General features: G+C 63.5%; 54 protein-coding genes and 1 pseudogene (1 of these 55 cut by a window edge). 38 read left to right on the top strand and 17 right to left on the bottom strand.

The features are described from left to right. The 4 genes in view from FJ414_RS07030 to FJ414_RS07015 are tightly spaced (at most 46 nt apart) and all read left to right on the top strand, a layout consistent with a single transcriptional unit that may run on beyond the window. On the top strand, positions 1 to 184 hold the 3' portion of the coding sequence (locus FJ414_RS07030; RefSeq protein ID WP_140642763.1) for a GNAT family N-acetyltransferase. 275 nt of this gene lie to the left of the window's left edge; 184 of the gene's 459 nt are visible here — the last part of the coding sequence; its start codon lies beyond the left edge, outside the window; the stop codon is at positions 182 to 184. Further along, positions 184 to 1,749 carry an amidase family protein gene (locus FJ414_RS07025; protein WP_140642761.1) on the top strand — a complete coding sequence of 522 codons (1,566 nt, stop codon included), beginning with the start codon at positions 184 to 186 and terminating at the stop codon, positions 1,747 to 1,749. The genes FJ414_RS07030 and FJ414_RS07025 overlap by 1 nt, the downstream gene beginning before the upstream one ends. A 46-nt stretch (positions 1,750 to 1,795) precedes the next feature. Then, positions 1,796 to 2,284, top strand: coding sequence for a hypothetical protein (locus FJ414_RS07020; RefSeq protein ID WP_246672316.1), 489 nt, complete (start codon positions 1,796 to 1,798; stop codon positions 2,282 to 2,284). 9 nt (positions 2,285 to 2,293) lie between these two features. After that, the gene (locus tag FJ414_RS07015) at positions 2,294 to 3,091 is read left to right on the top strand and encodes a YdcF family protein (protein ID WP_140642754.1); all 798 of its coding nucleotides are present in this window, start codon (positions 2,294 to 2,296) and stop codon (positions 3,089 to 3,091) included. Here FJ414_RS07015 and FJ414_RS07010 read toward each other — a convergent pair. After that, a pseudogene (locus FJ414_RS07010) lies at positions 3,040 to 3,243 on the bottom strand (DUF599 family protein); the annotation flags it as partial. The gene FJ414_RS07015 and the pseudogene FJ414_RS07010 overlap by 52 nt on opposite strands. A 119-nt stretch (positions 3,244 to 3,362) precedes the next feature. On the opposite strand from FJ414_RS07010, the gene FJ414_RS07005 reads away from it, so the two are divergent. From FJ414_RS07005 to FJ414_RS06995, 3 genes are all read left to right on the top strand, one after another. Further along, positions 3,363 to 4,766 (top strand): L-serine ammonia-lyase, encoded by a 1,404-nt coding sequence (locus FJ414_RS07005; RefSeq protein ID WP_140642752.1) that lies wholly within the window; start codon positions 3,363 to 3,365, stop codon positions 4,764 to 4,766. 84 nt (positions 4,767 to 4,850) lie between these two features. Then, complete coding sequence (locus FJ414_RS07000) at positions 4,851 to 5,288, top strand: DUF1489 family protein (RefSeq protein WP_140642750.1); 438 nt, start codon at positions 4,851 to 4,853, stop codon at positions 5,286 to 5,288. 122 nt (positions 5,289 to 5,410) lie between these two features. Then, complete coding sequence (locus FJ414_RS06995; RefSeq protein ID WP_140642748.1) at positions 5,411 to 6,109, top strand: molecular chaperone DnaJ; 699 nt, start codon at positions 5,411 to 5,413, stop codon at positions 6,107 to 6,109. Between the two features lie 42 nt (positions 6,110 to 6,151). Here FJ414_RS06995 and FJ414_RS06990 read toward each other — a convergent pair whose 3' ends face one another. After that, complete coding sequence (locus tag FJ414_RS06990) at positions 6,152 to 7,579, bottom strand: D-alanyl-D-alanine carboxypeptidase (protein WP_140642746.1); 1,428 nt, start codon at positions 7,577 to 7,579, stop codon at positions 6,152 to 6,154. A gap of 289 nt (positions 7,580 to 7,868) precedes the next feature. Here FJ414_RS06990 and FJ414_RS06985 point away from each other — a divergent pair, with 289 nt between their 5' ends. From FJ414_RS06985 to FJ414_RS06970, 4 genes are all read left to right on the top strand, one after another. After that, positions 7,869 to 8,198, top strand: a complete 330-nt coding sequence (locus FJ414_RS06985; protein ID WP_140642744.1) for a phasin family protein — start codon at positions 7,869 to 7,871, stop codon at positions 8,196 to 8,198. Positions 8,199 to 8,476: 278 nt separating this feature from the next. Continuing rightward, positions 8,477 to 8,803, top strand: coding sequence for an ATP-dependent Clp protease adapter ClpS (clpS, locus tag FJ414_RS06980; RefSeq protein ID WP_040972327.1), 327 nt, complete (start codon positions 8,477 to 8,479; stop codon positions 8,801 to 8,803). Between the two features lie 6 nt (positions 8,804 to 8,809). Further along, entirely contained in the window at positions 8,810 to 11,275 is a 2,466-nt protein-coding gene (clpA, locus tag FJ414_RS06975) for an ATP-dependent Clp protease ATP-binding subunit ClpA (protein ID WP_140642742.1), read from the top strand. A 64-nt stretch (positions 11,276 to 11,339) separates the two neighbouring features. Then, the gene (locus FJ414_RS06970; protein WP_140642740.1) at positions 11,340 to 11,966 is read left to right on the top strand and encodes a chloramphenicol phosphotransferase; all 627 of its coding nucleotides are present in this window, start codon (positions 11,340 to 11,342) and stop codon (positions 11,964 to 11,966) included. A gap of 12 nt (positions 11,967 to 11,978) precedes the next feature. Here the strand turns inward: FJ414_RS06970 and FJ414_RS06965 are convergent, their stop codons facing one another. Both FJ414_RS06965 and FJ414_RS06960 read right to left on the bottom strand, forming a co-directional pair. Continuing rightward, positions 11,979 to 12,407 (bottom strand): HIT family protein, encoded by a 429-nt coding sequence (locus FJ414_RS06965; protein WP_140642737.1) that lies wholly within the window; start codon positions 12,405 to 12,407, stop codon positions 11,979 to 11,981. 65 nt (positions 12,408 to 12,472) lie between these two features. After that, positions 12,473 to 14,146 (bottom strand): sulfatase-like hydrolase/transferase, encoded by a 1,674-nt coding sequence (locus FJ414_RS06960; RefSeq protein WP_140642735.1) that lies wholly within the window; start codon positions 14,144 to 14,146, stop codon positions 12,473 to 12,475. 192 nt (positions 14,147 to 14,338) lie between these two features. On the opposite strand from FJ414_RS06960, the gene FJ414_RS06955 reads away from it, so the two are divergent. After that, positions 14,339 to 14,503, top strand: a complete 165-nt coding sequence (locus FJ414_RS06955; RefSeq protein ID WP_140642732.1) for a cytochrome oxidase subunit III — start codon at positions 14,339 to 14,341, stop codon at positions 14,501 to 14,503. A gap of 10 nt (positions 14,504 to 14,513) precedes the next feature. On the opposite strand, the gene FJ414_RS06950 is transcribed toward FJ414_RS06955, so the two are convergent. The 3 genes from FJ414_RS06950 to FJ414_RS06940 form a co-directional block, all read right to left on the bottom strand. Beyond that, a complete protein-coding gene (locus FJ414_RS06950; RefSeq protein WP_140642728.1) occupies positions 14,514 to 15,728 on the bottom strand; it encodes a GNAT family N-acetyltransferase in 1,215 nt (404 codons plus the stop codon). A 166-nt stretch (positions 15,729 to 15,894) separates the two neighbouring features. Further along, positions 15,895 to 16,623 (bottom strand): glycerophosphodiester phosphodiesterase, encoded by a 729-nt coding sequence (locus FJ414_RS06945; protein WP_140642725.1) that lies wholly within the window; start codon positions 16,621 to 16,623, stop codon positions 15,895 to 15,897. Between the two features lie 8 nt (positions 16,624 to 16,631). Beyond that, positions 16,632 to 17,096, bottom strand: coding sequence for a RidA family protein (locus tag FJ414_RS06940; RefSeq protein WP_140642721.1), 465 nt, complete (start codon positions 17,094 to 17,096; stop codon positions 16,632 to 16,634). Between the two features lie 139 nt (positions 17,097 to 17,235). Between FJ414_RS06940 and FJ414_RS06935 the strand changes: the two genes are divergently transcribed. The 4 genes from FJ414_RS06935 (at position 17,236) to tsf (ending at position 20,443) form a co-directional block, all read left to right on the top strand. Continuing rightward, positions 17,236 to 18,066 (top strand): cell envelope integrity EipB family protein, encoded by an 831-nt coding sequence (locus tag FJ414_RS06935; RefSeq protein WP_140642714.1) that lies wholly within the window; start codon positions 17,236 to 17,238, stop codon positions 18,064 to 18,066. 83 nt (positions 18,067 to 18,149) lie between these two features. Further along, on the top strand, positions 18,150 to 18,428 hold the full coding sequence (locus FJ414_RS06930) for a DUF4031 domain-containing protein (RefSeq protein ID WP_040987257.1): 279 nt from the start codon (positions 18,150 to 18,152) through the stop codon (positions 18,426 to 18,428). Between the two features lie 195 nt (positions 18,429 to 18,623). Continuing rightward, entirely contained in the window at positions 18,624 to 19,403 is a 780-nt protein-coding gene (rpsB, locus tag FJ414_RS06925; protein ID WP_140642707.1) for a 30S ribosomal protein S2, read from the top strand. Between the two features lie 119 nt (positions 19,404 to 19,522). Further along, a complete protein-coding gene (tsf, locus tag FJ414_RS06920; RefSeq protein WP_140642703.1) occupies positions 19,523 to 20,443 on the top strand; it encodes a translation elongation factor Ts in 921 nt (306 codons plus the stop codon). 54 nt (positions 20,444 to 20,497) lie between these two features. Here tsf and FJ414_RS06915 read toward each other — a convergent pair whose 3' ends face one another. Beyond that, positions 20,498 to 21,424, bottom strand: coding sequence for a LysR family transcriptional regulator (locus FJ414_RS06915; protein ID WP_140642700.1), 927 nt, complete (start codon positions 21,422 to 21,424; stop codon positions 20,498 to 20,500). A gap of 114 nt (positions 21,425 to 21,538) precedes the next feature. Between FJ414_RS06915 and FJ414_RS06910 the strand changes: the two genes are divergently transcribed. From FJ414_RS06910 to lpxB, 13 genes are all read left to right on the top strand, one after another. Further along, positions 21,539 to 22,066, top strand: a complete 528-nt coding sequence (locus FJ414_RS06910; RefSeq protein WP_140642698.1) for a nuclear transport factor 2 family protein — start codon at positions 21,539 to 21,541, stop codon at positions 22,064 to 22,066. Positions 22,067 to 22,102: 36 nt separating this feature from the next. After that, positions 22,103 to 23,212, top strand: a complete 1,110-nt coding sequence (locus FJ414_RS06905; protein ID WP_140642696.1) for an aldo/keto reductase — start codon at positions 22,103 to 22,105, stop codon at positions 23,210 to 23,212. A 182-nt stretch (positions 23,213 to 23,394) separates the two neighbouring features. Further along, a complete protein-coding gene (gene pyrH / locus FJ414_RS06900) occupies positions 23,395 to 24,117 on the top strand; it encodes a UMP kinase (RefSeq protein ID WP_095765617.1) in 723 nt (240 codons plus the stop codon). Between the two features lie 84 nt (positions 24,118 to 24,201). Beyond that, on the top strand, positions 24,202 to 24,756 hold the full coding sequence (frr, locus tag FJ414_RS06895) for a ribosome recycling factor (RefSeq protein ID WP_140642694.1): 555 nt from the start codon (positions 24,202 to 24,204) through the stop codon (positions 24,754 to 24,756). Positions 24,757 to 24,786: 30 nt separating this feature from the next. Beyond that, positions 24,787 to 25,506 carry an isoprenyl transferase gene (locus FJ414_RS06890; RefSeq protein WP_140642691.1) on the top strand — a complete coding sequence of 240 codons (720 nt, stop codon included), beginning with the start codon at positions 24,787 to 24,789 and terminating at the stop codon, positions 25,504 to 25,506. Positions 25,507 to 25,518: 12 nt separating this feature from the next. Then, the gene (locus FJ414_RS06885) at positions 25,519 to 26,334 is read left to right on the top strand and encodes a phosphatidate cytidylyltransferase (protein WP_140642689.1); all 816 of its coding nucleotides are present in this window, start codon (positions 25,519 to 25,521) and stop codon (positions 26,332 to 26,334) included. Between the two features lie 104 nt (positions 26,335 to 26,438). Further along, a complete protein-coding gene (gene rseP / locus FJ414_RS06880; RefSeq protein WP_140642686.1) occupies positions 26,439 to 27,581 on the top strand; it encodes an RIP metalloprotease RseP in 1,143 nt (380 codons plus the stop codon). A gap of 218 nt (positions 27,582 to 27,799) precedes the next feature. Beyond that, positions 27,800 to 30,163, top strand: coding sequence for an outer membrane protein assembly factor BamA (gene bamA, locus FJ414_RS06875; protein WP_140642684.1), 2,364 nt, complete (start codon positions 27,800 to 27,802; stop codon positions 30,161 to 30,163). A 78-nt stretch (positions 30,164 to 30,241) separates the two neighbouring features. Beyond that, entirely contained in the window at positions 30,242 to 31,297 is a 1,056-nt protein-coding gene (lpxD, locus tag FJ414_RS06870; RefSeq protein ID WP_140642682.1) for a UDP-3-O-(3-hydroxymyristoyl)glucosamine N-acyltransferase, read from the top strand. After that, on the top strand, positions 31,290 to 31,751 hold the full coding sequence (gene fabZ, locus FJ414_RS06865; protein ID WP_140642679.1) for a 3-hydroxyacyl-ACP dehydratase FabZ: 462 nt from the start codon (positions 31,290 to 31,292) through the stop codon (positions 31,749 to 31,751). The genes lpxD and fabZ overlap by 8 nt, the downstream gene beginning before the upstream one ends. 15 nt (positions 31,752 to 31,766) lie before the next feature. After that, a complete protein-coding gene (gene lpxA / locus FJ414_RS06860; RefSeq protein WP_140642677.1) occupies positions 31,767 to 32,603 on the top strand; it encodes an acyl-ACP--UDP-N-acetylglucosamine O-acyltransferase in 837 nt (278 codons plus the stop codon). Beyond that, positions 32,590 to 33,507, top strand: coding sequence for a UDP-2,3-diacylglucosamine diphosphatase LpxI (gene lpxI, locus FJ414_RS06855; protein ID WP_140642675.1), 918 nt, complete (start codon positions 32,590 to 32,592; stop codon positions 33,505 to 33,507). Before lpxA ends, lpxI begins: the two co-directional genes overlap by 14 nt. Beyond that, complete coding sequence (gene lpxB, locus FJ414_RS06850) at positions 33,497 to 34,684, top strand: lipid-A-disaccharide synthase (protein ID WP_140642673.1); 1,188 nt, start codon at positions 33,497 to 33,499, stop codon at positions 34,682 to 34,684. Before lpxI ends, lpxB begins: the two co-directional genes overlap by 11 nt. Before the next feature lie 53 nt (positions 34,685 to 34,737). On the opposite strand, the gene gltA is transcribed toward lpxB, so the two are convergent. Together gltA and gltX are read right to left on the bottom strand one after the other, a co-directional pair. After that, positions 34,738 to 36,066, bottom strand: coding sequence for a citrate synthase (gene gltA / locus FJ414_RS06845; protein ID WP_095818701.1), 1,329 nt, complete (start codon positions 36,064 to 36,066; stop codon positions 34,738 to 34,740). A 179-nt stretch (positions 36,067 to 36,245) separates the two neighbouring features. Beyond that, positions 36,246 to 37,670 carry a glutamate--tRNA ligase gene (gene gltX / locus FJ414_RS06840; RefSeq protein WP_140642670.1) on the bottom strand — a complete coding sequence of 475 codons (1,425 nt, stop codon included), beginning with the start codon at positions 37,668 to 37,670 and terminating at the stop codon, positions 36,246 to 36,248. A gap of 103 nt (positions 37,671 to 37,773) precedes the next feature. Here gltX and FJ414_RS06835 point away from each other — a divergent pair, with 103 nt between their 5' ends. Continuing rightward, positions 37,774 to 40,230 (top strand): ComEC/Rec2 family competence protein, encoded by a 2,457-nt coding sequence (locus FJ414_RS06835; protein ID WP_140642668.1) that lies wholly within the window; start codon positions 37,774 to 37,776, stop codon positions 40,228 to 40,230. A 40-nt stretch (positions 40,231 to 40,270) separates the two neighbouring features. On the opposite strand, the gene lexA is transcribed toward FJ414_RS06835, so the two are convergent. Then, positions 40,271 to 41,005 (bottom strand): transcriptional repressor LexA, encoded by a 735-nt coding sequence (gene lexA, locus FJ414_RS06830; protein ID WP_140642666.1) that lies wholly within the window; start codon positions 41,003 to 41,005, stop codon positions 40,271 to 40,273. Between the two features lie 449 nt (positions 41,006 to 41,454). Between lexA and kynU the strand changes: the two genes are divergently transcribed. Next, complete coding sequence (gene kynU / locus FJ414_RS06825) at positions 41,455 to 42,702, top strand: kynureninase (RefSeq protein ID WP_140642989.1); 1,248 nt, start codon at positions 41,455 to 41,457, stop codon at positions 42,700 to 42,702. A 54-nt stretch (positions 42,703 to 42,756) separates the two neighbouring features. Beyond that, entirely contained in the window at positions 42,757 to 43,587 is an 831-nt protein-coding gene (locus FJ414_RS06820; protein WP_140642664.1) for an alpha/beta hydrolase, read from the top strand. 63 nt (positions 43,588 to 43,650) lie between these two features. Here FJ414_RS06820 and glp read toward each other — a convergent pair whose 3' ends face one another. Genes glp through FJ414_RS06795 form a run of 5 tightly spaced genes read right to left on the bottom strand, consistent with a single transcriptional unit; the run spans position 43,651 to position 49,053 of the window. Continuing rightward, complete coding sequence (gene glp, locus FJ414_RS06815; RefSeq protein ID WP_140642662.1) at positions 43,651 to 44,856, bottom strand: gephyrin-like molybdotransferase Glp; 1,206 nt, start codon at positions 44,854 to 44,856, stop codon at positions 43,651 to 43,653. Further along, complete coding sequence (gene moaC, locus FJ414_RS06810; RefSeq protein WP_140642659.1) at positions 44,856 to 45,332, bottom strand: cyclic pyranopterin monophosphate synthase MoaC; 477 nt, start codon at positions 45,330 to 45,332, stop codon at positions 44,856 to 44,858. Before moaC ends, glp begins: the two co-directional genes overlap by 1 nt. Before the next feature lies 1 nt (position 45,333). Next, entirely contained in the window at positions 45,334 to 46,146 is an 813-nt protein-coding gene (gene trpC / locus FJ414_RS06805) for an indole-3-glycerol phosphate synthase TrpC (RefSeq protein WP_140642657.1), read from the bottom strand. Between the two features lie 4 nt (positions 46,147 to 46,150). Then, positions 46,151 to 47,161, bottom strand: a complete 1,011-nt coding sequence (gene trpD / locus FJ414_RS06800) for an anthranilate phosphoribosyltransferase (RefSeq protein WP_140642655.1) — start codon at positions 47,159 to 47,161, stop codon at positions 46,151 to 46,153. Next, on the bottom strand, positions 47,158 to 49,053 hold the full coding sequence (locus FJ414_RS06795; protein ID WP_140642653.1) for a peptidyl-prolyl cis-trans isomerase: 1,896 nt from the start codon (positions 49,051 to 49,053) through the stop codon (positions 47,158 to 47,160). Before FJ414_RS06795 ends, trpD begins: the two co-directional genes overlap by 4 nt. Positions 49,054 to 49,196: 143 nt before the next feature. Between FJ414_RS06795 and tpiA the strand changes: the two genes are divergently transcribed. The 5 genes from tpiA (at position 49,197) to FJ414_RS06770 (ending at position 54,382) form a co-directional block, all read left to right on the top strand. Continuing rightward, positions 49,197 to 49,964, top strand: coding sequence for a triose-phosphate isomerase (gene tpiA / locus FJ414_RS06790; RefSeq protein WP_140642651.1), 768 nt, complete (start codon positions 49,197 to 49,199; stop codon positions 49,962 to 49,964). Between the two features lie 147 nt (positions 49,965 to 50,111). Then, positions 50,112 to 50,597: a preprotein translocase subunit SecG gene (gene secG, locus FJ414_RS06785; RefSeq protein ID WP_140642648.1), complete on the top strand. Its 486-nt coding sequence runs from the start codon at positions 50,112 to 50,114 to the stop codon at positions 50,595 to 50,597. 214 nt (positions 50,598 to 50,811) lie between these two features. Continuing rightward, on the top strand, positions 50,812 to 51,969 hold the full coding sequence (locus FJ414_RS06780) for a L,D-transpeptidase (protein ID WP_140642646.1): 1,158 nt from the start codon (positions 50,812 to 50,814) through the stop codon (positions 51,967 to 51,969). A gap of 206 nt (positions 51,970 to 52,175) precedes the next feature. Further along, the gene (locus FJ414_RS06775) at positions 52,176 to 53,813 is read left to right on the top strand and encodes a CTP synthase (protein WP_140642644.1); all 1,638 of its coding nucleotides are present in this window, start codon (positions 52,176 to 52,178) and stop codon (positions 53,811 to 53,813) included. Positions 53,814 to 53,836: 23 nt separating this feature from the next. Continuing rightward, complete coding sequence (locus tag FJ414_RS06770) at positions 53,837 to 54,382, top strand: DUF1697 domain-containing protein (protein ID WP_140642641.1); 546 nt, start codon at positions 53,837 to 53,839, stop codon at positions 54,380 to 54,382. Between the two features lie 59 nt (positions 54,383 to 54,441). On the opposite strand, the gene FJ414_RS06765 is transcribed toward FJ414_RS06770, so the two are convergent. Beyond that, a complete protein-coding gene (locus tag FJ414_RS06765) occupies positions 54,442 to 55,899 on the bottom strand; it encodes an NCS1 family nucleobase:cation symporter-1 (RefSeq protein ID WP_140642636.1) in 1,458 nt (485 codons plus the stop codon). Between the two features lie 295 nt (positions 55,900 to 56,194). On the opposite strand from FJ414_RS06765, the gene FJ414_RS06760 reads away from it, so the two are divergent. After that, complete coding sequence (locus tag FJ414_RS06760) at positions 56,195 to 56,497, top strand: DUF982 domain-containing protein (protein WP_073986813.1); 303 nt, start codon at positions 56,195 to 56,197, stop codon at positions 56,495 to 56,497. The last annotated feature ends 81 nt before the right edge of the window (positions 56,498 to 56,578 follow it).

Below are 56,578 nucleotides of genomic sequence, written 5' to 3'. Positions count from 1 at the left end.
GATCGTCGGACGTGTCGAGGCGCTTGCCCGAAAGGAAGGACTGAAGCGCCTGGTTCTCGAAACCGGCGATCGGCACCCCGCTGCGTGGACCGTTTATGAGCGCGCCGGATTCTCGCGTTGCGGACCGGTGCTGGATTATCCCGACTCCGAATGGTCGGTGTTTTACGAAAAGAGCCTTGCCTGATGAGCGATCTCACACATCTCACCATTTCCGAGGCCCGCTCCAAGCTGCGCGGCAAGGAGATCACCGCGGCCGAGATCACCGAGGCCTATCTCGCGGCGATCGATCGCGCCAATCCCGTGCTCAACGCCTATGTGGCTGTCACCGCCGACAAGGCGCGCGACATGGCCAAGGCTTCCGATGCCAGGCTCGCCACGGGCGAGGGCGGCGCGCTGGAAGGCATTCCGCTCGGCATCAAGGACCTGTTCGCTACCCAAGGCATCCACACCCAGGCCTGCAGCCATGTGCTGGACGGCTTCAAGCCGCGCTACGAATCGACCGTGACCAGCAACCTGTGGGCCGACGGCGCGGTGATGCTCGGCAAGCTCAACATGGACGAGTTCGCCATGGGCTCGTCGAACGAGACCTCCTATTACGGCCCGGTGATCAATCCGTGGCGGCGTTCGCGCCTCGACACGGTCGTCATGCCGACGACGCATCAGGGCGACGGTGGCTTTGTTTCCGCCGGCGGCACGAAGACGGCGCGGACCTTGGACAATGCCCAGTTGGTGCCGGGCGGCTCGTCTGGCGGCTCGGCATCGTCCGTGGCCGCCTTCCTCTGCGCGGGCGCCACCGCCACCGACACCGGCGGCTCGATCCGCCAGCCAGCCGCCTTCACGGGCACGGTCGGCATCAAGCCGACTTACGGGCGCTGCTCGCGCTGGGGCGTCGTCGCCTTCGCTTCCTCGCTAGACCAGGCGGGGCCGATCGCGCGCGACGTGCGCGACGCCGCCATCCTGTTGAAGTCGATGGCTTCCGTCGATCCGAAGGACACGACCTCGGTCGACCGTCCGGTGCCGGACTATGAAGCGGCGGTCGGCAAGCCGGTCAGGGGCATGAAGGTCGGCATCCCGAAGGAGTACCGCGTCGACGGCATGCCGGAAGACATCGAGGCGCTCTGGCAGAAGGGCATCGCCTGGCTGAAGGACGCCGGCGCCGAGATCGTCGATATCTCCCTGCCGCACACCAAATATGCCTTGCCCGCCTACTATATCGTGGCACCCGCCGAGGCGTCGTCGAACCTCGCCCGCTATGACGGCGTGCGCTACGGCCTGCGCATGCCCGGCAAGGACATCGTCGACATGTATGAGAAGACGCGTGCCGCCGGCTTCGGTCGCGAGGTCAAGCGTCGCATCATGATCGGCACCTATGTGCTGTCGGCCGGCTATTACGACGCCTACTATCTGCAGGCGCAAAAAGTGCGCACGCTGATCAAGCGCGACTTCGAGAACGTCTTTGCCGCCGGCGTCGACGTCATCCTGACGCCTGCGACACCGTCGGCCGCCTTCGGCGTCGCCGACGAGGACATGGCTTCCGATCCGGTCAAGATGTACCTCAACGACATCTTCACCGTGACCGTGAACATGGCGGGTCTTCCCGGCATTTCGGTGCCGGCCGGCCTCGACGGCAAGGGCCTGCCGCTCGGCCTGCAGCTGATCGGTCGCCCGTTCGACGAGGAAACGCTGTTCCAGACGGCGCATGTGATCGAAAAGGCCGCGGGCAGATTCCAGCCGGAGAAATGGTGGTAGGATGTCGGCCCCGTCTCGCATATCCATTGTCGAGACGGCGGGCGAATTGATCATCGGGAACCCGCCGCGGCGTTCGGCCATAAGGACAGGCTTTGTCCTGCTCTCTGTCGGGATTGTCGCCGTCACCGCGTATTGGGGGTTCTTCGACAGGTCGCCGGCGACGATCGCGATTGGCCTCGTTGGTCTTTTTTCATTCCTGGCTGTCGTCGGGTTGTTCGCCTATTTCCTCGGCAAGGAATTGCTGTGGCTGGCTTGCGCCGGGGAAGAGCTGCGCGTCACCAAAACCACCGTGCTCCGCGAAACCAGGGGCAGCCCGCTTCCCGATCGCGCCTCCCTGACCTTCAGTGGGCCGCTCTCGGTCGAAATCCTGAACCATCCCTATCCGACCGACGAGGCCGGCCTGAAGGAAGTTGTCCGTTTGACCGGCGCAACAGGTTCAATCTCCTTTGGCCGGGAACTGAGCCGGCCCGAAGCTGAAGCGGTGGCGGAAGCCGTTAGGCGATTTACCGCCACCAACCATTCCTATGCGCGGTAGGTGCCAAGCGTGTTCTACTATCTTTCCAAGATTCTCTGGTTCTTCATCCAGCCGATCAATCTGGCCGTCTTCCTGCTGCTCGCCGGCCTGCTTGCGGCGCTGTTCGGGCGCCGGCGGCTGGCTGCAACCGGCAGCATGCTGGCTTTTCTGATCCTGATGCTTTCGGCCTGGACGTCGGTTGGCGCGATGATGTTGACCCCGCTCGAAGAACGCTTCCCCAAGCCGCCGCTACCGGAAAAGGTCGATGGCATCGTCGTGCTTGGCGGCGGCTTCGAGGGCGCCATCAACCTGGCGCGCGGCGGCTATGAGTTGAACAGCAGCGGCGACCGTATGGTCGAGACCGCGATCCTGGCGAGGCACTTTCCTCAAGCGAAGATCGTGGTGTCCGGCGGCAACGGTTCGCTTTTCCTCGACGGCGAGGGCGACGCCGACACGGCACCGCGGCTGCTCGGGGCGCTCGGCGTTTCGGCCGATCGCATGATCCTCGAGGACAAATCCCGCAACACTTACGAGAATGCCGTCTTCTCGCGGAATCTTGTCGAGCCGAAGCCGGGCGAGACCTGGCTGCTGGTCACCTCGGCTTTCCACATGCCGCGCGCCAAGGCGCTGTTCGACAAGGCGGGTTTTGCGACCATTCCGTGGCCGGTCGATTATCGCACCTCGGGCAGGGAAGGCGTCGGCTTCTACCGCGACAATCCGGTCGACTCGGTGCAGGCGACCACCATTGCGGTGCGCGAGTGGATCGGGCTTTTCGCCTACAGGCTGTCCGGCAGGATCGATCGGTTCTTCCCCGGGCCGGGCGGCTGACCGAGCACCGCCTGCCGCGCCGCGGAGAAGAACTGACGGCGCACCGGCATGGCAAACAGCACCAGCGTCGACACCACGAACACCACCGGATCGACGAACCAGCCGAGATAGCCGATCGAGAAGAAGACGGCGCGTAGGCCCGAGTTGAAGTGATGTCGCTGACGGAGCAAACAAGGTCGGCAGCCGCCGCGCCGCGGCATGCAAAACAGCGGAAACATCCCGGGAATTCCTATATGTAGGTTTCAAGCGACCCTCAGGAGACAACGCCCCCGTGTTCCTTTCGGTTTTCGACCTGTTCAAGATCGGCATCGGCCCGTCGAGCTCGCACACGATGGGCCCGATGACGGCCGCGCGGCGATTCCTCGACGAGATCCTGGCCGGCGACTGGCCGCGTCCGGCAGGCGTCAAGGTCGACCGCATCGGCGCCAGCCTGCATGGCTCGCTCGCCTATACCGGCATCGGCCACGGCTCGGATCGGGCCGTTGTCCTCGGCCTGGCAGGCCAGACGCCGCAGACGGTCGATCCGGACGAGGCGGATGGCATCGTCGCCCGCATCGGCGCGGAGAAGCGCATTTCGCCGCCCGGGCATCCGGCATACCGCTTCGATCCCGCCAAGGACCTCGTGCTCGACCGCAAGACGCCGCTGATCGGTCATGCCAACGGCATGGCTTTCTATGCCTATGACGCATCCGACCGGCTGCTGCTCAAGCGCATCTATTATTCGATCGGCGGCGGTTTCGTCGTTTCGGAGGAAGAGCTGCAGCGCATGAAGGCAAAGGGCTCGGTGACGACCGAGGGCAAGAACGTGCCGTACCCCTTCAAGAACGCCGTCGAAATGCTGGCGATGGCGGCCAAGAGCAGGCTTTCGATCGCCGAGATGAAGCGCGCCAACGAGGAAAAGCATATGTCGCGCGAGGAGCTCGACGAAGGCCTCGACGCGATCTGGGACGCAATGAAGGGCTGTATCGATCGCGGCTTGTCGCAGGACGGCATCATGCCGGGCGGGCTGAAGGTGCGCCGCCGGGCGCGGCAGCTGCACGACAAGCTGCAGGAACAGTGGCAGCAGAACCGGCCCAATCCCTTGCTCGCCAATGACTGGCTGTCGATCTATGCCATGGCGGTCAACGAGGAAAACGCCGCCGGCGGGCGCGTGGTAACCGCGCCGACCAATGGCGCCGCCGGCACGTTGCCGGCGGTGCTGCGCTACTGGCTGCATTTCCATCCCGAAGCCGACCAGCCGAGCATCCGCGACTTCCTGCTGACGGCGGCCGCCGTCGGCGGCATCATCAAGTCCAACGCCTCGATCTCGGGCGCCGAGGTCGGCTGCCAGGGCGAGGTCGGTTCGGCTTCGGCGATGGCCGCCGCCGGCCTGTGCGCCGTCATGGGCGGCACGCCGGAGCAGGTGGAGAACGCCGCCGAGATCGCGCTCGAGCATCATCTCGGCATGACTTGCGATCCCGTCGGCGGCCTGGTGCAGGTGCCCTGCATCGAACGCAACGCGCTGGGCGCGGTGAAGGCGGTGACGGCCGCTTCCTTGGCCATCAAGGGCGACGGCACGCATTTCGTGCCGCTCGACGCCGCGATCGAAACCATGCGCCAGACCGGCCTCGACATGAACGAGAAGTACAAGGAAACCAGCCTCGGCGGCTTGGCGGTCAACGTCGTCGAGTGCTGAGGTCTCATCGAGACTCCAGGCTGGCCCTGTGGAGAAGTCGCTCAAGGCGTTGACGCGTCGACCCTTGCGGCTAAATCTTGGGACATGTCACTTAATCTCCTAAAACTGTGCGTCGGCTGCGACAGCGTCGAGGACCTCGAAGAGTGGATTGCGTTCCGCCTCGACGAGCGGCGCCGTGCCGGCGAGCCGGCCGAGCACTGGCACACCACCCGCATGGTGCCGACGCGCGGCGGCGAGGTCACCGATGGCGGCTCGCTCTATTGGGTGATCAAGGGCAATGTGCAGTGCCGGCAGCTAATCACCGAGATCCGACCTTTCACCGACGGCCAGGGCATCGGCCGCTGCCATCTTATGCTCGATCCGAATGTGGTGCGCACCGACTGGCAGCCGCGCCGCGCCTTCCAGGGCTGGCGCTATCTGAAGCCCGCCGACGCGCCCGCCGATCTTGGCAAGGGCAGGGCGGCGCTCGCCGAAATGCCGCCCAAGCTGAGGCTCGAACTCGCCGAACTCGGTCTGCTCTAGCGCGATTTTGCGTACCGCCTCCGGCGCTGGCCCTTCGGCTCGCCCGATGTGGGACTTGCAAGCGCCGGACCTTGGTCCCATCCTGTTTCTATGCTCGGTCATCCGTATGGCGGTGCTAATCGATGGGCGTGATCCTTGCTTTGGCAGCGGTGCTCGTGGTGCTTTTCGGCGCCGCGATGCTCTTTGTGCGCGCGGATGCGGCAAGGATGGCCGACGGTCTGAGATCGCTTGGGCCGGCCTTCCTGGGGTTGGTTGGCGCGCCCATGCTGATCTTCGGCCGCAGCCTTATCGGCGGACTGCTTTTGCTCGCGGCGCTGGCCTGGGTCGGATGGATACGCACAAGGCGGCCTCCGGCGCGGGCGGCCGCCTCCAAGCATTCGACAGTGCGCACCGCCGCGCTCGAAATGGACCTCGACCATGACAGCGGCAGGCTCGAGGGGCTTGTCTTGGCCGGGCGTTATGAAGGCAAGATGCTGGGGGCCATGGGACTGACGGACCTGCGCCAACTTCATGGCGAGCTCAGTCCAGATCCGGAGAGCCGCCAGCTCCTAGAGACGTATCTTGACGGCCGTTTTCCCGTCTGGCGCAAGGACGCGCAGCCTCACGGTGGCGAAGGGCTGGGTGTTGCGCCAGGTGCGGGCGCCATGACTAAGGAGGAGGCCTACAAGGTCCTTGGTCTTGAAGCGGGGGCTGCCGCGGCGGATATCCGCAAGGCGCACCGCCGCCTGATGCAGCGCCTGAACGCCGATGTCGGCGGCACGTCTGTCCTGGCGGCGCGGATCAATGAAGCCAAGGACGTCTTGCTCTCCAATCACGATTAGTCTCCTTCGACGCCGGTACCTTCCGGGAGATTCAACAGCCGCCTATTGCTCGACGGCGTAGCACGAGATTTTCTTGCGCTTCAGGGCATCGCAGGCCTTCCAGGCGGCGCCCTTCGAGCCGAAGCCGCCGAAGCGGGCGCGGTAGTAGGTTGTGCCGTCCTTGTCGAATGCGACGGTGAAGCCCGATGCGTCGGCCAGGATCCTCGGCGCCTGCTTGGCGGTCTGATCGAGCAGCGCTTGGGCTCCCGTTTTCGTCGGCGAGGAGGCAACCTGAACCACCCAGCCGGACGGCACCGACGACGTCTTGACCGGATCGATCGCGGGCGCGGCCGGCGCGGGTTCGGCATAGGCGGTGACGACCTGGGGCGAAGTCTCTTGGGATTCAGGGGCAGGCGCCATGGCGGCGACGGCAACCGTCTTCACCTTCTTGACCTTGATGACGGGCTTCGTCTCCTCGGCGATCTGCTGGGCGTCGTCCTGGACGTCTTCGTCGGCTGAGGCAACGACAGTGTCATCCGTTGCCGGCTTGGCGTCCGGAGTGGGCGCGTCATGCTTGGGCAAGAAGACCTTGGCCAAGGTCTTGATCGTATTGTCGCCGCCTTTGGCGATGAGATCGCCACCGCCGCGCGTCGAAGCGCGCGGCAGATAGGTGTTGATCAGCGCGGCCATCTGGTTGTCGCGGCTGCGCCCGGAAGCGCCGCCCATCACCACCGCGACGAGGCGGCGATCGCCATCGGCCACGGAGGAGACGAGGTTGTAACCCGAGGCGCGGGTGTAGCCGGTCTTGATGCCGTCGACGCCCCTGATGCGGCCAAGCAGGCGGTTGTGGCCGTTGATGCGCTGGCGGCCATACAGGAACGAGCGCTGCGAGAAATAGCCGTAATATTGCGGGTAGTGCTCACGCAGCGCGATGCCAAGCATGGCCATGTCGTGCGCCGTGGTGAACTGGCCGGGATCGGGCAAGCCGTTAGCGTTGCGGAAAACGGTGCCGTTCATGCCGAGCTGGCGCGCCTTGGCCGTCATCATGCGGGCGAAATTGTCTTCGCTGCCGCCGAGCATTTCGCCAAGCGCGGTTGCCGAGTCATTCGCCGATTTCGTTACGATCGACAGAATAGCGGTCTCGACCGGAACCGAGCCGCCGGGCCGAACGCCGAGCTTGGTCGGTGCCTCGGCGGAGGCATGCGCGGAAAACGGAACCGGCGTGTTCTTGCTGATCCTGCCTTTCGCCAACGCCTCGAAAGTCAAATAGAGCGTCATCATCTTGGTGAGCGAAGCCGGATAGCGACGGCCATTGGCATCGGCCGAATAAAGCACCTTGCCGGTCTTGGCGTCGACGACGATGGCCGCGGACCTTGCCGCAAGAGCCGAAGCGACATCGGCGGCGACAATCGTCACCGCGAGCGCGGCAACCATGATTGCCTTGAAGGAGAGAGAAGATTTGGAGACGAAGCCCGACAACGCCTGACGCACCGTTACTTACCCTGAATTTTCGTTGCCCCGGAGGCGGCAAAGGGAGTGCCTGCCTCGCTTCCGGCCAAGCTATCGCGCCCAGCGTTACCAATCCGTTTATGGTAACCGCAGCGTTCACCATTTTTCGGCAAATCGAGCTTCTCTTTAATCGAATTTTACCGGCCGCCGGCGCTGGACCCCTGCTTACCCAAGGGATTCTTGACTTTTGTGCATCGCACAATATATTGAGGTGCATTGCACAAGGGCGCCCGGGGCCAAAAAGGGCGTTTCAACCAAAGGGAAGCATGAAATGACCCAGACCTATGAGGACTTCACGAAATACGGCAAGGAATTTGCCGACACCGGGCTGAAGAGCTTTGCCTCGCTCAGCAAGGGCGCGCAGGCGATCGCCACCGAAGCCGGCGAATACACCAAGAAGAGCTTCGAAGCCGGCAGCGCCGCCTTCGAGAAGCTGTTCGCGGCCAAGTCGATCGAGAAGGCCGTCGAGATCCAGACCGATTACGCCAAGCAGAGCTATGAGAGCTTCGTGGCCGAGGCCAGCAAGATCGGCAATCTCTATGCCGAACTCGCCAAGGAAGCTTACAAGCCCTTCGAATCGGTGGTCGCCAAGGCGAAGTAATTTCGCCCAATCACACCCGACAAGGCCAGCCGGCCAGTCGGAAAGGCCCGGTCGCGGAAACGCGGCCGGGTTTTTTCATGCGCGAGCGCAACTCGATGCACATTAACCGCATTCACGATTGAGAAATTCGGCGAGGTTTGCCCACCTAGCCATATTGTCAGCTAAACAGAAGGGCTTAAAATCGTTCATCGAGAACCTACATGTTGAACTCGCATGAGGATTCGAAAAGGCTGGACTACGTGACGATCGGTTTGACTGCCACGGCAGGCGTGGTGCGAATGCAAAGTGACGGAGACCGCAACGATCCCGGTCGCGGCACCGCTGTCATCACGCGCACCAAAACCAAGACCAAGAAGCCCAGTCTCTACCGGGTCCTCATTCTGAACGACGACTACACGCCGATGGAGTTCGTCGTTCACGTCCTGGAGCGGTTTTTCCAAAAGGACCGCGAGGCCGCCACACGCATCATGCTTCATGTTCACAATCATGGAGTGGGCGAGTGCGGTGTCTACACATTCGAGGTGGCCGAGACCAAAGTGTCCCAGGTCATGGATTTCGCCCGACAGAATCAGCATCCGCTGCAATGCGTGATGGAGAAGAAGTGAGGTAACATGCCGGCTTTCTCCCAAGGCCTGGAAAAGGCGCTACATCAGGCGCTGACATTCGCCAACGAGCGGCATCATGAGTATGCGACGCTCGAACATTTGCTGCTCGCCCTGATCGACGACACCGAGGCGGCCGCCGTCATGCGTGCCTGCAACGTTGATCTCGACGAGCTCAAGCATACGGTTCTCACCTATATCGACACCGAGCTCGACAACCTCGTCACCGGTTACGACGAGGATTCGAAGCCGACGGCAGGTTTCCAGCGCGTCATCCAGCGCGCTGTGATCCATGTGCAGTCGTCCGGCCGCGAGGAAGTGTCCGGCGCCAACGTGCTCGTCGCCATCTTCGCCGAGCGCGAGAGCCACGCCGCCTATTTCCTGCAGGAACAGCAGATGACCCGCTACGACGCGGTCAATTACATCTCGCATGGCATTGCCAAGCGCCCGGGCGCTTCGGAGTCGCGCACGCCGCGCGGCGCCGAGGACGAGCAGGGCGGCCAGAATGGCGCCGAGCCGCAGGAAGAGGGCGGCAAGAAGAAGCAGCAGGACGCGCTGACGGCCTACTGCGTCAATCTCAACAACAAGGCGCGGGCCGGCAAGATCGACCCGCTGATCGGCCGCGACAGCGAGATCAACCGCACCATCCAGGTGCTGTGCCGCCGTTCCAAGAACAACCCGCTCTATGTCGGCGACCCCGGCGTCGGCAAGACGGCGATCGCCGAAGGCCTCGCCAAGCGCATCGTCGAAGGCGACGTGCCTGAAGTGCTGCAGGACGCCACCATTTTCGCGCTCGACATGGGCACGCTCTTGGCCGGCACCCGCTATCGCGGCGACTTCGAGGAGCGGCTGAAGCAGGTCGTCAAGGAGCTCGAGGATTATCCGGGCGCTGTGCTGTTCATCGACGAGATCCACACGGTGATCGGGGCGGGCGCCACTTCGGGCGGCGCCATGGATGCATCGAACCTTCTGAAGCCGGCGCTGTCGTCCGGCGCCATCCGCTGCATCGGCTCGACCACCTACAAGGAGTTCCGCCAGTTCTTCGAGAAGGACCGCGCGCTGGTGCGGCGCTTCCAGAAGATCGACGTCAACGAGCCGACCATCGAGGACGCCATCGAGATCATGAAGGGCCTGAAACCCTATTTCGAGGAGTTCCACAAGGTCCGCTACACGAGCGAAGCCATCAAGGCCTCGGTCGAGCTGTCGGCGCGCTACATCAACGACCGCAAGCTGCCGGACAAGGCGATCGACGTGATCGACGAGACCGGCGCCTCGCAGATGCTGGTGCCGGAAGCCAAGCGCAAGAAGACGATCGGCATCAGGGAGATCGAGGCGACGATCGCCACCATGGCGCGCATCCCGCCGAAGACCGTCTCGGCCGATGACGAGAAGGTGCTGCAGGGCCTCGATATCGAGCTGAAGCGCGTCGTCTACGGCCAGGATACGGCCATCACCGCGCTGACCTCGGCGATCAAGCTGGCGCGCGCCGGCCTGCGCGAACCGGAGAAGCCAATCGGCTCCTATCTGTTCTCAGGGCCAACCGGCGTCGGCAAGACGGAAGTGGCCAAGCAGCTTGCCGCCTCGCTTGGCGTCGAGCTGATCCGCTTCGACATGTCGGAATATATGGAACGCCACACCGTCTCGCGGCTGATCGGCGCGCCTCCCGGCTATGTCGGCTTCGACCAGGGCGGCTTGCTGACCGACGGCGTCGACCAGCATCCGCACTGCGTGCTGCTGCTTGACGAGGTCGAGAAGGCGCATCCGGACCTGTTCAACATCCTGCTGCAGGTGATGGACCACGGCAAGCTGACCGACCACAACGGCAAGCAGATCGACTTCCGCAATGTGATCCTGATCATGACCACCAATGCGGGCGCGTCGGATGCGCAGCGCGCGGCGATCGGCTTCGGCTCGACCAAGCGCGAAGGCGACGACGTCGAAGCGATCAACCGGCTGTTCACGCCGGAGTTCCGCAACCGTCTGGACGCTATCATCCCGTTCGGCTCGTTGCCGGTGCCGGTCATCCATCAGGTGGTGCAGAAGTTCGTCATGCAGCTCGAGGCGCAGCTGTCCGAGCGTGGCGTTACCTTCGACCTGTCGCCGGACGCGATCGCCTGGCTGGCCGACAAGGGTTACGACGAGCGCATGGGCGCGCGTCCGCTCGGCCGCGTCATCCAGGAGCACATCAAGAAGCCCCTGGCCGACGAGGTGCTGTTCGGCAAGCTCAAGAAGGGCGGCACGGTGCGCGTCACCGTCGAGAAGAAGGAAACCGGCGAGTCCGGCCTGAAGCTCGAATCACTCGCCGACGAGTCGCCGGTGCAGCCGAAGAAGGAAGAGCCGGAAGACGCGCCGAAGCCGAAAAAGGCGGTCGCCAAGAAGCCTGCGCCCAAGAAGGCGGTGGCGCAGAAGCAGGAGCCGAAAGGCAAGGACGGCAACAAGCGCAGCCTTGTGCCGCAACTGCCGCGCAAGGGCTGACAAGCCCTCGCTTGAAATACAAAGGCCCCGGAAACGGGGCCTTTTTCGTTGAAAGGAGCACCGCTTGGAAGCCGGACAGATCATCATCCTCAACGGCGCGCCGCGCTCGGGAAAATCGAGCATCGCCGCGGCGATCCAGGAGACATTCGAGGGTGTGTGGATCAATCTCGGCGTCGACGCCTGCGCCCAAGCCACGCCGCCGCGGCTGCGCCCGGGTATCGGCCTGCGTCCCGGTGGCGAACGCCCCGACATCGAGGCTTTCGTGCCGCTGCTTTACGCCGCGCTTTACGTTTCGATCGCCGCTCACAGCCGGCTGGGACTCAATGTCGTCGTCGATATCGGTCATCACGACGCCTATTCCAGATCGCTGAACATCCTTCCCCATTGTGCGCGACGCCTGGCCGGCCTGCCGGTGCTGCTCGTCGGCGTCCGCTGCCCGATCGACGAGGTGTTGCGAAGGCGCGCAGCAGGTGGGGCCGGTACACCATATGTCATTGGAACGGACGACGATCCCATGCCGCTGCCCGTCCGCCGCTGGCAGGAAGAGGTGCACAAGCCCGGCCTCTACGACCTGGAAGTCGATACGTCGTTGCTCAGCCCGCGGGCATGCGCGGGGTCGATCCGCGAGAGGCTCATCGCGGGACCAGCGCCAATGGCTTTCCACACATTGGCGAATTTGCCGACCGCCTGAGCGCCGGTCCGTTCAGCTTCCCAGCGCTGCCCGGATCTTGCCGGCGTTCTCGGCCAGCACCTCCGGCTTCTCCATCTGGCCCGAATGCGGCTTCAACGGTACGCCCTCGAAGCGCGGAACGACATGGACATGGAGATGATAGACGGTCTGCCCGGAGGCCGGTTCGTTGAACTGCATCAAGGTGACGCCGTCGGCGTTGAAGGCCTTTTTCACCGCGACCGCAACTTTCTGCGCCACGCCGAATAATGGGCCGAGCGTTGCCGGATCGGCGTCGAGCATGTTGCGCGACGGCGCCTTGGGCACCACCAGCGTGTGGCCCATGCCTTGCGGCATCACATCCATGAAGGCGACGACCGCGTCGTCCTCGTAGACGCGGTGCGAGGGAATCTCGCCGCGCAGGATTTTCGCGAAGATGTTGCCGGGATCATAGGCTTCGGCCATGGGGTGACACTCCCAATTGCATTCGCCGTCCGGTGTAGCGAAGCCGCCGATGGGCGGCAAGGCGCTCAGGCGAGATCGACCATGCCCGCTTCGACAAGAGCCCGGTGGAAGCGCTTCTTGCGCACGGACTCGCTTGCGAAATAGCGAGCGGCACAGTCAGCCAGAAGGGCCGTCCTGGTCGCGAATACCGGATCGAGCGGCAGACGCGCGGCGGACATGGTCAATGTCGACAGGAATGCCGCGTCGAGCATGGCAGGAGCGGCCAGATCGGCGGGCAAAGCGCTGTTGATCGCCTCGATCGCGTAGAAGGTCTTGTGCAAGGCTCTGTCGGAAGGCGGCAGGCCGGTGAGGGCGGCTGTGAATGACGGCTGGTGATCGCCATAACGCACGACGATGGCTGGCCGGCCATTCAGCGCGGTTTCGAGTTGTCCGCGAAACGCGGCATAGGCCTCGACGCTTTCTGCCAGCCGCACGGCATATTCGCCGTAATTCTCATTGCCGCTCAGCGCGACGGCTTCACGGCGGATATCGGCCTGAAGCTCGGGCGGAAAGATGCGGCGACGGTGATCGCCGTGGTTCATCAGCGTCATTATCGAGAGGAAACAGGGCCTCTCGCTTCCCAAGCGGTCCGCAATCCGGTTCAGAGCATGGCTGTAAAGCTGTTCGTCATGGCGCTCGCGACGCCAGCGCTCCAGATCGAAGGGCGGCGGCAAGGTCGCGGCATAGGCGACCTCCTCGAACCCGATCGATTTATAGAAGCGATCGCAATTGACGAAGTTGGGACGATCGCAGCTCACATGCGACACATGGTACCCCATGCCTGAAAGCACCGAGGGCAATGAGTGGCGCACCCGCCCAGCCAGCAGATGAAAGACGAAGCGGCTGTCGTTGCCGAAGGAAAGCGAGGACAGGCCGGTCAGCACCGAGAATTCGGTCTGCAGCGTGCTGCCGCCGAAAACATCGACATGCAAAGCCCCAGACAGACCGTTTGCGGGCGAGAAGAATTGCTCGAAAGCACGGTTGATCGGCACGCCATGGTGCCTCGGATCAAATGTCGATTCGTGCAGGACCATGAAGATGTGCGGTCGAGCCTCGCCGTTATCCCGCTTAGCCGGCACAGGCGGCAGAAACGGCAGCGGATCGTGAGCGATGTCAACGAAGCCCGGCCGTTGCGAAGGTCCCGCGCCGAGCCACGACGCCACGAAGGCGGAGAGATGCGCGCGATCCCTGGTGAGCAGGTCGAAGCGGAAACGAGGCGCTCCGCCGCTCAACCGATAGACTGCCACGTAGATCAGCACGGCTAGGGCGAAAATCGCGAGGCGCAGCGAGAGCGACGTCGCCTGTTCCACCAGAGTTATGTCGACAAGCATGGCGACCGCAGCGATCGCCGCTCCGGCGAAGAGAGCCGGGATCGCCATTCGGGCATTGTCGACAAAGACGCTGCGCCAACTGCTCGCGGCCAGATGGTAGAGATCTCCGGCCAGAAGATTGAAGCCGAGATAGCGGTATTTCAGCTTCGAGGCGATGCCGATGATGGCCGTCAGCATGAGCGTCATCCAGAGCGCGACGATCGCGCCTGGAAAAACCAGGTGCAGGAAAGCAAAGAGAAGGAAGAAGGTGGAAAAGCCGAGAGGCCAGGTTCCCGGCTTGCCTTCGAGCCGGACGGTCAACAGCAGCGCGGCCGCAAGCCCCGCCACACCGAGCCATTGCCCGACGCCCCAAGATGCCCAAAACAGCATGCCAACCCCAAGGTGCTCGCGCACCAATGCCCCTGGCGATGACTTAGCGGATTCCACCAATCCGGTAAACAGCAGGCGTTGAGCCGGCTTCGTTGCTTGGCCAATATTATAGGCAGCTGTCGACGGCAGGCTCTGCTATTGCTTGAGAACCGACATTTGTCGTCTGATGCGGCAATCTAGGACGGAGCAATCATGAAGTGGATCGTCGCCGGTTGGCTGCTGTTCATCGTGTCGGCGCTGTTTTTCATCGCCGCGGCATGGCGCGCGGGCGATTTGCTGGCGCTTGCCGGCGCGGTGCTGTTCCTGGTCGCCTGCTTTTCGTTCCTGGTTCCGATCGCCGCCCGAAAGCCGCACTGACCGCTAGACCTTATTCTGCGAGGTCCTTGCGGAAGGGCGTGTGCTCTTCGAGATACTCGCCCATGCGCTCGACTTCGCGCCGCTCCCGCCTAAGATAGTCGGCGACGGCATTGCGCAGACCGGGATGCGAAATGTAGTGCGCCGAATGCATGGTCACGGGCCGGTAGCCGCGCGCCAGCTTGTGTTCGCCCTGCGCGCCGGCCTCCACCACCTTGAGCTTGCGCTCGATGGCGAAGTCGATTGCCTGATGATAGCAGACCTCGAAATGCAGGAAGGGGTGGTCCTCGATGCAGCCCCAGTTGCGCCCATAAAGCGCGTCGGAACCGATGAAGTTGATGGCGCCGGCAATGTAGCGGCCGTTGCGCTTGGCCATCACCAGAAGAATGTCATCGGCCATGCGCTCGCCGATCAGGGAGAAGAACTGCCGGTTGAGATAGGGCCGGCCCCATTTCCTGCCGCCGGTATCCGTGTAGAAGGCGAAGAAATCGTCCCAGGCGCTTTCGGTGATGTCCTTGCCGGTCAACCAATCGATCGAGATGCCGTCGGCAAGCGCCTCACGACGCTCCTTCTTCATCGCCTTGCGCTTGCGCGAGGCAAGCGTGGCGAGGAAGTCATCATAGTTCGAAAAGCCTTCGTTGAAGAAATGGAACTGCTGGTCGGTGCGATGCAGGAAGCCCGCCGCTTCCAGCGTCGCGACATCAGGCTCGTTGGCGAAGGTGACATGCGCGGAAGAGACGCCGAGCTTGTCGGTCACGAGTTTCAGGCCTTCCGCCAGTCCGGCTCTCACGGCACCTTCATTCTCGCCTTTGCCGACCAGAAGGCGAGGGCCGGTGACCGGCGTGAACGGCACCGAGCATTGCAGTTTGGGATAGTAGCGGCCACCGGCGCGCTCGAAGGCGTCCGACCAGCCATGGTCGAAGACATATTCGCCCTGGCTGTGCGATTTGAGATAACAGGGGACGGCGCCGAGAAGCCTGCCTTGCGCCGTTTCCAACCGCAGGTGATGGCCCTGCCAGCCGGTGCGCCGGACGGCGCATCCAGAATCTTCCAATGCGCTTAGAAAAGCGAATGAAACCAGCGGGTTGTAGCCGTTTTCTTTGTCGCCGCGCGTGGTTCCGGCAAAGCCGTCCCACTCCACGCAGGTGAAGGCGCCGATACCCGCCGCGACGCGGATCGCGTAATCCGCGTTCGCTGCCCGTCCATCGTCGTCGTCGCCCTGATCCATGGGGCTTATTTAAGCGTCCTCAGGGCTGCTACAAGTCACGTTTCGGGCATTCCCGAGAGCATGATGCCGAAAAGTGTCAAGCGGTTTTCGGACGACATCATGCTCTCTCTTTAGATTGATTAGAGGCGATCAGATTTCAGGTCGTTTGACCTGAAATCATCCGGCTCTAGGCGACCTTGACCAGATCGGGTTCGAAACCCTCGAAGGTCATCTGATCGGCATATTTGAAGGTGAGGTCGACCGCCGGCTGGTCGTGCACGGTCCAGGTGATGACCGGCATTTTCAGCTTTTCGCGCACGAAGCTGACGAAGGGGTTGGGCAGGTCGCCAGCGGCGTAAGAGGTGAAGGCGAGGTCGTGCGCGAGCATGGCGAAATGCGCCTCGATCAACTGGTTGTCCCTGCCATAGGCGGTCAGCCCGCCGGGGATACCCGGCGCGTCCTTGGCGAAGTCGCGGATCAGCCAGTGATCGAACGACATGATCGCCACCTTGCCCTTGTAGCGCTTGAGCAGCTGACCGACGCTCGCCACCAGCCTGGCATCATGGCCAGGAACGCCTTTCAGCTCGACCACCAGCGGCACGCGGCCGTCGATCAGGTCGAGCGCTTCCTTGAGCGTCGGCACGTGGTCCTTGGTGCCGCCGATCTTGAGCGTCGCCAGTTCGGCCGCGGTGCGCTGCCAGACGAAGCCGTCCTGGCCGGTCAGCCGTTTCAGATCGCCGTCATGGATGATGACCGGGACGCCGTCCGACGAGATATGCACGTCGCATTCGATGGCATAGCCGCGCTCGGCCGCCGCGGCGAAGGCCGACAGCGTGTTTTCCCAGCGCGTCTTGTTCATGTCGTGGAAGCCGCGATGCGCGACAGGCTGCGCGATCAGCCAGGAAAGATCGGTCATCTTGAACCTCACTCGACTTCGAAGATCGCTTCGATCTCGACCGCGGCGTTGAGCGGCAGCGAGGCGGTGCCGACGGCGGAACGGGCGTGCTTGCCGCGCTCGCCGAGTACCGCGACCAGGAAGTCGGAGGCGCCGTTGGCGACAAGATGCTGTTCGACGAAATCCGGCGCGGAGGCGACGAAGACGGTGATCTTGACCAGGCGGCTAATTTTTTCGAGGTCGCCGAGTGCTGCCTTGGCATGCGCCAGGATGTTGATGGCGCAGAATTTTGCGCCTTCCTTGCCGGCGGCCGTGTCGATGTCGCGGCCGAGCAACCCGCTTGCCTGCAACTTGCCGTCCTTCAGCGGCAGCTGGCCGGCGGTGAACAGCGTGTTGCCGGTGCGGCAATAGGGCACGTAGTTGGCGGCGGGCGCGGCGGCGGCCGGAAGGGTGACGCCAAGATCGCTTAGCCGCTTTTCGATTGTTTCGCTCATTGGTTTTCCCTATTGCTGGAAGACGCCGCGTTGGCGGGGCCGAAATTGCTATTTTTGCCTCGCTTCCGCCACGACTTTTTTTAAGCTGGACCATCTTTCCCTGCGGCCTGCCCCCCGGCCGCGACGATCGGAGTAACGCATGCGCGCAACGCGCCTTTTCCTCGCCGCCGCCTGTTTTTCGGCGGCGCTTCCGATGGCGCCGGCCTTTGCGGTGCCCGCGCTGCAGGCGCATCGCGCCGTCTACGATCTCACGCTCAGCAAGGCCTCCGACCGTTCAGGCATTACCGGCATCACCGGCCGCATGGTCTACGAGTTCAATGGCTCGGCCTGCGAAGGTTATACGGTCAAGTTCCGCTTCGTCACGCAGATCGTCACCAACGACAACACCAGGCTGACCGACCAGCAGACGACGACTTTCGAGGACGCCGAAGGCAAGACCTTTTCCTTCGTGACGAAATCCTTTGTCGACCAGAACCTCGACAAGGAAGTCAAGGGCACGGCGACCAGGGAAGCGAAGGGCCTGAAGGTCGATATCGACAAGCCGGAGAAGAGCAGCCTCGATCTCGCGGCGACGCAGTTTCCGACCCAGCATCTGGTCGAGCTGATCGGCAAGGCCGAGAAGGGCGAGAATTTCTACCAGACCAATCTGTTCGACGGTTCAGAGGATGCCAACAAGGTGATGACCACCACCGTCATCGTCGGCAAGAAGACGGACGCAGAAAAGACGGATCCGGAAGCGCCGGCGCTGGCCAAGCTCGCCTCCGACAAATACTGGCCGGTCGACATTGCCTATTTCGACGATACCGACAAAAGCGGCGAGGAGGTGCCGGAGTACCGGATCAGCTTCAAGCTGCACGAGAACGGCATCACTCGCGACCTCGTCATGGACTATGGCGACTTCTCGATGACCGGCAAGCTGGTGAACCTGTCGTTGTTCGACCAGACCAAGCCTTGCCCGGCGTCGAAATAGCAGCGCTTCGACGGTAGCCGACCCAGCTTGCACGCCTGGCTTGCGAACGCCATGTGTGAGGCTCACCAAATGCGGCGAGCATGATGGCGGTCTATGTCGACGCGGCGATCTGGAAATGGGCCGGCCACCGCTGGTGCCATCTCCTTGCCGACGACACGGACGAGCTGCATCGCTTCGCCACCGAACTCGGCCTCAAGCTTTCCTCCTATCAAGGGCCGCCCAAGACGTCGGCGCCGCATTACGACATCACCGGCTTCGAGCGCGATCGCGCGGTTCGGCTTGGCGCCATCGAATGCAGCCGCGAGGAAATCGTCGCGATCTTTCGCCGCGTCAGGGTGCCGAACGGCAAGGTAAAACGCTGAGATTTGGGCGGATCGCCGCAGGTAAGGGCGTTTTCCCGGCTTGCGTTTATGAGACTTCCCCTCTATATGCGCGCTCATTCCACACACGGACTTTGGTGTCTGCCCGGGAGAAATCCGGCTGAAACCTCCGGTGGCATCAGGACATATGTCCGAAATGCCTGTGTCCGTGGAGGCCAACCGGAAAGGAACTAAAGAATGGCTCTGCCAGATTTCAGCATGCGCCAGCTTTTGGAAGCTGGCGTTCACTTCGGCCACCAGACCCACCGCTGGAACCCGAAGATGGCGCCTTACATCTATGGCGCCCGCAACAACATTCACATCATCGACCTGTCGCAGACGGTGCCGCTGCTGCACCAGGCTCTGAAGCAGGTGTCCGACACTGTCGCCAAGGGCGGCCGCGTGCTGTTCGTCGGCACCAAGCGCCAGGCGTCCGACATCGTTGCCGACGCTGCGCAGCGTTCGGCCCAGTACTATGTCAACTCGCGTTGGCTGGGTGGCATGCTCACCAACTGGAAGACGATCTCGAATTCGATCCAGCGCCTGCGCAAGCTCGACGAGACGCTCGCCGGCGAGGCCCAGGGCCTCACCAAGAAAGAGCGCCTGAACCTCGATCGCGAGCGCGAGAAGCTCAACAAGGCTCTCGGCGGCATCAAGGACATGGGCTCGACGCCGGACCTGATGTTCGTCATCGACACCAACAAGGAAGCGATCGCGATCCTCGAGGCCAAGCGCCTGGGCATTCCAGTCGTGGCCATCATCGATTCGAACTGCGACCCGGACAAGATCGACTTCCCGATCCCCGGCAATGATGACGCGGCCCGCGCCATCCAGTTCTATTGCGACCTGATCGCCAAGGCCGCCATCGACGGCATCGCCCGCCAGCAGGGCGCGCTCGGCGTCGACATCGGCGCTTCGGCCGAGGCTCCGGTCGAGCCCGCGCTCGACACTCCGGCTGCCCAAGCTCCGGAAGCTTAATAAGGAAGGCCGGGTCCCGGCCTTCATCTTTCCAATAAATTGGCGCGCTAAAGCGCTTTTGCCGAGCGCATCATCGAGTCCCGATGGTGCGTCGGCGCATTTGAAACAAAGAGGCGACAATGACGATTTCGGCTGCACAGGTCAAAGAACTCCGCGACTTGACCGGCGCGGGCATGATGGACTGCAAGGCGGCGTTGAACGAAACCAACGGCGACATGGAAGCGGCCGTCGACTGGCTGCGCAAGAAGGGTATCTCGAAGGCCGACAAGAAGGCCGGGCGCACCGCCGCCGAGGGCCTGATCGGCGTCGATGCGGGCGTGCGTGAGGCCGCGGTTGTCGAAGTCAATTCCGAGACCGATTTCGTCGCCCGCAACGAGCAGTTCCAGGAACTGGTCCGCAATGTCGCGAAGGTCGCGCTCGCCTATGGTGCGACCGAGGCGGTTGCCGCGGCCAAGTATCCGGGCTCCGACAAGACTGTCGCCGAGACCGTCAAGGACGCGGTCGGCACCATCGGCGAGAATATCAATTTCCGCCGCTCGGCGAAGCTCACCGTGCCGCATGGCGCGGTGGCGACCTATGTGCACAACGCGGTTGCCGATGGGCTGGGCAAGCTCGGCGTGCTGGTCGCGATCGAGACCACCGGCAACGAGCATGCGGCCAACGCCTTTGCCCGCCAGGTGGCGATGCATGTCGCCGCCAGCAACCCGGTCGCGCTGAGCGCCGAGGAAGTCGACCCGGCGCTGGTCGAGCGCGAGAAGGCGATCTTCTCCGATCAGGCGCGCCAGTCGGGCAAGCCGGAAGCGATCATCGAGAAGATGGTCGAGGGCCGCTTACGCAAGTTCTATGAAGAGGTCGTGCTTTTGAAGCAGGCCTTCGTGCTCAATCCCGACATCACCGTCGAGAAGGCGTTGAAGGATGCCGAGAAGGAGATCGGCGCTCCGGCGAAGATCACCGCCTATCTGCGTTACGCGTTGGGCGAAGGCATCGAGAAGGAAACGACCGATTTCGCGGCGGAAGTCGCGGCGGCGGTCAAGAAATAGCTCCGATCCGAGGGGAGCGCTCGGCGTTTCCCTTAAGGTGAAGAGCTCACGAGCTCAGGCAACTCGGCCGGGTGTCCGCATGGATGCTCGGCCGATTTCTTGTGCGGTGTCGATAAAGGCCCTGAGCTTCGGTGCCATCGATGCGCGACGCGGAAAGTAAAGGAAAAGACCGGGCTCCTCGATCGCCGTCCGCGGCAGCAACTGGACGAGACGGCCGGCCGCCAAGTCGGCGCGCACCAGCGGCTCGAAGACGTAGGCGAGCCCGAGGCCGGCCAGCGCCAGATCGATGGCGCCAAGCGAATCCGTGACGATGGCCGTGCCGCGCGTTTCGACGACGACATCCTTGCCGCTGTCGTTCAAATCCCAGCGGTAAAGCGCGCCCGATCGGACCAGCCGGTAGCCGACGCAGTTGTGATTGGCGAGATCGGCCACGTCGCGTGGACGGCCGTGCTTGCCGACATAGGCGGGAGAGGCGACGATCACGGCCTTGAACGGGGGCGTCATCCTGACGGTGACCATGTCCTGCGCGATCATCTCGCCCAACCGGATGCCGGCGTCGAAACCTTCGCCGACGATATCGATAAGTCCCTGGTCGGCAACGATCTCGACCGTCACGTCGGGATAGCGTTCGGCCATGGCCGCGACCACCGGCGTCACCGCCAGGGGGATCGCTATGTTGGAGGCGTTGATCCTGAGCAGGCCGGCCGGCCTTCCCTTCACGCCGCGGATGCGGTCCATCCGCTCGGCGATGTCCTGCAGGGCGGGGGCCGCCGTCTCCACCAGCGCCTTGCCTGCCTCGGTCAGCGAGACGCTGCGTGTCGTGCGCGCAAACAGCGGTTGGCCGATGCGCTCTTCCACCAGCCGCACCGCGTGGCTCACCGCCGAAGCGCTCATGCCGAGCTCGGCCGCGGCAAGCGCAAAGCCGCCGCGTCGCGCGACAGCGACGATGACCGGAAGATGGCTAAGCAGGTCGCGATCCATTCATGAACGATATCGCATGGTCCATGCGAACAATGCAATCTTATCGTTGCTGGCGCGCCGGTCCACATTGTCGCCAGATGTCGGCGGCGGGCTGATGCACAAGGGAGAAAAAAGATGAATGCGTTGAGGCACATCACTTTCGCGGCAGGCATGGCGCTGGCCCCGATCGACGCCGGCGGGGCAGAACCGTCCGACTGGCGGGCGCTCGCCGATGAGCGCGCCGTCATCCGCATTGCCGATGCCATCGACCGTGCCGTCGACGCGCAGGACTGGACGCTTGCCCGCAGCTACTTTGCGGATCGAGTGACCGCAGACTTCAGCACTCTGTCTGGACAGCCTGCGGCCAACATCGCCTCGGACGACCTGATCGGCGCCTGGGCGGGCAACCTCAAAGGCAGCAAGACCAGCCTGCATCTGCGCACCAACCATCAGGTGTCCTTCGACGCCGGTGCGGCGACGGTCCGCTCCAACGGTTATGCCTGGAACCGGATGGAAGGCAATGGCGACCCGCTCTGGGAAGTCTGGGGCACCTACGAGCACCACCTGACGCGTTCCGGCACCGGCTGGAAGGTCGACGGTTTCACGTTCCGGATGACGCATGAGCGCGGCAATCCTTGGGTCAAGGCGACCCCCGGCTCCTAACGCGCCGTCAATCGGACCCGAATTGGAGAGACGTCCATGACAATGACCTATTACACGCTCGGCAACAGCGGCCTGAGAGTGAGCCGGCTGGCGCTGGGCACGATGACCTTCGGCACCGAATTGGGCTGGGGCGCTGACAAGGATACTGCCCGCGCCATGTTCGACGCCTATGTCGAGGCGGGCGGCAATTTCTTCGATACGGCCGACCTCTATACAGGCGGCACCGCCGAGACCTGGCTCGGCGAGTTCGTCGCCGAGCGCGGCCTGCGCGACAAGGCCGTGATTGCCACCAAATTCACCATGAATTCGGATCCCGGCAATCCGAATGCAGGTGGCAATGGCCGCAAGAACATCTTGCGCGCCGTGGACGCCTCGCTGAAACGGCTCGGGACCGCGTATATCGACCTTTATCTCCTGCATGTGTGGGACAGGCTGACGCCGGCCGAGGAAGTCCTGCGCACGCTGGACGACCTGGTGCGTGCGGGCAAGGTGCGCCACATCGGCCTGTCAAACGTGCCGGGCTGGTATGCCGGTCGGGCGCAGGCCATCGCCGAACTGCGCGGCTATGAGCCGATCTGCGCCCTGCAGCTCGAATATTCGCTCGCCCAACGCGACATCGAACGCGAATTCGTGCCCTTCGCCATGCATCACGGCGCCGGCATCATGGTGTGGAGCCCAATGGCGAGCGGGCTGCTCAGCGGCAAATACCGTCCGACACAAGCGGGCAATGCCGGACGGCTTGACGGTTTTCGCAACACCACCCATCCGAGTTTCCAGAAATTCAGCGAACGCAACTGGGCGATCGTGGCCGAACTCGAAACGGTGGCCGCCGAGCTCGGCCGCAGCATGGCTCAAGTCGCGCTCAACTGGGCGGCGACGCAGCCGGGCATCGCTTCCGTCATCCTCGGAGCGACGAAGCTTGCGCAGCTCGAGGATAATCTCGGCGCGCTCGACTTTTCGATTCCTGCAGAACTTCGCGCGCGGCTGGAAAAGGTCAGCGCCACGCCCGCGCCGTTCCCGCATTCCTATTTCGGCTCGGAAATCCAGGTCCGAGTGACCGGCGGGGCCGTGACTGGCGACAAGCCGGCCGGTTATTCGCCCGCGGTCATGATCGAAGGCGAGGCGGTCAGCATCTCAAGCAACTGAAGAGGCGGCAACTGATCAAAAGGCAGCAACTGACCGAAAAAGCCTGGGATTTTGCACGAGGGCGCGGCGTGACATCGCCGCGCCCTTCGTGTATCGGGTCAACCCGTCATGACAGCATCGCCGGATGAAGCGGGGGCGGTTTTGCCTCCAAAATTGCCGCGCCGAGATATTCGAGGATCCAGATGACGGTGAAGCCCCTCTATCGACGTGTCGTGCTGAAAGCTTCCGGCGAAGCGTTGATGGGCGAGCAGCATTTCGGCATCGACGTCTCCGTGGTCGACCGCATCGCCGCCGACATCGCCGAGGCGCGCGCGCTGGGCGTCGAAGTGGGCGTCGTCATCGGCGGCGGCAACATCTTCCGCGGCGTCGCCGTGGCCTCGAAGGGCGGCGACCGCGTCACCGGCGATCACATGGGCATGCTCGCCACCGTCATCAATTCGCTGGCGCTGCGCACCTCGCTCAACAAGATCGGCGTCGACGCCGTCGTGCTTTCGGCGATCGCCATGCCGGAACTTTGCGAGAGCTTTTCGCAGCGCCAGGCAACCGCCTATATGAACCAGGGCAAGGTCGTCATCTTCGCCGGCGGCACCGGCAATCCGTTCTTCACCACCGATTCGGCCGCGGCCCTTCGCGCCGCCGAGATCGGCGCCGATGCGCTGTTCAAGGGCACGCAGGTCGACGGGGTCTATTCGGCCGATCCCAAGAAGGACCCGAACGCGGTCCGTTTCGACCGCATCAGCCACGCGGAAGTCATCAAACGCGGGCTTGCGATCATGGATACCGCCGCGATTGCACTTGCGCGTGAAAACAACATTCCGATAATCGTCTATTCGATCCACGAAAAAGGTGGTTTCGGCGATATTCTGAGGGGCGGCGGCCATTGCACGGTCGTCGCGGACAAATAACCGAGGCCGGGATCCGTCAGACGGAACCGCGGACGGGACGACGGCACAAGCAGTGAACCCGGCGAACGGGTCGAGGAGATGATCATGAGTGGCGAGTTCGAAGACCTGAAGCGACGCATGGACGGGGCGATCGCCGCCTTCAAGCACGATCTGGCCTCGCTGCGCACCGGCCGCGCGTCCAGCAACCTGCTCGATGCCGTCCAGGTCCAGGCCTACGGCACGACGATGCCGATCAACCAGGTGGCCAATGTGACGGTGCCGGAGCCGCGCATGATTTCGGTCTCGGTCTGGGACAAATCGATGGTCAGCGCCGTCGACCGCGCCATCCGCGAAGCCAATCTGGGCTTCAACCCGATCGTCGACGGCACCAATCTCAGGATTCCGCTGCCGGAGCTCAACGAGCAGCGCCGCAAGGAACTGGTCAAGATTTCGCATGGCTACGCCGAGAACGCCCGCGTCGCGGCGCGCCATGTGCGGCGCGACGGCATGGATTTTCTCAAGAAGGCGGAGAAGGACGGCACCATCAGCGAGGACGATCAGCGCAAGCGCTCCGACCAGGTGCAGAAGCTGACCGACGAGACGATCAGCACCATCGATCACCTGCTTTCCGATAAGGAAGCTGAAATCATGCAGGTTTAGGGTCGGGTTTTCCGGCCCGAAAGCGAGACCATGGCAACGCCCGCGCATGTCGCCATCATCATGGACGGAAACGGACGCTGGGCCAAGGCGCGCGGCCTGCCGCGCCTTGCCGGGCACCGCGCCGGCGTCGAGGCCCTGCGCAAGACGGTCCGCGCCGCGCCCGGGCTCGGCATATCCTACCTGACCGTCTACGCCTTTTCCTCGGAGAACTGGTCGCGGCCGAAATCCGAGGTCAGCGACCTCATGGGGCTTTTGAAGCTGTTCATCCGTCGCGATCTCGCGGAACTGCATCAGAACGGCGTGCGGGTGAGGGTGATCGGCGACAAAGAGGGGCTGCAGCCCGATATCAGGGGGCTGTTGCAGGAGGCCGAATCGCTGACCGCCGGCAACGAATCGCTGACGCTGGTGATCGCCTTCAACTATGGCGGCCGCGACGAGATCGTGCGCACGGCGCGCAGGCTGGCGGATGCCGTCGCGCGCGGCGACATGGCGAGCGACGCGATCACGGCGGAAAGTTTTGCCGCGTCGCTCGACACAAAGGGCATTCCCGATCCCGAGCTGGTGATCCGAACCAGCGGCGAGCTCAGGCTGTCGAACTTCCTTCTCTGGCAGGCTGCCTATAGCGAGCTCATCTTCCTACCTTGCTATTGGCCGGACTTCAGCCGTGAGCACCTGGCCGACGCCTTGCGCGACTTTGCCGGCCGAGAACGACGCTTCGGCGGGCTTGCCGCCCGCGACGTCGCGCTTTAGGCGCCGCCACGCATGAGCAATCTCAAGCAGCGCGTCATCTCGGCAATCGTGATGGCGGTGCTGACGCTTGCGCTCACCTGGCTCGGCGGATTGCCGTTTCGGCTGTTCTGCGCGGGAATAGCGGCGCTGATCTTCTATGAATGGACTCGCATGGCGCGTCCCGCGAGCGGGGCGGCTCTCGGCTTCCTGCCGGAAGCGCTGATTCTGGTTTTCATCGGCGCGCTGATCGCCGGCGTGCCGGCTTTGTGGCTGCTCTTGCTTGTGGCGATCCTTGTGGCGGTCGCGGCCATTGCCGCCCGCGTGGGAGGGCCTGCGCCGTGGGAAGCCCCTGGACTGGCCTATGCGGCTCTTTCCGGCTTTTCGCTCGCCTATGTCCGTGACGACAATCATTCCGGACTGATTGCGATTCTCTTCCTGTTCGCCGTGGTCTGGGCGACCGACATTGCGGCCTATTTCGTCGGCCGCGCGGTCGGCGGCCCGAAGCTCGCGCCGTCGATCTCGCCCGGCAAGACGCAGAGCGGCGCGCTGGGCGGCGCGGCCGGCGGCGTTGTCGCCGGCTTGCTGCTGGCGGTTGCGGCCGGGGCCGGCAATCTCGTCCAGCTTGGCCTCGTCGCCCTGACGCTTTCGATCGTTTCGCAGATCGGCGATCTGTTCGAATCATGGGTCAAGCGCCGGCACGGCGCCAAGGATTCCAGCAATCTCATTCCCGGCCATGGCGGCGTCATGGACAGGGTGGACGGGCTTGTCGCGGCCGCGTTCGCGCTGTACGTCTTGGGCTGGATCGCGGCGGGCGCCGAGCATCCGGCACTGGGGCTGTTTCCGAACTGAACGACGCAGCAGTCAGGCGAAAAATGGCGCGCGCCACGGATTCGCCCGGATTGATGCCACAGTCGCGGCGGAGTGTCGCGTGCGGGCGAATTTGAGGGCATGACTTGAACGACATCTTTCACGCGGTCTTCAGCGCACAAGGCTTCGTCCTTGGCACGCTGGTGCCGTTCCTGTTCGTGCTGACCGTGGTCGTGTTCGTCCATGAGATGGGCCACTATCTGATCGGCCGCTGGTGCGGCATCGGCGTGAAGGCTTTTTCCATCGGCTTCGGCCCTGAGATCTTCGGTTTCTACGACCGCCGCGGCACGCGCTGGAAGCTCTGCGCCATTCCGCTTGGCGGCTATGTCAAATTTGTCGGCGACATGAACGCGACATCGAGCCAGCCGAACACGGAAGAGCTCGAATCGCTGACGGAAGCCGAGCGCGAGGTCGCCTTCCACACGCAACCCATCTGGAAGCGCGCCGCTACCGTCGTTGCGGGGCCGCTGTTCAATTTCCTGCTGACGATCGCCGTGTTCGCGGTGCTGTTTTCGCTTTATGGCCGTCCGGTCCTGGAGCCGACAGTCGCCGAAGTCACCAAGGGCAGCCCAGCGGAAAAGGCTGGAATCCAGCCAGGCGACCGATTCGTCAAAGTCGACGGCAGCAAGGTGGAGACCTTCGCCGACGTGCAGCGGCTGGTTTCGGGCCGGGCGGGCGACGCCATCGCCTTCACCATGCTGCGCGACGGCAAGGAAATCGACGTTACGGCCACGCCGGAGCCGATGGAGCAGCAGGATGCGCTGGGCAACAAGATCAAGGTCGCGGTGATCGGCGTCGTCAACAACGCCGAGCTCGGCCAGCCGCGCCTGATCTCCTATACGCCGGCCGGCGCCGTGGTGGCGGCGGTGGAGGAAACCGGGCATGTGATCGAGCGCACCGGCCAGTTCCTGCAACGTTTTGCGCTTGGACGCGAGGACAAATGCCAGCTGGGCGGTCCGATCAAGATCGCGAAGATGTCGGGTCAGGCAGCCAAGCTCGGCTTCGAGTGGCTGGTGCAGCTTGTTGCATTTCTGTCAGTCGGGATAGGATTTCTCAATCTCCTGCCGATTCCCCCTCTCGACGGCGGCCACCTCTTGTTCTACGGCGTGGAGGCCATCATACGGCGGCCCGTTTCGGAACGAATGATGGAGATGGCCTACCGGGCCGGGTTGTTCCTGGTGCTCGGCTTCATGGGCTTCGTGTTTTGGAACGATCTGTTTGGGTGCTGAAATCATGAAGAAATTTGGCTTCAGCCCAGGTCATATTGAGATGCCGTTTACCATGCGTGGGGATATGCGTGACGCGAAAGCCACGCGGTACGGTTAAGTAAATACAAATTAACCGGGAGCCTTGCGTGTAGGGAAAATCCGGTTAATACGGTAAGGGAAAATACCGCACGTCCGGTTTTCTCGCCGTGGGGACTACGAGAAAAAGGTACAAAAGCCCGATGAAGGCAGCATCCAAGTTTCTGAGCGCCGCTTCCGCGGCGGCTTTGTCCGCCGCTCTGGTCGTGCCAGGCGCGCTCGCAGTGCAGTTCGCCGCCACGTCGGTGGCCGAGGCCGCGGTCATTTCGCGTGTCGAGGTCAGCGGCAACCAGCGGGTCGATGCGGAAACCATCCGCAATTACATTTCGATCAAGCCGGGCAAGCCTTTCTCCAGCTCCGATATCGACGACGCCGTCAAGGCGCTGTTCGGCACCGGTCTGTTCTCGGACGTTCAGATCAACCAGGTAGGTTCGAGCCTGGTCGTCAAGGTTTCGGAATACAAGGTCGTCAACCAGGTCCTGTTCCAGGGCAACAAGAAGCTGAAGGACAACGCGCTCCAGGCCGCCATCCAGCTGAAGCCGCGCGCGACCTTCTCGCAGCAGGCGCTCGATGCCGATGTCGAGTCGGTCAAAGCCGCCTACAAGCGCATTGGCCGCGACGACGCCGCGGTGACCACGCAGATCATGGATCTCGGCGACAACCGCGTGAACGTGGTCTTCAACATCAACGAAGGCGGTCGCACCCAGATCGCGGCGATCAATTTCGTTGGCAATCACGCCTATTCCAGCCGCCGCCTGTCGGACGTCATCAACACCAAGCGCTCGTCGTGGCTGTCGTTCGTGCTGCGCGACGACGTCTATGACGAGGACAAGCTGCGCGCCGACCAGGAGCTGCTGCGCCGCTTCTACTACAATCACGGCTATGCCGACTTTCAGGTCGTCTCGGCCGTCGGCGAGCTCGACGATACCACCAACAAATACACGGTCACCATCACCGTGCAGGAAGGCGATCGCTATACGTTCGGCGACGTCAGCGTGGAAAGCACCATTCCCGAGGTTGACTCGAAGTCGCTGGAATCCGCGGTCGAGACCCACAAGGGCGACGTCTACAACGCCAAGGACGTCGAGGATTCGATCGTCGCCTTGACCGAGAAGGTCGCGGGCTCGGGCTATGCCTTCGCCCAGGTGACGCCGCGCGGCGACCGTAATTTCGAGAACCACACCATTTCGGTCGTGTACACCATCGACCAGGGCACCAAGGCCTATGTCGAGCGCATCGAAATCCGCGGCAACGACCGCACGCGCGACTATGTCATCCGTCGCGAATTCGATGTCAGCGAAGGCGACGCCTTCAACCAGGTTCTCATCCAGCGCGCGAAGAAGCGCTTGGAAAACCTCGATTATTTCCAGTCCGTGGACATTTCGACGGTTCCGGGCTCTGCCCCTGACCAGGTCGTGCTCGTGGTCACCGTGGTCGAGAAGTCGACGGGTGAGTTCTCGGTCGGCGCCGGCTATTCGACCGGCGGCGACACGCCCGGCCCGTCCATCGAAGGCTCGATCACCGAGCGCAACTTCCTCGGCCGTGGCCAGTACATCAAGCTGTCGGCCGGCGGCGGCAAGAATTCGCGCGACTTCGCCCTTTCCTTCACCGAGCCCTACTTCCTCGGCCGGCGCATCGCGGCGGGCTTCGACATCTACAAGTCGACCCGCGAGTATGATCACTACGATACCGACACCACCGGCGCGACCGTTCGGTTCGGCCTGCCGATCACCGACAACATTTCGACGCAGCTGGCGTACAATATCTCGCAAGAGAAGTACTCGCTTGCGGACGATTGCACGACCAATGGGATCTATGACCCACTCAAGTGCACCATCTCCCAGGCGATTCGGGATGGTGTTGCGGAAAGCCCTTGGCTCAAATCGTCGGTCAGCCTCGGTCTGGTCTACAACACAATCGACGATATGAAGAACCCGCATGAGGGGCTTTATATCACCGGTACAACCGAGTTTGCCGGTTTGGGTGGCGACGCTAAGTGGGTCAAGCTTACGGGACGCGCAAGCGTCTACCAGACCTTGTCCGAGCAGCTTGATATCGTCGGCCTTGTTTCGGGCGGAGCAGGCTACATCGCGGGCTACGGCAGTGGCGATCTTCGCATCTTCGATCTCTTCCAGAGCAACGATCGCATGATCCGCGGCTTCGAGTATGGCGGCATCGGTCCGGTTGCCGGTGACGGCAGCGGTGATCACCTTGGTGGCACGACGTATTTCAATGCCTCCGCAGAAGCCCAGTTCCCGCTTCCAGTCATTCCGGAGAGCTTCGGTCTGCGTGGCGCCGTCTTTGCGGATGCGGCCACGCTTTATGGCAACAACCTTGTCGGCGTTAACACAGACTCGGCTGGCATGAAGCTGCGCGCCTCGGTCGGTGTCGGCCTGATGTGGGCCTCGCCGTTCGGCCCGATCCGCATCGACTATGCGATCCCGGTCAAGAAAGAGTCGACCGACAACGTGCAGGAATTCAACTTCGGTATCGCCACCCGCTTCTAATTTCGTGGTTGCGATGGTTCCGGGCCGGCTGACGGCCCGGAGTGGACCGATCCGACCCAGCTGGATATAGCTTCTGGAATGACCGATCCGGTGTTCTTCGCGCCTTCACGCCGGTATACGGCTGGCGAGGTCGCGAATCTGACCGGCGCCAGCCTGCTCGATTCCGATCAGGCCGAAATTGCCATTGAGGCGCTGGCTCCGGCCAACGAGGGTGGCAATGGCGCGCTCGTCTTTGTCGACGGCAAGCGCAATTTCGCCCTGATGCAGTCGCTCAGGGCGGCCGCGGTGCTGTGTCCTGCCGATTTTGCCAGCAAGGCGCCGCCGGGCATCGCGGTGCTCATGCATCCGCGTCCGCAGCAAGCTTTCGCGATGGTCGGGCGCCTGTTGTTTCCGCAGGCCGCGACTCCGGGGCCAATGACCGGAGAAACCGGCATCTCGGCGCATGCGTTTATCGACCCGTCCGCGCATATCGAGGACGGGGCGATCGTAGAGGCTGGTGCCGTGATCGGCCCTGGCGTATCCATCGGCAGCGGCACGGTCGTTGCGCCTCACGCCGTTGTCGGCCGTTCCTGCCAGATCGGCCGCGACGGTTTCATCGGCCCCGGCGCCAGCATTCAATATGCGCTTGTCGGCAACCGCGTCATCATCCATGGCGGCGCCAGGATCGGCCAGGATGGTTTCGGCTTCGTCGGCGGCGCCAAAGGACCTGAACGCGTACCGCAGATCGGCCGCGTCATCATCCAGGACGATGTCGAGATCGGCTCCAATTCGACCGTCGACCGCGGCGCCATGTCCGACACCATCATCGGCCAAGGCACCAAGATCGACAATCTGGTGCAGATCGCCCACAATGTTCGCATCGGCCGCAATTGCATTATAGCCGGGCTTTCGGGTATTTCCGGTTCCGTCGTCGTCGGCGACAACGTCACCATGGGCGGCGGTGTCGGCCTTGCCGATCATCTGACCATCGGACCAGGGGCCAAGCTTGCTGCGAGAAGTGGATTCATGAACAACGTGCCGGCAGGCGAGGTCTGGGGAGGTTACCCGGCGCAGCCCATGGCGGAAGCCATGCGCGAGATAGCGATGCTGCGCAGGATGGCCAGGACGCGCAAGCAAGGCGACGGAAATGGCTGATATGGTGGCAACGACACTCGACGCGGTCGACATCATGGGGCTTATGAAGCTCCTGCCGCATCGCTATCCATTCCTGCTGATCGATCGCATCGTCGACATAGACGGCGACGAGTCCGCTGTCGGCATCAAGAACGTGACCATCAACGAGCCGCATTTCCAGGGCCATTTTCCCCAGCAGCCGGTCATGCCCGGTGTGCTCATCATCGAGGCCATGGCCCAGACCGCGGGCGCGATCTGCATTCGCAGCCTCAACACCGAGAAGCCGTCGCTGGTTTATTTCATGACCATCGACAACGCGAAATTCCGCAAGCCGGTCGTTCCGGGCGATCAGCTCAGGATCCACGTCAAAAAGATCAAGAAGCGCGGCAACCTGCTGAAATTCGCCTGCGAGGCGATGGTTGACGGCGCGAAAGCCGCCGAAGCCGAGGTTTCGGCCATGATGGTTACCGGCTGACGGTTCGAAATGCTCATGAAAGTCGAGACATCCATTCATCCTTCCTCGGTCGTCGAAGAAGGAGCCCGGCTCGGCGAAGGCGTCCGCATCGGGCCCTTCTGCCATATCAGCGCCGATGCAATCATTGGCGATCGTGTGGAGTTGGTCAGCCATGTGTCGGTGATGGGCGCCACGACCATCGGGGCCGGGACAAAGGTCTATCCAATGGCGACGCTCGGCGCGCCGCCGCAAAACACCAAGCACAAGGGCGGTCGCACCACCCTGGTCATCGGAGCGAACTGCACCATTCGTGAAGGCGTCACAATGCATGTCGGCACCGACACCAGCCGTGGCGAGACAACTGTCGGCGACAACGGCAACTTCCTCGCCTACGCCCACATCGCCCATGATTGCGTTGTCGGCAAGAACGCCACCTTCGCCAACGGCGCGACGCTCGGCGGACATTGCGAGATTGGCGACAACGTCTATATCGGCGGCCTAAGCGCGGTTCACCAATTCGTGCGCGTCGGCGACAACGCCTTTCTCGGCGGCTGTTCGGCTTTTGTCGGCGATGTCATTCCCTACGCCATTGCCGTCGGCAACCGCGCCAGCCTGCGCGGCTTGAACATCATTGGTCTCAAACGCTCCGGTCTGCCGCGTTCCGAGATCTACCTGCTGCGCAAGGCTTATAGGACGATTTTCGATCGCTCCCGCACCGTCGGTGAGAATGTGGAACTCGCCAAGGCCGAGTTCGCCGGGTCGCCAACGGCCATGAAGATCATCGATTTCATCACCAGTCGCGACAAGCGACACTTTGCCGTCCCATCGCTCAAAGGTGGCGGCGACGAAGACAGCGGCGATGACGAGGCCTGAGCGCGCCGCATCAGCGTTCCAACTCGCGCCGGGCTCGAAGGTCGGCATTATTGCCGGCGGTGGCAGCCTGCCCGTCGAAGTCGCCGATGGCCTGGTCAAGCACGGTTTCGTGCCCTTCATCATCATCGCCGCCGGTGAGGTCGACCGCGAGGCGGACTTCGCGGCCTACGATCAGGAAAAACTCGCGCTGGAAGACATCGGACTGCTGTTTCCGTTGCTGAAGCGCCGGGGCATCACGCACCTTGTCCTGGCCGGCGAGATCAAGCGCAGGCCGCGGCTGAGCAGGATAAAGCCGACATTTGGCCTGCTGGCGATAATTCCCTCCGTGGTCAGAGCGTTGCGACGCGGCGACGACGGCCTGCTGAAGGTGTTGACCCGAGGCCTGGAAAAGCGAGGCGTCAAGGTCGTCGGCGCGCACGAAGTCGTTCCGGAACTGACGGCTGGCGAAGGTCCATTGACGGTGACCGGGCCAAACCAGTCCGACTGGCGTGACATCGAGGCCGCCCGTAAGGCGGCCAAGGCCATCGGCGCACTCGATATCGGCCAGGCTGCGATTGCGATTGGAGGTCGAGCCGTCGCGCTGGAAGGCATCGAAGGCACCGCCGGCCTGCTCGACAGAACGCGGGAATTGCGCGGCCACGGCAGGCTGGCCGGCAAGGCGCGCGGCGTGCTGGTCAAATGCGCCAAGCCGGGCCAGGAATTGCGCGCCGACTTGCCCACTATCGGCCCGCAGACCATCGAGGCCGCGCATGCGGCAGGCCTTGCCGGCATAGCCGTAGAAGCCGGCCGTTCGCTTATCCTTGAAGGTCCGACCACGCTTGCTCGCGCCAATGCGCTTGGCCTGTTCATTGTCGGCCTGCCCGCGACGCAAATGGCCAATGGGGAGCCGGCTAATGGTCGCTGACAAGCCGCTCAAGATCGCGATCGTCGCCGGCGAGGAATCCGGCGATCTGCTTGGCGCCGACATCGTGCGGGCGCTCGAACGCACGACCGGCCGCAAGGTTCAGCTCGTGGGCATTGGCGGCAGGCACTTGCAGCAGCTGGGACTGAACCCGCTCTTCGACGGCGGCGAGATCGCACTGATGGGTTTTAGCGCGGTGCTGCGCGACCTGCCGCGGCTGATGCGCCGGATCAGCCAGACGGCGGCGACAATCGCGGCCGAGCGGCCCGATTGCCTGGTCACCATCGACAGTCCGGACTTTTCGCTGCGCGTTGCGAAGAAGGTCCGCGCAACGGCGCCGGCCATTCCGATCGTCCACTATGTCTGCCCGAGCGTATGGGCCTGGCGGCCGGGCAGGGCGGTGGCGATGAAGCCCTATGTCGATCACATCCTCTGCATCCTGCCCTTCGAGGTGAAGGCGCTCGCCCGCCTTGGCGGGCCGCCGGGCACTTATGTCGGTCACCGGTTGACGCAGGATCCGGGCATCCTCGGCGCCGCCAAGGCGCAGAGCCAGCCGCGCGACCTCGCCGACGACCGGGTCAAGACGCTGCTGGTGCTGCCTGGCTCGCGCCGCGGCGAAGTCCGCCGGCTGATCGAGCCGTTCGGCAAGACGATGTCGGTCCTGCGCCAGCGCGGCCACCGCCTGCGCTTGCTGTTGCCGACGGTGCCACATGTCGCCGATCTGGTGAAGACGTCGGTCGCGAGTTGGGACGACAAGCCGGAAATCATCACCGAGCCGGAGCGCAAATGGCAGGCCTTCGGCAAGGCCGATGCGGCGTTGATCGCGTCTGGAACGGTTTCGCTGGAACTGGCGCTCGCAGGCGTTCCAATAGTTTCCTGCTACAAGCTCGACCCGATCGCGCGCAAGATTCTGCAGCATATGGTGACGACGTGGTCGGCACTGCTGCCCAATTTGATATCCGACCGCGCGCTGGTGCCGGAATTCTACGATCAGTATGTCCGGCCGGAAAACCTAGCCCGGCAGCTGGAAGCCCTGTTTGCCGACACCGGCATGCGCGCCTGGCAAAAGGCGGGCTTTGCAGAGATCGCCCGCCGCATGGCGACCGAGCGGCCCTCGGGCGAGATCGCCGCCGAGGTGGTGATGGGGTGCATCAGGAAGGCAGTAGGCAGTAGGCAGTAGGCAGTAGGCAGTAGGCACTCTCTTTCTACTGCCTACTGCCTACTCACTATTCCCTATCTCTTAGCAATCGGCACGTAATCGCGTTCCGTGGCGCCGGTGTAGAGCTGGCGCGGGCGGCCGATCTTCTGGTGCGGATCCTCGATCATTTCCTTCCACTGCGCGATCCAGCCGACGGTGCGGGCAACGGCGAACAGCACGGTGAACATGGTGGTGGGGAATCCTAACGCCTTTAGCGTGATGCCGGAGTAGAAGTCGACATTCGGGTAGAGCTTCTTTTCGATGAAGTAGGCGTCGGTCAGCGCGATCTTTTCCAGCTCCATGGCGATGTCGAGCAACGGATCGTCCTTGATGCCGAGTTCGCCCAGCACCTCATGCGCCGTCTTCTGCATGATCTTGGCGCGCGGATCGTAGTTCTTGTAGACGCGGTGGCCAAAGCCCATCAGCCGGAACGGATCGTTCTTGTCCTTGGCGCGGGCGATGAATTCCGGGATGTGGTCGACATGGCCGATCTCGCCCAGCATGTTGAGCGCTGCTTCGTTGGCCCCGCCATGCGCCGGACCCCACAGGCAGGCAATGCCGGCGGCGATGCAGGCGAACGGGTTGGCGCCCGAGGAGCCGGCGAGGCGGACGGTCGAGGTCGAGGCGTTCTGCTCGTGGTCGGCGTGCAGGATGAAGATGCGCTCCATGGCGCGCGCCAGCACCGGATTGATCTTGTATTCCTCGCACGGCACGGCAAAGCACATGTGCAGGAAGTTGGCGGCGAAGTTCAGCTCGTTCTTCGGGTATATGAACGGCTGGCCGATGTGGTATTTATAGGCCATCGCCGCGATCGTCGGCATCTTGGCGATCAGGCGCATCGAGGCGACCATGCGCTGGTAAGGATCCGAGATGTCGGTGGAGTCGTGATAGAAGGCCGATAGCGCGCCGACCACGCCGCACATGACGGCCATCGGATGCGCATCGCGGCGGAAGCCGGTGAAGAAGCGCGACATCTGCTCGTGCACCATCGTGTGGCGCGTCACGCGATAGTCGAAGTCCTCCTTCTGCGCCTTGGTCGGGAGTTCACCGTAGAGCAGGAGGTAGCAGACCTCGAGGAAGTCGCCATGTTCGGCAAGCTGGTCGATCGGATAGCCGCGATGCAGCAGGATGCCGGCGTCGCCGTCGATGAAGGTGATTGCCGACTCGCAGCTTGCCGTGGAGGTGAAGCCGGGGTCGTAGGTGAAGGCGCCGGTCGTGCTGTAGAGCGCGCCGATATCGATCACGTCAGGCCCGGTCGACCCGCTTCGCACCTTGAATTCATGGGTCTTGCCGGCGAGTTCGAGCCTGGCGGTCGACTCATGCGCCTTGCCGCTCGGTTCCAGTTTTGTCGCAGCTTCGCTCATTGCAAACTCCTTTATGTTCCTCACGCCGGCAAGGCAATTCCTGCAAACGACACGTCGAAATCACCGGAATGCGCGAACTTGCCATCGCATTTTAGGAGGTGCGTGCCAGATTGGGCCAAGCCTAATGTTGCACTGCGAAACACACCTTTCAATGCCAATCTTCTTGGGCCAGTTCGCTGCTAATCGATTTGATCTCCAATCCTCGCCAGGCTTTCCTGGCGACCCAACACGGCAAGCACGTCGAACACGCCGGGCGAGGTGCTGCGGCCGGTCAGCGCGGCCCGAAGCGGCTGTGCCACGGCGCCGAGCTTGTGCCCACCGGCCTGCGCAAAGTCGCGGATCGAAGCCTCGGCCGAGGCGGCGCTCCAGTCGCCCTCGACGGCAGACAATGCGCCATGCGCGCCGCGCAGAATCGCGCGCGCATCCGCGTTGAGCAAGCCGGCCGCCTTCTCATCCAGCGGCAACGGCCGCTCGGCGAACAGAAACGCCGCTCCGTCGACCAGCTCGACCAGGGTTTTGGCCCGCTCCTTGAGACCGGGCATGGCGGCAAGCAGTTGCGCCTTGCGCCTGTCGTCGAGCTTTGCCGCGAGCGTCGGGCCGCCTTCGATATAGGGCAAGGTGGCGACGAAGATGGCGAACAGCGCCAGGTCATCCATCTTGCGCATATGGACGCCGTTCAGCGCCTCGAGCTTGGCGAAGTCGAAGCGCGCCGCGCCCTTGTTGACGTCGCCGATGTCGAACCACGCGACCATGTCCTTGACCGACATCACCTCGTCGTCGCCATGGCTCCAGCCGAGCCTGGCCAGATAGTTGAGCAGAGCCTCGGGCAGATAACCCATGGCGCGATAGGCTTCGACGCCGAGCGCGCCGTGCCGCTTCGACAGCTTGGCGCCGTCGGCGCCGTGGATCAGCGGGATGTGCGACATCGACGGCACATCCCAGCCCATGGCATCGTAGATCACCGTCTGGCGCGCGGCGTTGGTCAGGTGATCGTCGCCGCGGATGATGTGGGTGACGCCCATGTCGTGATCGTCGACGACGACGGCATGCATGTAGGTCGGGACGCCGTCGGAACGCAGGATGATGAAGTCGTCGAGATCCTTGTTCGGGAAGCGCACCTCGCCCTGCACGCGGTCGTTGACGATCGTCACGCCTTCGGTCGGCGCCTTGATGCGGATCGCACCCTTGACGCCTGCCGGCGCCTCGGAGGGGCCGCGGTCGCGCCACTGGCCGTTGTAGCGCGGCGGCAGACCCTTGGCGCGGGCCGCCTCGCGCATCGCCTCGAGCTCAGCCGGCGTCTCATAGGCGTAATAGGCCTTGCCCATGCGCACGAGCTCCTCGGCCACCTCGCGATGACGCGGCGCGCGCTCGAACTGCGAGACGGCCTCGCCGTCCCAGGAGAGGCCAAGCCAGGTCAGCCCGTCGAGAATGGCGGCGGTGGCAGCTTCGGTGGACCGTTCGCGATCGGTATCCTCGATGCGCAGCAGCATCGTGCCGCCGGTGTGCCTGGCATAGAGCCAGTTGAACAGCGCCGTACGCGCCCCGCCAATATGCAGGTAGCCTGTGGGCGAGGGGGCAAAACGGGTGACGACCTTGTCGGACATGGAACTCTCGAGGAAGCACTGAAAAAATGCATGTTTCGCGCGGACTTCCACGCGACCGGCGTTCATGTAGCATAGGCGGTCTGGGGCGCAAGGGGCAGACCCGATGGCTGGACGTGGCCGGGGCGCGGAGGAGGGCGGGGGAACGACAGCTGGCGTCAGCGAACGCCTGATGTTTGCCCATGCCGCGCCCGAAGAGGGAGCGCCGGTTTCGCTTCCGGAGCCGCGGGCACCTACCGAGTTTATGCCACCCGGTGACGGTGCAATACAGCCGGTCTCGCCAACGGCGAGCGTCGGCCGAATCCGCAAACAGCTTGGCCGCGCCTCGCTTCCCGCACTGCGCCGAAGCATCGGCACCGCTGCCGCCACTGAGCTCGACCGCGGCATCGGCTTCCTGCTGGTGCCGGTGTTTTTGGCCGCCGGCGTCATCTATTACTTCTCGCTGAGCGCTGAGCCGGATCTCTACAGGCCGCTTGCGGCAGTGGCCCTGATGGCGGTCTGCGCGGCGGTCTCGCATTCCCGGCACAGAACGCACCTTGTCTTCATGGCGGCGTTTTTCTGCGCCTTGGGCTTTCTCGCGGCCAAGGTCGAGACCTGGCGGATGGCAACCCCGATGCTGGGTTCGGAAATCCAGACACGGCTGACGGGCCGCCTCGTCACCGCCGAGGCGATGGCCAATGGCCGTGTCCGGCTGACCATCGACTTGATTTCCACGGAACGTCCGAAGCTGCGCTATGCGCCGGACCGCGTCAGGTTGTCGGCCCGCAGGATCCCGTCCGGCATGACAGCCGGGTCGATGCTGACCGGCTATGCCAAGCTGCTGCCGCCGACCGGTCCGGTTCGGCCGGACAGCTACGACTTTTCCTTCGACAGCTATTTTGCCGGCATTGGCGGCAGCGGCTTTTTCCTGGGTGATCCAAAGCTGATTGCGCCGGTGGAGGCGCCGTTTGGCGCGCGCATCGCATCGGCAGTGGAAAACGCGCGCGAAGGAATCGCCGATCACATCAGGAGCGCCATCGGCGGGTCCGAAGGCGAGATCGCAGCGGCGCTGATCGTCGGCGTTCGTGCCGGCATTCCGGAGGCGATCAACGAGTCGATGCGGCGAACCGGCATCTACCACATCATCTCGATCTCAGGCCTGCATATGGCGCTGGTCGCCGGCACGATCATGGTCCTTTTGCGCGGCGCCTTCGCGCTGTTTCCGGATTTCTCGTCGCGCCGGCCGGTAAAGAAATATGCCGCCGCAATCGCGCTGCTCTCGATCGCCGCCTACCTCGTGATCTCCGGCATCGTGGTGGCGGCCGAGCGAAGCTTCATCATGCTGGCCGTAATGCTCGCCGCCGTGCTCTTCGACCGCGCGGCGCTCACCATGCGCAACCTGGCGATCTCGGCCATCGCCGTTATCCTTGTCTCGCCGCACGAAGTGGTCGGCCCGAGCTTCCAGATGTCCTTCGCCGCCACCGCCGCCCTGGTCGGCGCCTATGCCGGTTTTGCCGACTATCGCGCCGGCAAAACGACCGCGCCGCCGGCAAAGCGTTCGTTCCTCGGCTTCCTATCGCGAAAACTGGCGATTGGAGTGGGTGGTGCCGCCGTGACGTCGCTTATCGCGGGCAGCGCGACATTGTTGTTTGCGATCTGGCACTTCCAGCGGGTGTCGCCGCTCAGCCTGCTGGCAAATCTGGCGGTCATGCCGATCGTCTCACTGATCGTCATGCCGTTCGCCGTGTTGAGCGCGCTGGCCATGCCCTTCGGCTTGGACGGTCCCTTCCTCTTTGTCATGGGTAAAGGCCTGACGGCGATGATCGCCATTTCTGCATGGATTTCCGAGCGCTCACCGGTAGACGCCGTCGGGCTGATCTCGATCCAGTCGGTGCTGCTGGCGACGGTCGCGCTGGTCATCGCGACGATGGCCACCACCTGGCTGAGGCTTGCCGCCGTACCCTTCGCGCTCGCCGCGCTGCTGGCCATTCCGCATGTCCGCGCCCCGGATGTGCTTGTCTCGGAGGATGCGCATCTGGTGGCGATGCCGATCGGCGGCGGCGAGCTTGCCATCAACCGCGCGCGCTCCAACGACTTCACCATCGACAACTGGAAACGGGCGCTGAAAGCCGAGGAGATCGTACCGCCGGAGACGTTCGCTAAAGACGCCCTCGACATCGCCGATCCCGTCGACCTGCCGCCCGGCTCGCCCTTCTATTGCACTGGCGACCTCTGCATCGGCCGGCATCCTTCCGGCGCCATCGTCGCGCTCGCCGAGAATCGCGCCAGCGCCCGGCCTGCTTGCGGTTTCGCCGACCTCATCGTCATCGACGACGCCACGGCCTACAACCCATGCCGCGATCCGCGCGTGCTTGTCGTCACCAAGCGGCAGCTGGCACGCGACGGCAGCGCCGCCATCTTCTTCGATCCGCAATCGGCAACCGCCCGGCCAACCGTTCGCTACGCGGTCGAAGAACCGTACCGGCCCTGGCACGAGCAGCGGAAATACGCGCGTGAGGCGAGGGGGCTGCCGCCCTATCAACGACCGGAAAAGCCGGCGGTCGCGCCGCAGCCTACAGAATAGATGGCACGCAGTTCCGGCGAAGACCGCCGCGCGGTTCTGCTCAGTAACGGCGGATTAGTCCGACGAGCTTACCCTGAACCTTGACCCGGTCCGGTCCGAAGATCCGGGTCTCGTACGCCGGGTTGGCGGCCTCGAGCGCGATCGAGGCACCCTTGCGACGAAACCGCTTCAGGGTCGCTTCCTCGTCGTCGACCAGCGCCACCACGATCTCGCCGGGACTTGCCGTATTGGCGTTGCGGATTATGACGGTATCGCCGTCGAAGATACCGGCCTCGATCATCGAGTCGCCCTTGACCTCAAGCGCATAATGCTCGCCGCCCATGATCATGTCCGGCGGCACCGAGATCGAATGCGTCTGGTGCTGGATGGCGTCTATCGGCACGCCGGCGGCGATGCGGCCCATCACCGGAATGGACACGGCCGAAACAGCGTCGTCGTCATTGCTGGGTGTCGGCGTGCGCGAGGGCGCCGCCGGCTTGACCTGACGGCCGAGATTGCCCTGGCCGCCCTGGATGACGCTCGGCGAAAACTTTCTCGCGGCATTCAGGCCAGGCGCGATCGAGTCGGGCAGCCGCAGCACTTCAAGCGCGCGCGCCCGGTTCGGCAGCCGGCGAATGAAGCCGCGTTCTTCCAGCGCCGTGATCAGCCGATGGATGCCCGATTTGGAGGCGAGGTCGAGCGCTTCCTTCATCTCGTCGAAAGACGGTGGAATCCCGCTCTCCTTGAGGCGTTCATGGATGAACATCAGCAGTTCATGTTGTTTGCGCGTCAGCATGGCGGCCCCCTTGGGTTCTGAAACCGGAATCAGAAAAACAAACCCAGAACAAACACTATCTGTTCCAGTTGTGTTCCGCAACCGTTTAAAGTTTAGTGAATTTGTTGAGGCTTCGGAAACAATGTTGCATCCAAGGGATATCTGGCCGAGTCAGGTCAGCGGTGTCATTGATTCCGCTCGATTATGCGGCCCTCCTTAAGCTGAAGCGCGGTCCAACACCATCACAAAGGCGCGGGCGGGATCGCTTCGGCTCTTGCGCGAACGTGCTTCACCGTGAACGAAACGGACCCAAAATGCCAACTTCGGCAATGATTCCGATCCATGGTCTTCGCCGTCTATGGACCAGCTAACATAGCGCAGAAGGTTCTTGCCGTGGCACGGACGGTGGTGAGACAACCACCCTTGGCCAACCGTGAGAAGCGCCATGCCGAAATGGAGGCGGCAGCATGATGGGGGGAATTCCTGATCTCGCCGAGGTCGAGGCGATGGATGCAGCGGATCCGCTGCGCGCCCTGCGCGATCGCTTCGTCCTGCCGGAGGGGGTGATCTACCTCGACGGGAATTCGTTGGGAGCGGCCTCGCACGCCGCATTCGACGAGTTGCGCAAGGCAGCTGCCGAGGAGTGGGCGCATGACCTCATTCGTGCCTGGAACAAGGACGGATGGTTCGACATGCCGGTCGAGCTGGGCGACCAGCTCGGGCGCCTGATCGGCGCGGCGCCGGGCCAGACCGTGGTCTGCGACACCACGTCGATCAACATCTACAAAGTGCTGCACGCGGCGATGGCGATGCGGCCGGACCGAACCGTGATCGTTGCCGAGGGCGACAGTTTTCCGACCGATATCTATATGGCCGAAGGGGTGGCCTCGACCGGAAAGAACACTGTCCTGCGCCTGGCTGGCGTGGACGCGCCGACCATCGAGGAACTGATCGACGAACGCGTGGCGGTGGTGTTGGTCAACCACGTCAATTACAAATCCGGCGAGTTGCGCGACATGGCGGCGCTTACGCGCATGGCGCATGACGCCGGTGCGCTGATCGTATGGGATCTCTGCCACAGCGCGGGCGCCATGCCGGTTGAACTTGACAGGGCAAGCGCCGATTTCGCCGTCGGCTGCACCTATAAATATCTCAATGGCGGGCCGGGTTCTCCTGCCTTTATCTATGCGGCCGAGCGGCATCTTGCCGATGTGCGGCAGCCGCTCAGCGGGTGGTGGAGCCATGCACGGCCGTTCGCCTTCGAGCAAGCCTATGCGCCAGGCACCGGCATCCGCCGATTTCTGTGCGGAACGCAGCCGGTCCTATCGATGCGGACGCTGAAAGGCGCGCTCGACATCTGGAACGGCGTTGACCTGGCGACGGTGCGGAGGAAGAGCATCGCGCTGGCCGATCTGTTCATCGAACTCGTCGAGGTACGGTGCGGCGGTTACGATCTTACGCTGGAAAGCACCCGCGACAGCGCCAAACGCGGCAGCCAGATTTCCTTCATTCACCAGCATGGCTACCAGATCATGCGGGCCCTGATCGAACGCGGCGTGATCGGTGATTTTCGGGCGCCGTCGACCATGCGCTTCGGTTTTACCCCACTCTATGTCGGCTACAGGGATGTGTGGAATGCCGTCGAAGTGCTCGAAGACATCTTGCGGACCGGCGTCTGGCGAGAAGCCCGCTTCGCGGTCAAGACAACAGTTACCTGACCGTGGCGATGCCAATCAAAACCACTCGACATTGAGCTGATCGTGGAGGGGCCGTTGCTCGGACACCGTATTGCCGACTGGGACAACGCCTATGCCAACGGCGCGAACATCGCCGGCGGCGACCGCTGGCCCGCGGCTTGGGATCAACCGGCGCGGGCCTTTCGGGAAAAGCTGCTGGCGCAAGGCAGGGCGCGGTTCGATATCGTGTACGGCGAAGCGCCGCGCAACCGGTTCGATCTGTTCCTGCCACCTGCTGCGCCAAAGGGGCTCGTCGTGTTCATCCATGGCGGTTACTGGATGGAATCAGACAAGACCTCCTGGTCGCATCTGGCTGGAGGTGCGGTCGGCCACGGTTTTGCCGTCGCCATGCCCTCTTACACGCTTTGCCCGCAAACCAGGATCAGCGGCATCGTCAACGAGGTTGCGGCAGCGATCGAGAAGGCGGCGGCGATGGTCGATGGTCCGCTGGTGCTGACCGGGCACTCGGCCGGCGGGCATCTCGCCAGCCGGATGGTGACCGCGGCCTCGCCGCTGTCGTCCGATGTGACGCGGCGCATACGCCAGGTCGTTTCGATTTCAGGCCTGCACGACCTTCGGCCGCTGATGTTCACCGCACTGAACGAGACCCTGAACATCGACGAGAAGGAAGCGTTGAGCGAAAGCCCGGCTTTGCTGCGGCCTCGGCGGGGAGCCCGCATCACCTGTTGGGTCGGCGGCGGCGAGCGTTCGGAATTCCTGCGCCAGAGTACATTGCTTGCCAACATCTGGACCGGGCTCGGCGCTGCCACCGGTTCAGTGGTCGAGCCGGACCGGCATCATTTCAACGTTGTCGATGGGCTCGGAGATCCGGATCATCCCCTCACTCGGGCACTGATCGCCGAATAGAGCAATTCGGCGGTGTGAACGGTTTCGGTCGAGAATTGCGTTAAAACGGCGGGATAGACCGGCTCAGCGCAGCATCAGCACGTTGCACTCGGCGCCGGCCTGCGCGGCGGGCGCGAAGGGCTGGCGCACGATCAGGCCGTTGGCGTCGGCAAGCATGCGCAGCATCGAGGAGTCCTGGATGCCGAAAGGCATCGCGACCAGGGTGCCGGCGTCCTCGCGCACAACGGCGCGCACGTAGTCCTGCCTGAAATCGTTGGCCTGCATCGCGGCGCCCAGCCGGGCCGTTCGCACGTCCTGCCGGTGATCGCGGCCGCCGAGCCTGGCAAGCAGCGGCTTCAGGAAGAGTTGCGAGCAGACGATGCTTGCCACCGGATTGCCGGGCAGGCCGATGCAACGGACATTGCCAAGCCGGCCAAACATCAGCGGTTTGCCGGGGCGCATGGCGATCTTCCAGAAGTCGAGCTTCATGCCTTCGCCGGTCAGCACGTCATGGATCAGGTCGTGGTCGCCGACCGAGGCGCCGCCGAGCGTGACGATGACGTCGGCGTTCGCCTCGACCGCTTTCCTGACCAGCGCGGCGATCGCCTCCTGGCGGTCGGCGGCGATGCCGAGATCGAGCGCGCGCGCGCCGACCGACTGGGCGGCGGCGACGACGCCATAGGCGTTGGACGAAATGATCTGGTCGGGGCCGAGCGCGCTGCCTGGCGGCAGCAATTCGTCGCCGGTGGCGATGATCGCAACCAGCGGCCGCCGCACGACGTTCAAGGCGGGGTGGTTGGCCGACGCCGCCAGCGAAAGGGCCGCCGCGTCGAGCGCGCGGCCTTTTTCGAGCAGCACGTCGCCCTGGCCGAAGTCGAGCCCGCGGCGACGGACATTGCGTCCTTCGGCGGTCGGCTCCGTCACTTCGATCTGGCGGTTGCCAAGGTCGCGGACGTTTTCCTGGATGACAATGGTGTCGGCGCCTTCAGGCAGCGGCGCACCGGTAAAGATGCGCACGGCCTGGCCTTTGCGGACGGTTCCGGAAAAACCGCGCCCGGCGGGCGCCATGCCTATGACCTCGAGTTCAGCCGGCGTTGAAGCGACATCGGCGGATCTTGCGGCGTAGCCGTCCATGGCCGAGGCGTTGAACGGCGGCTGCGTGCGTAGCGCCACGACCGGCTCCGCCAGGACCCGCCCAGCCGCTTCGGCGAGCGGAATGCTTTCGCCGGGTAATGGCGCAGCACCGTCCAGCAGGCGTTCGAGCGCTTCGGCGACCGGAACCAAGGCCATCAGGCATCCACCTTGTAGTCGCCGGACTTGCCGCCTGTCTTCTCGACCAGCCGGATGCCGGAAATCACCATGCCGCGGTCCGCCGCCTTGGCCATGTCGTAGATGGTGAGGCAGGCGATCGACGCCGCGGTCAGCGCCTCCATCTCCACGCCGGTCTTGCCGGTGACGCGGGCAAGCGCGGTGACCCTGAGGCCAGGCAGCGTGCGGTCCGGCTCGATCTCGACGGCAACTTTTGTCAGAAGCAGCGGATGGCAGAGCGGGATCAACTCATGCGTCTTCTTCGCGGCCATGATACCGGCGATGCGGGCTGTGCCCAGCACATCGCCTTTCTTGGCATCGCCGGCGAGAATCATCTCCAGCGTTTCCGGCCGCATCGAGACGAAACCTTCGGCGATCGCCGTGCGGGTCGTCTCGGCCTTGCCGCCGACATCGACCATATTGGCTTCGCCCTTGGCGCCAAGATGGGTGAGGGCCATCTCAGATGGCCTCGGCCGCTGCCTTGCCTGTCAGCAGAAGCTCGGTCGCCGCGGCCACGTTCGCCTGCCGCATCAGGCTCTCGCCGACCAGGAAGGTGCTGATGCCGGTCTTCTGCATCCTGAGGCAGTCGTCGTGGGTGAAGATGCCGCTCTCGCTGACCAGCAAGTAGCCGCCCGGCACCATTTTCGCCAGCCGCTCGGAAGTCTCAAGGCTGGTCTCGAAGGTCCGCAGATTGCGGTTGTTGATACCGATCAGTCGCGACGACAATTTTAGCGCGCGCTCCGTTTCGGCCTCGTCATGCACCTCGATCAGCGCGTCCATCCCGAGTTCGAAGGCGATAGCTTCCAATTCGCTCGCCAGAGCATCGTCCACGCTTGCCATGATGATCAGGATGGCGTCTGCGCCCCAGGCTCGTGCTTCGTGGACCTGGTAAGGGTCGAATAGGAAATCCTTACGCAATGCGGGCAGGGACACCGCCTTACGCGCTTTGGTGAGAAATTCCGGCGCGCCCTGGAAGGATGGCGCGTCGGTCAGCACCGAAAGGCAGGTCGCGCCACCTTTCTGATAGGCCTTGGCCAAGGCTGGCGGGTCGAAATCGGCGCGGATCAGCCCCTTGGAGGGGCTGGCCTTCTTGATTTCGGCAATCAACGCGAAGCCGCCGCCCCGGCGCTTGGCCTCGAGCGCAGCAAGGAAGCCGCGCGGCGGCTCGGCGTCCCTGGCCTTCGCCTTGATCTCGGCGAGCGGCATGGCGAGCTTGGCTGCCGCGATCTCGTCGCGCTTGTAGGCTTCGATCTTGCGCAGGATGTCCGACAAGGCCTTATCCGTTCGAAATCTCGACGAGCTTGTCCAGCACGCCAAGCGCGCGGCCGCTGTCGATCGCTTGCGCCGCCGCAGCGATGCCGTCGGCAAGCGTCGTCGCCTTGCCGGCCACGACCAGCCCGGCGCCGGCATTCATCAGCACCGTATCGCGATAGGCGCCAGCGGCGCCGCCCAGCATATCGCGCAGTTCCTTGGAGTTGTAGGCGGCGTCGCCGCCGCGCAGCTCTTCCTTGGTGTGCCGCTTCAGTCCGACGGCTTCCGGCGTCAGGGTGAAGCTGCGGATCTCGCCGCCGACAAGCTCCGCCACCTGGGTTTCACCCGTCGTGGTGATCTCGTCATAGCCGTCGCCATGGACGACCCAGGCATGGTCGGCGCCCAGCGCCTTCAACGTCTCGGCCACCGGCATGATCCACTCCGGCAGGAAGACGCCGACCATCTGGCGGCTGACGCCGGCGGGATTCGACAAAGGCCCGAGCAGGTTGAAGATGGTGCGCGTGCCGAGTTCGACGCGGGTCGGCCCGACATGCTTCATCGCCGGATGATGCGCCGGCGCGAACATGAAGCCGACGCCGGTCTCATGGATGCAGCGGCCGATCATCTCCGGCGGGATGTCTATTCTGACGCCCAGCGCCGTCAGCACGTCGGCGGAGCCGGTCAGCGAGGACAGGCCGCGATTGCCATGCTTGGCGACCGGCACCCCGGCGGCGGCAATGACGAAGGCCGAAGCGGTCGAGATGTTGACCGAATGCGAATTGTCGCCGCCGGTGCCGACGATGTCGATGGCGCCTTGCGGCGCCTCGACACGCAGCATCTTGGCGCGCATCGTGGCGACCGCGCCGGAAATCTCGCCTACCGTCTCGCCGCGCACGCGCAGCGCCATCAGGAAGCCGCCGATCTGGCCCGGCGTCGCGTCGCCCGACATGATGATGTCGAATGCCTCGCGCGCTTCCTCGAAGGAAAGCGCGGTGCCCGTGGCGACCTTGGCTATGTGTGTCTTCAGAGCGCTCATCGTGTCTGTGCTTGCGAAACGGCGTTCGGATCGATGCGAACGTCATATTGCGACTGCAACTGCGCCACCAACTGGTCGAGCAGATCGTCGGACATGCCGGCGCCGAAGGATTTCTGCGCGTCGTCCGGCACCGCGCTGCCATCGGCGCCTGCCGGCTCGAAGACCTCGGCGACTTTGAACAGGATCTGGCCGTCGCCGGTGGGCGAAGCGATCAAACCGGTACCGCCTTCGCCGACGCCGAACATGGCCGCGGCGCCTTCCTTGCCGAAATCGGCATCGTCGGCTTCGCGCTTCAGGCCGCGCTTGGTCTGCTTGTCGAGCTTGAGCTCGCCGGCGATGACGTCGAGCGTGGTGCCTGCCTTGAGGCGTTTTTCCAGCTCCTGAGCCCTAGCGTCGAGCCGCTTGTCGGTCTCGGCCTCCGTCCAGTCGGCGACGACCTTCTTGCGGACTTCATCCAGCGTGCGGTCGCGCGCCGGCGTGATCGACTGCACTTCGTAGAAGACGAAACCGTTGTCGGCAGTCGTCAGGCCCTCGTTCTCGGTATTGGGCTCCGCCGCGAACACCGATTTGATCAGCTCGGCCGATTGCGGCAGGTCGTTGACGATCGTGCCGTCCGGCCGCTGGCCGGTACGGTCGATGGCGTCGATGGTGACGACCTTGAGCTTCAGTTTGTCGGCGGCCTGGGCAAGCGAGGCGCCCGAGGCGCGGGTGTCCTCGTAGCTGTCATGCACATCGAGCAGGATGCGGTTCGCTTCGCCGAGCGCCAGGTCCTTGCGGATCTGGTCGGACACTTCCGAAAGCGGCTTCACCACCTGCGGCTTGATCTCGGTCACGCGCAAGAGCACGGGACCGAAGGCGCCCTGGATGACCTGGCTGACCTCGTTGGCATTGAGCGAGAAAGCCGCATCGGCCACCGCCTTGTCGGCGATCTTGTCCTTGGCCAGCGTGCCGAGCAGCGTGTCGGCCTGCGTCTTGCCTTCGGCGGTGACGAGCTTGTCGAAGGTAGCGCCAGCCTTCAGCGAATCCAAAGCGGCCTTGGCCGCATCTGGCGTCTTGAACACCAGCTGCTCGATGGTGCGCATCTCGGGCGTCGTGTAGCGCGCGATATTCTTGTTGTAGTCCTCGCTGACCTGCTGGTCGGTCACCGCGGACGAATCGGCTATGTCCTGCGGCTCCAACCTGACATAGGAGAATTTGCGATATTCCGGCGCGGCGTAGTTCTTCTTGTTGGCGTCGAAATAGGCGTTGAGGGCGCTGTCCGACGGCGCCTCGATCGGCTGCACGAGCGTCTTCGGCAGCACGAGATAGTCGATCGTGCGATCCTCGCCGCGATAGAGAGAGACCGCCTTCAGGAAGGTCTGCGGAACCTTGAGGCCGTCGGAGATCGCCTCGACGATCTGCTGGCGCACGGCCACCTGCGAGCGGTTCCTGAGGTAGTCCTCAGGCCGCATGCCAAGCTCGCGCAGCAGATACTCGAAGGTACGGCGATCGAACTGGCCGCCGGGGCCTTTGAAAGCCGGATCCTCGCGCGTCAGTTCGGCAAGCCGATCCTTGGAGAGGCCGAGCCCCAGCTTGCGCGCCTGTTCGTCGAGCACGGCGCCCGAAACGAGCTGCGCCAGCACCTGGTTGTCGACACCGAGCAGCTTGGCCTGGTCGTGGGTGATGCGCTGGCCATATTGCTGCGACAGTAGGCTGAGCTGGCGGTCGTAAGCGAGGCGGTACTCGTTGATCGAGACCTCCGTGCCACCGGCCGTGATGACCGCGTGATGACCGCCCAGCACACCGCCCACCATGCGGGTGGTGATGCCCCAGGCGGCGAAACTGATCACCAGCAAGGACAGCAACGCCTTCGCGACCCAGGTGCCCGCCGCGCTTCTCAATATACCAAGCATGCATACTTCCGATTTTTGCGCATTTTCGCATGCGCCGAGTCTGAAACAAGCGCAATAGCGCCCTTCCGGTCCACTGTCGATTGCTTTGTGACCTGATTTTGGTAGTGAGGGCGCTGCTTAATGTCGCTCGGAGAACGCGCCCCATGACCCCTGGAATCCGCCCGCTTGTCGCCGGCAACTGGAAAATGAACGGCACCAGCGCCTCGCTCAACGAGCTGCGGTCGATCGGCAACGGGTTCATGAGCGGGCTCGACGCGGAGACGGAAGCGCTGGTGTGCGTGCCGGCGACGCTGCTCCAGCGCGCCGCCGAGATCCTGTCGCGGACGCCGGTCCGGGCCGGTGGAGAGGATTGCCATCCCAAGGAGAGCGGCGCCTTTACGGGCGAGATTTCGGCCGAGATGCTCAAGGATGCCGGCGCGAGCCACGTCATCGTCGGCCATTCCGAGCGCCGCGAGTTGTTCGGCGACGACGATGCAATGGTCCATGCCAAGGCATCGGCGGCCTGGCGGGCAGGACTGGTGGCCATCATCTGCATCGGCGAGACGCGCGCCGAGCGGGAGGCGGACGCCACGCTCGATGTCCTGTCGCGCCAGCTTGACGGTTCCGTGCCGGCGAGCGCCACCCCCGCCAACACCATCCTCGCCTACGAGCCGGTCTGGGCCATCGGCACCGGCCTGACGCCGACCGCCGCCGACGTCGCCGACGCGCATGCGCATATCCGGGGCAAGCTGACGGCGCTGCTCGGCGATGCCGCGGCCAGGATGCGCATTCTTTATGGCGGCTCGGTCAAGCCTTCCAACGCGGTGGAACTGCTTGGCGTCGAGAATGTCGATGGCGCGCTGGTCGGCGGCGCCAGCCTGAAGGCGGCCGACTTCCTGGCTATCGCGGAAGCATACATGAACATGGCTTAGGCTCATGCAGCATAAATCGTTGTAATGGCCGCATTGCTTCCCATATTCCCGGCCACGGGCTTGGAAATGCCGCCAAAGCATTGTAAGGAGCCGCCTCCAAATCATCGGTCGTATGCGCGGTCGCGCAAGGCCTCGCCAGGATAAATTATGGAAACCGTACTGATCGTCGTCCACCTCATGGTCGTGCTTGCCCTTGTCGGCGTGGTGCTGCTGCAGCGCTCCGAAGGCGGCGGCCTGGGCATCGGCGGCGGTTCCGGTTTCATGACCGCGCGGGGCGCCGCCAACGCGTTGACCCGCGCCACCGCCATCCTGGCGGCGGCCTTCTTCGTGACGTCGCTGGCGCTGTCGATCATTGCCCGCTACGGCGAAAAGCCGATCGACATCCTCGACCGTCCGGCAACGTCGACCTCGGGCAACGGCGTGCTCAACCAGCTGCCGGGATCGAATGGACCGGTGGGCAGCTCGCAACCCGCGGCTCCGGCTGGCGGTGCGACGACCACCACGCCGCTTGCCAATGGCACCACCGCGCCGGCTCCGGCCACAACGCCTGCTCCGGCGCCCGCGAATCCGACCACCGCGCCGGCGGCCAACGGCGTCACCTTGCCGGTCACCCCTCAGGTTCCGAACCAGTAGCCGGACAAGCTCCGGGCCGCGATCTGTTGTTCTTTGAACACAGTCGCGGCAAATGCGCGTCCGATCACGAAGATTCAATCGGGCGTAGCGCCTGCCTCAGCTTGAGGCGATGACGGCTAATCGATTATAGATTGCGCGCGGCACTTTTCGGCGTCCTTGGGGGGCGCCGGGCGACGCCGTGGGCAACTTGCATTTGAACGATCGGATCTTCGCCATGCAGCTTCGCAGCTTCATCATTTTGGGAGTCTGTGCCGTCCTCGGCATGGGTTCCGCGGCCATCGCCGGACCGGCAAACATGGTCTCTTCACCGTCGGTAGAGAAGACCGACGCAATTCCTGTCGCCGCCAAGAGCGACGCATCGCAGTTGAAGCTTCTCAAGAGCGACGCATCGCAGTTGAAGCTTCTCAAGAAGAAGAAAAATCCGACCTCTGACGATCTCGCGCAGATCGGCAAGCTCGAGGCCAAGATCGCCGCCGACAAGCAGGCGGCAAAGGACAAGGCGCTCGAGGCTCGCAAGATGGCAATGCGCGAGGCCGCCAAGGCCAAGGCTGACGCGGCGCGCCAGGAATGGCTTGCCAAGAAGGGTACGGCCGCGCCGGCTGAAGTCGCCGACGCCAAGCCGGCCAAGAAGACCACCAAGATCATCTCGCTGCTGGAGCCAGTCGCGCCGATCATCCCGGCCAAGGCCGAGGAGCCTATCCCGGCTGAGGCCATGAACATCGCCGCCACCGGCAACAACGGTGAACTGCGCAGTGAGCAGCCCGGCCAGAAACAGGCGAGCAGCGGCGGTCTGTTCGACGGCCTCTTCGGCGGCGGCGTACAATCGACTTCGATCAGCTACCTGCCCGAGACCCGTGCGCTCGATTCGGCGCTGGCCAAGAAGGACGCCAAGCGACCCTTCAAGGTGAAGCCGGAATTCGTGCCGCAGGACGTTGCGTTCTCGGGTTATGAGCCGGGCACCATCGTCATCGATACCACTGCTCGTCGCCTTTACCTCGTCGAGAGCTTTTCGACGGCGCGGCGCTATGCCATCGCGGTCGGTCGCGAAGGCCTGCAGTTCAAGGGCACCGTGGCTGTCGGCGACAAGCAGGAATGGCCGCGCTGGATCCCAACGCTCGACATGCAGAAGCGCGAGCCGAAGCATTACGGCCAGTACAAGGACGGCATGAACGGCGGCGGCCAGAACCCGCTCGGCGCGCGCGCCATCTACCTCTATGACGGCAAGAAGGACACGCATCTGCGCATCCATGGCACGATCGCGCCGCAGTCGATCGGAACCAGCGCCTCGAACGGCTGCTTCCGCATGATCAACGAGCACGTCATGGACCTCTACAGCCGCGTCAGGATCGGCACCAAGGTCGTTATCATCTAACGATTTCCATCAAACTGCCCAAAGGGCCGGCGACGCCGGCCCTTTTGTTTTGAATCTTTGCCTTGAAGCATGTCGTTCCCTCAAACCGTTCCATGCGTTTGGGCGACATGCTTCGGGAAAGGCTCTTTGCGAGCACCCGCGCCATTAGGGAAAAAGCCTTCGCGGCGGTTTTTTCTCTGGCGGAATCAATCAGGCCGCGTTAAGCGATGACTCCCATGGCGCGATATGTATTCATCACAGGCGGCGTGGTTTCCTCACTCGGAAAAGGCATCGCCGCAGCAGCTCTTGGGGCTCTTCTGCAGGCGCGAGGCTATCGCGCGCGGATCAAAAAGCTCGATCCCTACCTCAATGTCGACCCCGGGACGATGTCGCCGTACCAGCATGGCGAAGTGTTCGTGACCGATGACGGCGCCGAGACCGACCTCGATCTCGGCCATTACGAGCGCTTCACCGGGCGCTCGGCGAACCAGCAGGACAACATCACCACCGGCCGCATCTACAAGAACATAATCGAGCGCGAGCGGCGCGGCGATTATCTCGGCGCGACTGTCCAGGTGATCCCGCACGTCACCGACGAGATCAAGCATTTCGTGCTGGACGGCAATGACGACTACGACTTCGTGCTGTGCGAGATCGGCGGCACGGTCGGCGATATCGAGGCGATGCCGTTCCTGGAAGCGATTCGCCAGCTCGGCAACGACCTGCCGCGCAACAATGCGGTCTATGTGCATCTGACGCTGATGCCCTACATCCCGACCGCCGGCGAATTGAAGACCAAGCCGACGCAGCATTCGGTCAAGGAACTGCGCGGCATCGGTATCGCGCCGGACATCCTTCTGGTGCGCGCCGACCGGCCGATCCCGAAGGAAGAGCGCCGGAAACTTTCGCTGTTCTGCAACGTGCGCGAAAGCGCCGTCATCCAGGCGCTGGACGTGCCGCATATCTACGACGTGCCTCTGGCCTATCACCAGGAAGGCCTCGATTCGGAAGTGCTGGCGGCCTTCGGCATCGACCCGGCGCCGAAGCCGCGCATGGAGCCGTGGCAAAAGCTTTCCAACCACATCCACAATCCGGAAGGTGAGGTGACGATCGCCATCGTCGGCAAATATACCGGCCTCAAGGACGCCTATAAATCGCTGATCGAGGCGCTGTCGCATGGCGGCCTCGCCAATCGCGTCAAGGTCAAGCTCGACTGGATCGAAAGCGAGATCTTCGAGAAGGAAGATCCGGCGCCGTGGCTGGAGAAGGTGCACGGCATCCTTGTTCCCGGCGGCTTCGGCGAGCGCGGTTCGGAAGGCAAGATCCTGGCGGCAAAGTTCGCGCGCGAACGCAAGGTGCCTTACTTCGGCATCTGCTTCGGCATGCAGATGGCTTGCATCGAGGCGGCCCGCTCGCTGGCGGGTGTCGACCATGCATCGTCGACCGAGTTCGGCCCGACCGACGAGCCCGTCGTCGGCCTCATGACCGAGTGGCTGAAGGGCAATATGCTTGAGAAGCGCAGGGTCACAGGCGATCTCGGTGGCACGATGCGGCTTGGCGCTTATCAGGCCGAACTCGCCAAGGGCTCGAAAATAGCGGATATCTACGGCGACACGCAGATTTCCGAGCGTCACCGGCACCGCTACGAGGTCAACATCGACTACAAGCAGCGGCTCGAGGATTGCGGTCTGGTGTTTGCGGGCATGTCGCCCGACGGCGTGCTGCCGGAGACGGTCGAATATCCTGACCATCCCTGGTTCATCGGCGTGCAGTATCACCCCGAGCTGAAGAGCCGCCCGCTCGACCCGCATCCGCTGTTCGCGAGCTTCATCTCGGCCGCGGTGGATCAGTCGCGGCTGGTCTGAGCGATCGGCTGGCGCACCGTGCCATGCAGACTTACGTCGCGCTGCTCTACAGCATCATCCTCGGCGAGGGACGGCGGGTCGTCATGTCGGACCTCAAGGCGATGGCCGAAAGGATCGGCCTGAAGAACGTCCGAACGCTGGTGGCGACGGGCAATCTGGTCTTCGAGGCGCGGAAGGCCAAAATTTCGGATCTCGAGCATCGGCTGGAAAAGGCCTTCGAAGAGACTTTCGGCCGCCATGTCGATATTATCGTGCGCGGCGCGGAGGATTGGTTGAAGCTCGCGGCCGGCAATCCATTCCCGGACGATTCCGCGGACGCCGCCGACCAGGTGGCGGTGCGCGTCATGCGCAGGCCGGCGCCCGTCGAGGCCGCCGCGGCGCTCCAGGCCTACGCTGCCGAGGACGAGAAGGTGCTTTTGGTCGACGGCGATATCTGGGTGGTCTTTTCCCGCGAAAGACCGAGCTCGCGCCTGCTCGCGGCAGCAAGCCACAAGCGCATGGGCATCGGCACGTCGCGCAACTGGAACACGGTGCGGCGCTTGGCGGAGATGGTAGGCAGTAGGCAGTAGGCAGTAGGCAGTAGGAGAGTGTCTTTATTGCCTAAGCCCTACTGCCTACTGCCTCATTTTCAAGCCTTCGCCACCTTCGCACCTGCTCCGAGCGCCATGGTGCGCAGCACGTAGTAGACGGCGCCCGCGATCGCCACGCCGAAGAACCAGCCATAAACGCCCCACCAGGACGGCAGCCAGTTGGTGAAGTTGGGCAGGATCGAGGAGAAGATGGCGCCGATGCCGGCGGCGATGAAGGCGTTGACATGCCAGCCGCTCTGGAAACGGAACTCGCCGTCCTCGCGATAGAGCGCATCGACGTCGACCTCGCTTTTGCGGATCAGGTAGTAGTCGACCATCATCACGCCGAAGATCGGTCCCATCGTCGCGCCGATGACGTTGACGAAGGAAGCGGCACTGCCTTCCCATGGCGCGAAGGGATAGAGCACCAGGGCGATCAGCGCCGCGATGTAGCCGCCCTTCTTGAAGTCGATCTGGCGCGGGAAGACGTTGGAGAAGTCGAACGCCGGCGAGACGAAATTCGCCACGACGTTGATGCCCAGCGTCGCCACCGCGAAGGTCAACGCGGCGAGAGCGGCCAGGAACCAGCTGTCGAACTTGGCCGAGATCTGGTCGGGATGGAGCAGCACCTCATGGTAGACGTCATAAGCGGCGATCGTCGTGACGCCGGCCACCAGCGAGAACAGGATGAGGTTGACCGGCAGGCCCCAGATGTTGCCCTTGCGCAGCGCCGCCTTGTCCGGCGCATAGCGGGCGAAATCGCAGAAGTTGAGGTAGAGCGCCGAAAAATAGGTCACCCAGATCGCCGCCACCGCGAACAGCGCGGTCCAGGAACCGGGCTCGCCCGGAACGCCGGCGTCCTTGGTCTTGTCCAGCAGCACATCCATCGGGATGTCGCTGGTGAAGGCGAAAGTGCCCGACTTGACGCAAAGATAGATGGCCAGGATCAGCATCATGATCCACACGGCCGGGCCGGCCCAGTCCTGGAAGCGGCGGACGGTTTCCATGCCCTTCTGGATGATCAGCAACTGCAGCGCCCAGATGATGACGAAGCAGATCACCTCCAGGGTCGAATGGCCCAGAAAGTGCGAGCTCTTGTTGAACTCGTCGAACCATTGCAGGCGCGTCAGCAGCGCCACGATGGCGCCCGAAGCCGCGGCCGTCTGGGCGCCGTACCAGAAGCAGGCGACGATCGCGCGCACCAGAGCCGGGATGTTGGCGCCCCAGATGCCGAAGGAGGCGCGGGCAAGCACGGGGTAGGGCACGCCGGTCTTCACGCCGGCATAGCCGACCATGTTCATCAGCGCGTAGATGATCAGCGAGCCGATGCCGATGGCGATGATGAAGTTGACGAAGCCGCCGCAGAACAGAAACAGGCTGGCCGCCAGGTAGTAGCCCCAGAGGCTGTGGACGTCCGAGGTCCAGACGTTGAAGATCGAAAACGGTCCCCAGTTCCTGACCGTTGCCGGAGCCAGATCCTCGTTGTAGAGGTCAGGCGATGCGCCTTGAATGGTCATTGCAAGTGTTCCCCTTGTTGCAAAACGCGCCGTCACGCGTTTGGCTGTAGAGGTTAAGCCTGACGCTGGGGAACCGGCAAGCAACCCATTTGCCGGCTTTCGCCTTAAAGATATTCAATGAGAATCGCCGTTATCCGACGGCTTCGGACTTGAACCGAGCTGAGTCGCCAAGCGGTTCGCGCAGGCTAGCCGGTTCCGAATTTTTTCCGACAGCAACCAAATTTGTTTGGAACCGATCCATAAGACGTGCGTTTAATGAAGTTCGGCTGCTCTGCGGCCGACCGGGAGGAAAACTATGGATCGCTTGCATTTCTTTACCCCAGTGCGAATTGCGCGTGGGCAGGGATACCCTGTGGAGGAAGTCGATAGCGTCTCCGAGGCGATGGTGTTCCTGCGGAAGTGGCCAACGGGCAGACGCGGCCCGGTTTATCAATGCGCCCTGAATTGCTGCGCGGCGGCTGTGTCGGGCAAGATGTCGGCCGAGGAAGCGCGCAAAGCCTTTGTCGGCTTTGCCCGCATCACGCGGCTGCTAGACGACGACATGGCGCTGCCGCTGGGTGGTGCGTCGATGGACAATGTCTACGCCTTGAGGCGGTAGGCTAAGCCGGTATTTGGCAAATAGAGAACGCCGCGCCTACTCGGCGCGGGTAGTTTGTCGTTTTGCATCGGTCCCGACACG

Source organism: Mesorhizobium sp. B3-1-6 (assembly GCF_006439555.1).
Taxonomy (GTDB): Bacteria; Pseudomonadota; Alphaproteobacteria; order Rhizobiales; family Rhizobiaceae; genus Mesorhizobium.
This window is presented reverse-complemented; position numbering and strand designations above follow the sequence as displayed.

Coding starts and splice junctions, on each gene's coding strand:
- FJ414_RS07025 (WP_140642761.1), top strand. CDS start 184: ATGAGCGATCTCACACATCTCACCATTTCCGAGGCCCGCTCCAAGCTG.
- FJ414_RS07000 (WP_140642750.1), top strand. CDS start 4,851: ATGTCACTTAATCTCCTAAAACTGTGCGTCGGCTGCGACAGCGTCGAG.
- FJ414_RS06995 (WP_140642748.1), top strand. CDS start 5,411: ATGGGCGTGATCCTTGCTTTGGCAGCGGTGCTCGTGGTGCTTTTCGGC.
- FJ414_RS06985 (WP_140642744.1), top strand. CDS start 7,869: ATGACCCAGACCTATGAGGACTTCACGAAATACGGCAAGGAATTTGCC.
- clpS (WP_040972327.1), top strand. CDS start 8,477: ATGCAAAGTGACGGAGACCGCAACGATCCCGGTCGCGGCACCGCTGTC.
- clpA (WP_140642742.1), top strand. CDS start 8,810: ATGCCGGCTTTCTCCCAAGGCCTGGAAAAGGCGCTACATCAGGCGCTG.
- FJ414_RS06965 (WP_140642737.1), bottom strand. CDS start 12,407: ATGGCCGAAGCCTATGATCCCGGCAACATCTTCGCGAAAATCCTGCGC.
- FJ414_RS06960 (WP_140642735.1), bottom strand. CDS start 14,146: ATGCTGTTTTGGGCATCTTGGGGCGTCGGGCAATGGCTCGGTGTGGCG.
- FJ414_RS06955 (WP_140642732.1), top strand. CDS start 14,339: ATGAAGTGGATCGTCGCCGGTTGGCTGCTGTTCATCGTGTCGGCGCTG.
- FJ414_RS06950 (WP_140642728.1), bottom strand. CDS start 15,728: ATGGATCAGGGCGACGACGACGATGGACGGGCAGCGAACGCGGATTAC.
- FJ414_RS06945 (WP_140642725.1), bottom strand. CDS start 16,623: ATGACCGATCTTTCCTGGCTGATCGCGCAGCCTGTCGCGCATCGCGGC.
- FJ414_RS06940 (WP_140642721.1), bottom strand. CDS start 17,096: ATGAGCGAAACAATCGAAAAGCGGCTAAGCGATCTTGGCGTCACCCTT.
- FJ414_RS06935 (WP_140642714.1), top strand. CDS start 17,236: ATGCGCGCAACGCGCCTTTTCCTCGCCGCCGCCTGTTTTTCGGCGGCG.
- FJ414_RS06930 (WP_040987257.1), top strand. CDS start 18,150: ATGGCGGTCTATGTCGACGCGGCGATCTGGAAATGGGCCGGCCACCGC.
- rpsB (WP_140642707.1), top strand. CDS start 18,624: ATGGCTCTGCCAGATTTCAGCATGCGCCAGCTTTTGGAAGCTGGCGTT.
- tsf (WP_140642703.1), top strand. CDS start 19,523: ATGACGATTTCGGCTGCACAGGTCAAAGAACTCCGCGACTTGACCGGC.
- FJ414_RS06915 (WP_140642700.1), bottom strand. CDS start 21,424: ATGGATCGCGACCTGCTTAGCCATCTTCCGGTCATCGTCGCTGTCGCG.
- FJ414_RS06910 (WP_140642698.1), top strand. CDS start 21,539: ATGAATGCGTTGAGGCACATCACTTTCGCGGCAGGCATGGCGCTGGCC.
- FJ414_RS06905 (WP_140642696.1), top strand. CDS start 22,103: ATGACAATGACCTATTACACGCTCGGCAACAGCGGCCTGAGAGTGAGC.
- pyrH (WP_095765617.1), top strand. CDS start 23,395: ATGACGGTGAAGCCCCTCTATCGACGTGTCGTGCTGAAAGCTTCCGGC.
- frr (WP_140642694.1), top strand. CDS start 24,202: ATGAGTGGCGAGTTCGAAGACCTGAAGCGACGCATGGACGGGGCGATC.
- FJ414_RS06890 (WP_140642691.1), top strand. CDS start 24,787: ATGGCAACGCCCGCGCATGTCGCCATCATCATGGACGGAAACGGACGC.
- FJ414_RS06885 (WP_140642689.1), top strand. CDS start 25,519: ATGAGCAATCTCAAGCAGCGCGTCATCTCGGCAATCGTGATGGCGGTG.
- bamA (WP_140642684.1), top strand. CDS start 27,800: ATGAAGGCAGCATCCAAGTTTCTGAGCGCCGCTTCCGCGGCGGCTTTG.
- lpxD (WP_140642682.1), top strand. CDS start 30,242: ATGACCGATCCGGTGTTCTTCGCGCCTTCACGCCGGTATACGGCTGGC.
- fabZ (WP_140642679.1), top strand. CDS start 31,290: ATGGCTGATATGGTGGCAACGACACTCGACGCGGTCGACATCATGGGG.
- lpxA (WP_140642677.1), top strand. CDS start 31,767: ATGAAAGTCGAGACATCCATTCATCCTTCCTCGGTCGTCGAAGAAGGA.
- lpxI (WP_140642675.1), top strand. CDS start 32,590: ATGACGAGGCCTGAGCGCGCCGCATCAGCGTTCCAACTCGCGCCGGGC.
- lpxB (WP_140642673.1), top strand. CDS start 33,497: ATGGTCGCTGACAAGCCGCTCAAGATCGCGATCGTCGCCGGCGAGGAA.
- gltA (WP_095818701.1), bottom strand. CDS start 36,066: ATGAGCGAAGCTGCGACAAAACTGGAACCGAGCGGCAAGGCGCATGAG.
- gltX (WP_140642670.1), bottom strand. CDS start 37,670: ATGTCCGACAAGGTCGTCACCCGTTTTGCCCCCTCGCCCACAGGCTAC.
- FJ414_RS06835 (WP_140642668.1), top strand. CDS start 37,774: ATGGCTGGACGTGGCCGGGGCGCGGAGGAGGGCGGGGGAACGACAGCT.
- lexA (WP_140642666.1), bottom strand. CDS start 41,005: ATGCTGACGCGCAAACAACATGAACTGCTGATGTTCATCCATGAACGC.
- kynU (WP_140642989.1), top strand. CDS start 41,455: ATGGGGGGAATTCCTGATCTCGCCGAGGTCGAGGCGATGGATGCAGCG.
- glp (WP_140642662.1), bottom strand. CDS start 44,856: ATGGCCTTGGTTCCGGTCGCCGAAGCGCTCGAACGCCTGCTGGACGGT.
- moaC (WP_140642659.1), bottom strand. CDS start 45,332: ATGGCCCTCACCCATCTTGGCGCCAAGGGCGAAGCCAATATGGTCGAT.
- trpD (WP_140642655.1), bottom strand. CDS start 47,161: ATGAGCGCTCTGAAGACACACATAGCCAAGGTCGCCACGGGCACCGCG.
- FJ414_RS06795 (WP_140642653.1), bottom strand. CDS start 49,053: ATGCTTGGTATATTGAGAAGCGCGGCGGGCACCTGGGTCGCGAAGGCG.
- tpiA (WP_140642651.1), top strand. CDS start 49,197: ATGACCCCTGGAATCCGCCCGCTTGTCGCCGGCAACTGGAAAATGAAC.
- secG (WP_140642648.1), top strand. CDS start 50,112: ATGGAAACCGTACTGATCGTCGTCCACCTCATGGTCGTGCTTGCCCTT.
- FJ414_RS06780 (WP_140642646.1), top strand. CDS start 50,812: ATGCAGCTTCGCAGCTTCATCATTTTGGGAGTCTGTGCCGTCCTCGGC.
- FJ414_RS06775 (WP_140642644.1), top strand. CDS start 52,176: ATGACTCCCATGGCGCGATATGTATTCATCACAGGCGGCGTGGTTTCC.
- FJ414_RS06770 (WP_140642641.1), top strand. CDS start 53,837: ATGCAGACTTACGTCGCGCTGCTCTACAGCATCATCCTCGGCGAGGGA.
- FJ414_RS06765 (WP_140642636.1), bottom strand. CDS start 55,899: ATGACCATTCAAGGCGCATCGCCTGACCTCTACAACGAGGATCTGGCT.
- FJ414_RS06760 (WP_073986813.1), top strand. CDS start 56,195: ATGGATCGCTTGCATTTCTTTACCCCAGTGCGAATTGCGCGTGGGCAG.